This is a genomic window from Corynebacterium sp. NML130628 (genome assembly GCF_001875665.1).
Classification (GTDB): Bacteria; Actinomycetota; Actinomycetes; order Mycobacteriales; family Mycobacteriaceae; genus Corynebacterium.
This window is the reverse complement of record NZ_MLAL01000008.1, coordinates 1-45,289: the sequence shown is the minus strand read 5'-3', so window position 1 is coordinate 45,289 and position 45,289 is coordinate 1. Positions and strand designations below refer to the sequence as shown.

Annotated in this window: 39 protein-coding genes and 1 tRNA gene; 15 read left to right on the top strand and 25 right to left on the bottom strand. The window is 60.5% G+C overall.

The window, feature by feature from the left end; genetic code table 11:
• Positions 1–234: 234 nt before the first annotated feature.
• Both BJP07_RS01260 and BJP07_RS01255 read right to left on the bottom strand, forming a co-directional pair.
• Positions 235–2,826 carry an excinuclease ABC subunit UvrA gene (locus BJP07_RS01260; protein ID WP_083583994.1) on the bottom strand — a complete coding sequence of 864 codons (2,592 nt, stop codon included), beginning with the start codon at positions 2,824–2,826 and terminating at the stop codon, positions 235–237.
• 232 nt (positions 2,827–3,058) lie between these two features.
• On the bottom strand, positions 3,059–6,148 hold the full coding sequence (locus tag BJP07_RS01255) for an InlB B-repeat-containing protein (RefSeq protein WP_177222493.1): 3,090 nt from the start codon (positions 6,146–6,148) through the stop codon (positions 3,059–3,061).
• 452 nt (positions 6,149–6,600) lie between these two features.
• Between BJP07_RS01255 and BJP07_RS11545 the strand changes: the two genes are divergently transcribed.
• The 6 genes from BJP07_RS11545 to BJP07_RS01230 all read left to right on the top strand — a co-directional run bounded on the left by BJP07_RS11545 (position 6,601) and on the right by BJP07_RS01230 (position 9,839).
• Positions 6,601–7,536, top strand: a complete 936-nt coding sequence (locus tag BJP07_RS11545) for a site-specific integrase (RefSeq protein WP_083583992.1) — start codon at positions 6,601–6,603, stop codon at positions 7,534–7,536.
• Between the two features lie 9 nt (positions 7,537–7,545).
• Entirely contained in the window at positions 7,546–7,803 is a 258-nt protein-coding gene (locus BJP07_RS01245; RefSeq protein WP_071565685.1) for a hypothetical protein, read from the top strand.
• A gap of 10 nt (positions 7,804–7,813) precedes the next feature.
• Positions 7,814–8,008, top strand: a complete 195-nt coding sequence (locus BJP07_RS11280; RefSeq protein WP_083583990.1) for a ParA family protein — start codon at positions 7,814–7,816, stop codon at positions 8,006–8,008.
• Positions 8,009–8,034: 26 nt separating this feature from the next.
• On the top strand, positions 8,035–8,400 hold the full coding sequence (locus BJP07_RS11275) for a hypothetical protein (protein ID WP_083583988.1): 366 nt from the start codon (positions 8,035–8,037) through the stop codon (positions 8,398–8,400).
• A 3-nt stretch (positions 8,401–8,403) separates the two neighbouring features.
• On the top strand, positions 8,404–8,628 hold the full coding sequence (locus BJP07_RS01235; RefSeq protein WP_071565684.1) for a hypothetical protein: 225 nt from the start codon (positions 8,404–8,406) through the stop codon (positions 8,626–8,628).
• Positions 8,629–9,092: 464 nt separating this feature from the next.
• Positions 9,093–9,839: a hypothetical protein gene (locus tag BJP07_RS01230; RefSeq protein WP_071565683.1), complete on the top strand. Its 747-nt coding sequence runs from the start codon at positions 9,093–9,095 to the stop codon at positions 9,837–9,839.
• 163 nt (positions 9,840–10,002) lie between these two features.
• Here BJP07_RS01230 and BJP07_RS01225 read toward each other — a convergent pair whose 3' ends face one another.
• The gene (locus tag BJP07_RS01225) at positions 10,003–10,482 is read right to left on the bottom strand and encodes a hypothetical protein (RefSeq protein WP_071565682.1); all 480 of its coding nucleotides are present in this window, start codon (positions 10,480–10,482) and stop codon (positions 10,003–10,005) included.
• 652 nt (positions 10,483–11,134) lie between these two features.
• Here BJP07_RS01225 and BJP07_RS01220 point away from each other — a divergent pair.
• Complete coding sequence (locus tag BJP07_RS01220; protein ID WP_070478496.1) at positions 11,135–12,247, top strand: hypothetical protein; 1,113 nt, start codon at positions 11,135–11,137, stop codon at positions 12,245–12,247.
• Positions 12,248–12,504: 257 nt separating this feature from the next.
• Here BJP07_RS01220 and BJP07_RS01215 read toward each other — a convergent pair whose 3' ends face one another.
• The 12 genes from BJP07_RS01215 to BJP07_RS01170 form a co-directional block, all read right to left on the bottom strand.
• On the bottom strand, positions 12,505–13,086 hold the full coding sequence (locus BJP07_RS01215) for an NADPH-dependent FMN reductase (RefSeq protein ID WP_022862715.1): 582 nt from the start codon (positions 13,084–13,086) through the stop codon (positions 12,505–12,507).
• 40 nt (positions 13,087–13,126) lie between these two features.
• A complete protein-coding gene (locus BJP07_RS10925) occupies positions 13,127–13,399 on the bottom strand; it encodes a hypothetical protein (protein WP_133065267.1) in 273 nt (90 codons plus the stop codon).
• Entirely contained in the window at positions 13,380–14,405 is a 1,026-nt protein-coding gene (gene nrdF / locus BJP07_RS01210) for a class 1b ribonucleoside-diphosphate reductase subunit beta (protein WP_034666259.1), read from the bottom strand. The genes BJP07_RS10925 and nrdF overlap by 20 nt, the downstream gene beginning before the upstream one ends.
• A 51-nt stretch (positions 14,406–14,456) precedes the next feature.
• Positions 14,457–16,652: a class 1b ribonucleoside-diphosphate reductase subunit alpha gene (gene nrdE, locus BJP07_RS01205; protein ID WP_071565680.1), complete on the bottom strand. Its 2,196-nt coding sequence runs from the start codon at positions 16,650–16,652 to the stop codon at positions 14,457–14,459.
• A 67-nt stretch (positions 16,653–16,719) separates the two neighbouring features.
• Positions 16,720–17,169, bottom strand: a complete 450-nt coding sequence (nrdI, locus tag BJP07_RS01200; protein ID WP_052093126.1) for a class Ib ribonucleoside-diphosphate reductase assembly flavoprotein NrdI — start codon at positions 17,167–17,169, stop codon at positions 16,720–16,722.
• A gap of 116 nt (positions 17,170–17,285) precedes the next feature.
• Positions 17,286–17,966 (bottom strand): metal-dependent transcriptional regulator, encoded by a 681-nt coding sequence (locus BJP07_RS11520; protein ID WP_071565679.1) that lies wholly within the window; start codon positions 17,964–17,966, stop codon positions 17,286–17,288.
• A gap of 369 nt (positions 17,967–18,335) precedes the next feature.
• Entirely contained in the window at positions 18,336–18,755 is a 420-nt protein-coding gene (locus BJP07_RS01190) for a single-stranded DNA-binding protein (RefSeq protein WP_070362918.1), read from the bottom strand.
• 85 nt (positions 18,756–18,840) lie between these two features.
• Positions 18,841–18,984, bottom strand: coding sequence for a hypothetical protein (locus BJP07_RS11130; RefSeq protein ID WP_165482993.1), 144 nt, complete (start codon positions 18,982–18,984; stop codon positions 18,841–18,843).
• Positions 18,985–19,149: 165 nt separating this feature from the next.
• A complete protein-coding gene (locus tag BJP07_RS01185; protein ID WP_071565678.1) occupies positions 19,150–20,172 on the bottom strand; it encodes a DUF4192 domain-containing protein in 1,023 nt (340 codons plus the stop codon).
• A 170-nt stretch (positions 20,173–20,342) separates the two neighbouring features.
• Positions 20,343–20,462: a helix-turn-helix domain-containing protein gene (locus BJP07_RS01180; RefSeq protein ID WP_083583987.1), complete on the bottom strand. Its 120-nt coding sequence runs from the start codon at positions 20,460–20,462 to the stop codon at positions 20,343–20,345.
• Positions 20,463–20,714: 252 nt separating this feature from the next.
• A tRNA-Met gene (locus tag BJP07_RS01175) sits at positions 20,715–20,788 on the bottom strand.
• Between the two features lie 134 nt (positions 20,789–20,922).
• On the bottom strand, positions 20,923–23,877 hold the full coding sequence (locus BJP07_RS01170; protein WP_071565677.1) for a UPF0182 family protein: 2,955 nt from the start codon (positions 23,875–23,877) through the stop codon (positions 20,923–20,925).
• Between the two features lie 115 nt (positions 23,878–23,992).
• Here BJP07_RS01170 and BJP07_RS01165 point away from each other — a divergent pair, with 115 nt between their 5' ends.
• Both BJP07_RS01165 and BJP07_RS01160 read left to right on the top strand, forming a co-directional pair.
• Entirely contained in the window at positions 23,993–24,490 is a 498-nt protein-coding gene (locus tag BJP07_RS01165) for a PPA1309 family protein (RefSeq protein ID WP_071565676.1), read from the top strand.
• Positions 24,491–24,509: 19 nt separating this feature from the next.
• A complete protein-coding gene (locus BJP07_RS01160) occupies positions 24,510–25,181 on the top strand; it encodes a hypothetical protein (protein ID WP_083583985.1) in 672 nt (223 codons plus the stop codon).
• Here BJP07_RS01160 and BJP07_RS01155 read toward each other — a convergent pair.
• Positions 25,178–26,260 (bottom strand): PDZ domain-containing protein, encoded by a 1,083-nt coding sequence (locus BJP07_RS01155; RefSeq protein WP_071565674.1) that lies wholly within the window; start codon positions 26,258–26,260, stop codon positions 25,178–25,180. The genes BJP07_RS01160 and BJP07_RS01155 overlap by 4 nt on opposite strands.
• 93 nt (positions 26,261–26,353) lie before the next feature.
• Here BJP07_RS01155 and BJP07_RS01150 point away from each other — a divergent pair, with 93 nt between their 5' ends.
• Positions 26,354–27,715 (top strand): zinc-dependent metalloprotease, encoded by a 1,362-nt coding sequence (locus BJP07_RS01150; protein ID WP_071565673.1) that lies wholly within the window; start codon positions 26,354–26,356, stop codon positions 27,713–27,715.
• On the opposite strand, the gene BJP07_RS01145 is transcribed toward BJP07_RS01150, so the two are convergent.
• A complete protein-coding gene (locus BJP07_RS01145; protein WP_071565672.1) occupies positions 27,712–28,224 on the bottom strand; it encodes a M48 family metallopeptidase in 513 nt (170 codons plus the stop codon). The two genes, BJP07_RS01150 and BJP07_RS01145, sit on opposite strands and share 4 nt — an antisense overlap.
• 56 nt (positions 28,225–28,280) lie before the next feature.
• Here BJP07_RS01145 and BJP07_RS01140 point away from each other — a divergent pair, with 56 nt between their 5' ends.
• Positions 28,281–29,120 carry a hypothetical protein gene (locus BJP07_RS01140; RefSeq protein ID WP_071565671.1) on the top strand — a complete coding sequence of 280 codons (840 nt, stop codon included), beginning with the start codon at positions 28,281–28,283 and terminating at the stop codon, positions 29,118–29,120.
• Between the two features lie 13 nt (positions 29,121–29,133).
• On the opposite strand, the gene BJP07_RS01135 is transcribed toward BJP07_RS01140, so the two are convergent.
• The 7 genes from BJP07_RS01135 to BJP07_RS01105 all read right to left on the bottom strand — a co-directional run bounded on the left by BJP07_RS01135 (position 29,134) and on the right by BJP07_RS01105 (position 40,724).
• The gene (locus BJP07_RS01135; protein WP_071565670.1) at positions 29,134–31,182 is read right to left on the bottom strand and encodes an ATP-dependent DNA helicase UvrD2; all 2,049 of its coding nucleotides are present in this window, start codon (positions 31,180–31,182) and stop codon (positions 29,134–29,136) included.
• Positions 31,183–31,243: 61 nt separating this feature from the next.
• Positions 31,244–32,284 (bottom strand): TrkA family potassium uptake protein, encoded by a 1,041-nt coding sequence (locus tag BJP07_RS01130; RefSeq protein ID WP_255365884.1) that lies wholly within the window; start codon positions 32,282–32,284, stop codon positions 31,244–31,246.
• A gap of 67 nt (positions 32,285–32,351) precedes the next feature.
• Positions 32,352–35,648 (bottom strand): ATP-dependent helicase, encoded by a 3,297-nt coding sequence (locus BJP07_RS01125; protein WP_071565668.1) that lies wholly within the window; start codon positions 35,646–35,648, stop codon positions 32,352–32,354.
• Positions 35,641–38,703 (bottom strand): ATP-dependent DNA helicase, encoded by a 3,063-nt coding sequence (locus BJP07_RS01120; protein ID WP_071565667.1) that lies wholly within the window; start codon positions 38,701–38,703, stop codon positions 35,641–35,643. The genes BJP07_RS01125 and BJP07_RS01120 overlap by 8 nt, the downstream gene beginning before the upstream one ends.
• Positions 38,704–38,721: 18 nt before the next feature.
• On the bottom strand, positions 38,722–39,465 hold the full coding sequence (locus BJP07_RS01115) for a hypothetical protein (RefSeq protein WP_071565666.1): 744 nt from the start codon (positions 39,463–39,465) through the stop codon (positions 38,722–38,724).
• 33 nt (positions 39,466–39,498) lie between these two features.
• Positions 39,499–40,449: a DUF3152 domain-containing protein gene (locus tag BJP07_RS01110; RefSeq protein ID WP_083583981.1), complete on the bottom strand. Its 951-nt coding sequence runs from the start codon at positions 40,447–40,449 to the stop codon at positions 39,499–39,501.
• Positions 40,450–40,469: 20 nt separating this feature from the next.
• Positions 40,470–40,724, bottom strand: a complete 255-nt coding sequence (locus BJP07_RS01105) for a DUF3107 domain-containing protein (protein WP_255365883.1) — start codon at positions 40,722–40,724, stop codon at positions 40,470–40,472.
• A gap of 58 nt (positions 40,725–40,782) precedes the next feature.
• On the opposite strand from BJP07_RS01105, the gene BJP07_RS01100 reads away from it, so the two are divergent.
• Positions 40,783–42,108 (top strand): DEAD/DEAH box helicase, encoded by a 1,326-nt coding sequence (locus BJP07_RS01100; RefSeq protein WP_071565665.1) that lies wholly within the window; start codon positions 40,783–40,785, stop codon positions 42,106–42,108.
• On the top strand, positions 42,105–43,316 hold the full coding sequence (locus BJP07_RS01095; protein WP_071565664.1) for a hypothetical protein: 1,212 nt from the start codon (positions 42,105–42,107) through the stop codon (positions 43,314–43,316). Before BJP07_RS01100 ends, BJP07_RS01095 begins: the two co-directional genes overlap by 4 nt.
• Before the next feature lie 42 nt (positions 43,317–43,358).
• Here BJP07_RS01095 and BJP07_RS01090 read toward each other — a convergent pair whose 3' ends face one another.
• Positions 43,359–43,814 (bottom strand): hypothetical protein, encoded by a 456-nt coding sequence (locus BJP07_RS01090; protein ID WP_255365882.1) that lies wholly within the window; start codon positions 43,812–43,814, stop codon positions 43,359–43,361.
• A 464-nt stretch (positions 43,815–44,278) separates the two neighbouring features.
• On the opposite strand from BJP07_RS01090, the gene BJP07_RS01085 reads away from it, so the two are divergent.
• Positions 44,279–44,542 (top strand): WhiB family transcriptional regulator, encoded by a 264-nt coding sequence (locus tag BJP07_RS01085; protein ID WP_070362936.1) that lies wholly within the window; start codon positions 44,279–44,281, stop codon positions 44,540–44,542.
• A 132-nt stretch (positions 44,543–44,674) separates the two neighbouring features.
• Entirely contained in the window at positions 44,675–44,749 is a 75-nt protein-coding gene (locus tag BJP07_RS11540) for a 50S ribosomal protein bL37 (RefSeq protein ID WP_100227335.1), read from the top strand.
• Positions 44,750–45,289: the final 540 nt, after the last annotated feature.

The window sequence follows — 45,289 nt, the reverse complement described above, 5'->3', positions numbered from 1 at the left end:
TCAATACAAGGTTGAAGTCGACACTCGGTGATGGATATACGACCATCGCCGAGCATCGACAGGCACTGAGTGCATAACTACGAGACAAAGTCCCTCAGATGCACTCCAACAAAACATCCGCAGCCCCACCAGCCTTCCTGGTTCGAAGGCGTTTCTGGAACAAGTACCAGACCGAGGACAGCTCGCCGACGTCTTAATGGTGGCCGCCCCCTGGCTGGTGTTCAATGCTCAGGCTCAGCCCAACCCAGCCTGTTCGGCCAGCACCTGGGCCGTCACCGAGCGCGAATCCGGGTCCACGCCCTGCTGAGCGACTGCCGCCGGCGTCCCTGTGGCCAATATCTGACCACCTTCGTCGCCGGCGCCTGGGCCGACGTCGATAATGTGGTCGGCCTGCGCGACCACCCGCAGGTCGTGCTCGACGACGACCACCGTGGCGCCGTCGTCGACAAGGCGACGCAGCTGGGCAAGCAACAGATCAACATCCGCCGGGTGCAGGCCCGTCGTCGGCTCGTCAAGGAGGTACAGGCTGTGCTTGCGGCTGGAGCCGCGCTGCATCTCGGAAGCCAGTTTGATGCGCTGCGCCTCCCCACCCGAAAGTTCCGGGGAGCCCTGCCCCAGCCGCAGGTAGCCCAGGCCGAGTGCGTGCAGGAATTCGACGGAGCGCAGAATCTTCGGCTCCTCGGCGAAGACCTCGAGCGCCTCGTCCACGGTCAGCGCCAAGATGTCCGCGATGCTACGGCCGTTCCACTGCACCTCAAGGATCTCCGGCTTATAGCGCTTGCCGTGGCAGGCCGGGCAGGTCGTGTACGTGCCGGGCAGGAACACCAGCTCGACCTCGATACTGCCCGCACCGTCACACTCCGGGCAGCGGCCCTTCGTCGTGTTATAGGAAAAGTCCGACACCGACATGTCACGCCGCTTGGCCTCGGGGGTCGCGGCGAAGAGCCTGCGGACATGATCGAAAAGCCCCGTGTAGGTCGCCACGGTGGATCGCACCGTACGCCCAATCGGCTTCTGAGTGATGTGCACCAACCTGCGGATCTTATCGACGCCCTCTACGCTGTCCACCCTGAAATCCCCAGAGTGACCGGAACCTGCCGTCAGCCCAGCATCCGCATCCCCGTCCGACGCCTCCTCGGCGCCAACCACCTGCTTGGCAGAGCGGGACACCACATCGGCCAGCACTCCGATGACCAGGGTGGATTTGCCGGAACCGGATACACCCGTGACTGCGGTGAGCGCACCGAGCGGGAAGTCCACATCGGCACCGTCGAAGGCGCGGGCGTGCACCCCGCGCAGGCTGATGGATGCACCGGTGTCGGCCGGGGTGTCTGTCAGTTCGGGGAAGTCCGCATTCAGGGCGATCGCCGTGGGCGAGCCCAGCCGCTCGGCGTTCGCGCGGAACTGGCTAGTCGGGCCGGAGAACACCAGTTCCCCGCCACGCTCCCCTGCGCGGGGGCCGATGTCCACAATCCAATCGCATCCCGCCACCAGGGACATATCGTGCTCCACCAGCAGCACCGAATTACCAGCGTCGATGAAGCGCTGCAGCAACTCGGAGACAGCCTTGCGCTCCACGACATGCAGGCCCGCCGAGGGCTCATCCAGCACATAGGTTGTGCCGAACAGACTCGAGTTCAACTGGGACGCCAACCGCAGGCGCTGGTGCTCGCCCGCAGACAAGCTCCGTGCCGGGCGGGAGAGGCTTAAGTGCCCCAGCCCCAGCTCAATCGCCGCGCGCACCGTAGGCAGCACCTGATCCAGCAGCAACTCTTCGGCCTCGTCGTGCTCGTTCCACTCCTGCTTCGCGATTCCCTCCAAGCGCTCCAGGCGAGCCTCCAGCACAGCCAGCACGTCCTTCAACGCCAAGTCGTTGAACTCGTCGATGGCGTAGCCAGCGTAGGTGACCTGCAAAGTATCCGGCTGGAAACCGCGGCCCTGGCACGTCGGGCACGTCGATGAGTGCATGAAAGAAAGCACCCGGCGACGGTTCTTATCCGACTCCGTCTCCGCCAAGGTGTCCGTGAGGTACGTGGCAACCGAGCGCCACTTACCTTTATACGAACCATGCACGGCGTTTTCATCCCGCACCGGGTGGACGGTGACCACCGGCTGCTCGTCCGTAAACAGGATCCAGTCGCGGTCCTCCTGCGGAAGATCCCGCCACGGGACATCGAGCGGGTAGCCGAGGGTGCCCAGGATGTCCCGGAAGTTCTTCCCCAACCATGCACCCGGCCACGCGGCGATCGCGCCGTCCCAAATGGACAGGCTGGGATCCGGCACCATCGACGCTTCCGTCGGCCGGTGCACAGTGCCAGTTCCCTGGCAATCGGGGCACATACCAGCGGTGGTGTTGGGCGAGAAAGCGTCGGAATCGAGCCTGCCGTATTCCAGCCGCTCACGCATGCCATCCGGGTAGCTGCCGGAGCGGGAAAAGAGCAGCCGAATACTATTCGACATATTCGAGATCGTCCCCACGGAAGATCGTGCCCCGCCCAGGGTGGTGGACTGCTGCAACGCCACCGTCGGAGGCAGACCCGCGACCGACCCGACTCGCGGGTTCACCGCGCCACCGATCAGACGGCGCGCGAAAGGCGAGACGGACTCCAGGTAGCGGCGCTGCGCCTCCCCATGAATAGTGCCAAAGGCCAAACTAGACTTGCCCGAACCCGACACACCGGTGACCGCCACGAGGGTATCCCGTGGCAGGTCGACGCCGATGTGCTTCAGGTTGTGCAGGTGCGCGTCACGTACCCGGATCATGGGATCGTGGCCCGCACGCGGCGTAGTGTGCGGAACCGGAGACTCGGACGTGGGGTTACTCATAGTGGCCACCCTACAGTGTGGGCTGCTCCCCTCTCTGGCGGGGTTGCCGTCGGCGCAAATACGCAGACTTGCTAGGCATGATGGGGAAAAGACATCGATGAAGCGTCCAGAATTATCTTGTGACCCCAGTTTGAAAGCCCCGCGTGAAGCTACCGATGTTTTCCCCGGCAGATAACAAACACAAAAGGCGCCACCCGGTGTGGGTGACGCCTTTCATTCGACTTAGCGCGGTTTACTTCTGCTCGGAAGAACCCGAGTCCTCGGCAGCAGTATCGTCGTTCGACGAGCCGAGGAGTGTCAGGCCGTTGTTGAAGCCGTCTGCCTCGCATGCTTGAGCGATGAGGACACCCAACATGCTGACTACAGCAATCGCGCCGAGTGCGATACTCAGCGGGCGCAATTGTTCGCTGTAGCCTGCGAACTGACGGTTGACGGCGTCTGCCTTCGCCTGCAGCTCACCGACCCAGCTGTGCTGCGGCATGAGCTCCTGTAAGCGGGCGTTCAGCTCAGCACCAGCCGGCCGGATCTGTGGGCCGAACGCTTCGTTAACGCCGTAGCCGATGCCTGCCAGTAGACCGATTGGCAGCAGCCACAACAGTGGACTATTGACCGCAAACGCGTTCGCAGCGCAGCGCTTCGCCTTCTCGGACGAACCGTTGGCATCTGGCTCTGCAGGAGTCGAAGTCTTATTCGGCTTGTCCCCTGGCTGGTTAGGCTTGCTCGGACCGGTCGTCACGGACGGCTCCACGGTCTTGGTCACCTCAACCGTCGTCGGCACGGTCACCGTCGTGGATTCCTTCACCGTCGTCGGCACTGTCACCGTTGTCGATTCCGTCACCGTCGTCGATTCTTTCACCGTCGTGGGGACCTCAACCGTTGTCGGTTCCTTCACCGTGGTGGGGACCTTAACCGTTGTCGGTTCCTTCACCGTCGTGGGCGCCTCAACCGTCGTCGGCACCTCCACCGTCGTCGGCTCCCTCACCGTCGTCGGCTCTTTCACCGTCGTGGGAACCTCAACCGTCGTCGATTCCTTCACCGTCGTGGGGACCTCAACCGTTGTCGGTTCCTTCACCGTCGTCGGCACTGTCACCGTTGTCGGTTCCTTCACCGTCGTGGGGACCTCAACCGTTGTCGGTTCCTTCACCGTCGTCGGCACTGTCACCGTCGTCGATTCCTTCACCGTGGTGGGGACCTCAACCGTTGTCGGTTCCTTCACCGTCGTCGGCACTGTCACCGTCGTCGATTCCTTCACCGTGGTGGGGACCTCAACCGTTGTGGTCACCTCAACCGTCTTGGCCGGCAAAGGCTTCCACTGCGCAACAACAGTCGTATCCGCGCTCACCTTGCTCTCATCACCAGGCGCGTACTCAGTCTCACCAATCTTCCAACCAGCGAACTTCTTCCCCTCCGGAGCAGTAAACCCACTCTCAAGAATCTTGTACGTACCACCCTTATTCACCACGGCAGCATCCATCGAACCGGAACCACCATTCGCGTCATAGGAAACAGTGACGGTTTGCAATTTCTCGCGCGCTTCTTTGGAGGTCAGCGGTTTCTCCTCCGGGACTAAGCCGCCACTATCCGTTGCTACTGCAGTGATGGTGGCACCGACAGGCAAGTCCGCGATTTGAAGTGTCACTACGCCGGTGCTCGTGTCAACTTGACCGGCGTCCGATAGCCAGGTCGAGGTGCCTTCGTCAGAGACTGTTCGCGTGAGGGTAATCTTCTTGTCCCCGTCGGAGACTTCGTAGGAAGCCAAGTCGGTATCATCACCGGACTTCGTATATGCGGGCGGGGTGATGGTGACCGTACCCCCATCGTAATCCACGTCGATGCTTGGTGATTTGGGCGCGATATTGGTAACTAGATCCGCAATCGGGATACGTCGGACTAGAGCGTCATCCTTGAGCTTGTGGGTGCCGTCCTCATTTTTCTCAAATTGCGCAACACCACCAGTGAAGTGGTATTTAGTGTTTCGCGGGTTAATTATGGCCACAGTTCCATCTGGATCAAAGTCAATAAACGCAGGGGTGCCGTCCAGGTCTCCAGTACCATTTGGCAATTTTGATTCTCCGGCCTCGGTTTCGTAGGCCTTTCGGATTGCCTCATCTATCGCCTGTTTCTCCGCATCGGTGAGCTTTTTAGGATCCCTCACCGGAGTTTTTTCCGGCGTTGGATGTTCCGGCACAACCGTGATACAAGTTCTAAATCTCTTTGGCGATTTTACGACAATCCCGATATCAACACGCGCGCCTTCTGACCATGGAAGTTGCAGGTCAACGTTATCGAGTGAAAATTTGCCGTTTTTGACAACGACGTCAGCCAACCGCTCTGAAGAATTTTTTGTAACTCTACAACTACCCGCGCCTTGGAAGTTCTTTATATCGTCCCCACCAAATTTCGTAACAATTCCCACCTTAGTTCCATCAGGAACCGGTGTTCCATCTTCAGTTTTGATCGTGCCCGTCACCTTATTTTTTGTTACAAGGAACGGCTGGTCGATAACCGGCATGGCAGAGTATTCTGTGATCACATGAATCTTCACATCTACTTCTGGGCTGATAGAGCCATCCGAATAGATAACCTTCACCTTTGCAACGGGGTCGCTACCATTCCAGGAAGGGTCAACAGATTTAATCTTGTCTTTGATGTCCGGATTAGCGTTTTTGAACGCGTTTAGGATTTCGTCGATTTCTTCCGGGCTGAAGGTAAACCTGTCTTCAACCCAAAACTCTTCCTGAGGAACGTTAATCTTGTTCGCGTCTGCTATCGACTGCTCAACTGTCACTGCCAGAGGATCGGATTCAACGCCGTTGAGCACCCATTCCCTGCCCTCCTTTTCCTTCTGTTTGAGAACAAGGTAAATGACCTGGCCCTCGACGAGTCGTGGTGCCCAGTCGTGCATCTTTGCTTCGATTCGTATACCCCTCGACGTATACCCGAGCCCAAGCTCTTTCGGGTTTTCCGTCGTTTGCGGATCGTCCCCGTACACATATAGGTAGAGACGTTTCTTACTGCTATACGGAATTCTCTCGATGGTGCCTTCTACGGTCGTTGCACTAGATACGGCTTTTACGTTCGTCGGCTGCGCTAACTTCGCGCCCTGCTGCGCGGTGACGTTTTCACTGACAAGTTCTGGTCCCAGTTCGAGATCACTGGCAGCGTCGGTCCCCGTAGGATCTTCCGCTATCTGGAGTTGCTCATCACTTGTCGCGCTTTCGAACTGGTCGACAGCGCTTAGTTCCTCGGGCGGCGTCGCATCCCCCGAGTCCTCAGCGTGAGCGCACGGGATTCCTGAAACCGCTAAACCAAAAGTACACACGATGGTCACTATCAGTTTCAGAAAGGAACTGAAGGGTGTAGTGGGTACTGTGTCATCAGATTTTCCTGCTGACAACATGCGAAGCTTCCGATTTGGAATAAACATAACAAACATGAGGCCACTGCTCCATTTGCAACGAGACGAGATCATCCATAAGCCTAATACTATTGATGGAGTTACGGGCCAGAATGTGATTAGTTCGTCAATACTACTGAACGTCACAGACGCGCTCGACGCCCTGCCTGAAACGGAGAAACGCCAATCTCCAGCCGCTTTACCCCACCACTCGCGGCCGCTGCAAAGACAAAAAAGATCCCTACCAGCGCAAGCACTGGTAGGGATCCGAAGTTGGTAGCGGGGGCAGGATTCGAACCTACGACCTCTGGGTCTTTGTCCTCTCCCCTATTTCTCTGGTGGAATGTTCGCCGCTTTTGCTTTGGCGTCATGCCGTCATGCCGTCATGCCGTCATGCTGGCGCGACGGCTTGCTGGCGAGCCGGCAATGACCCTATGGAGCGCGAAAGGGCAGGTAGACCCTTATACATGCTCATATCAGAACGAGAAACACTTGCCAGTGTTCCTAACGGGTGGGGTGAAGTATTGCGAGAATTCGAAATCTACCTTCGCGCCTTGGGACGCAGAGAACGAACTATCGACACTCGGCTTCGCCACCTACGGACCATGGCCCGCTATCTTGATGTCCCACCCGAAGCAGTTACTGAAACGCATCTTGTTTCGTGGAGCGGCACACAAAACTGGAAGCCGGAAACACGCAATGCGAACCATGCCAGCGCTCGCGTTTTCTTCCGCTGGCTGGCTCGCAAGACGGGACAGCCGAGCCCAGCTCGAGGGCTCACGGCGGTTAGGCGTCCAGTTCCCCCTCCACGCCCAGCACCGGAAGAAGCAATCGCGACCGCCATAGAGTGCGCTCCTCCGAGAACACAGCTCATTCTGAAACTTGCGGCTCAATTAGGGCTCCGAGCATCAGAAATCGCGCAGCTGCACACTCGCGACATCGAGCAAGTGGGAGACGGATGGGCAAGCCCGACAGTTCATGGGAAAGGCGGAACTCAACGCTTGTTACCAATCCCGCCAAAACTTCATAGTGAGATCACGCGACAACAGCCTGATTTGGGATGGGTGTTTCCAGGCAACGACAGTGGGCATCTTTCGCCCCGTTGGGTTGGAAAGCTCGCCAGTCGAGTGCTTCCAGACCAATGGACTCTGCACACTTTGAGGCACAGGTTTGCAACGGTTGCTTACAACCGGGGTGGACACGATCTTCTCTCAGTTCAAAAAGCTCTCGGACACGCCTCAATCACCACGACGCAGCGATACACCCAAACTGCGCTTGATCTACAAACCGTCATAACGTCAACAACCTTTTAGGAGAACCCAATGAGTGACAGTCACCTCGCAAAAGCGGTCCTGGCCCTCCAGGAAGCGCGCTACATCGAAGTCGCCGACCGCGCTGAATACATCAATCTGGTTGAGGATATTGCAACCGAATGCGCCTACCACATGTCTGTCCTTGGCATCAGCTGGCAAGAGGTTGCAAGCAACGCCCACACAATCATCGGAGACGACCTTGAAACTGCACTAACCGGCGCAATCTCAGACGTACGCAATGCCTCAACAGCTAACCAACACAACTAAGGAGAACCCCATGACACACGTACTCACTATCGCCAGCCTTAAAGGCGGAACCGGAAAAACCACGAGCGCAATCCTGCTTGCAACTGCCCTAGTGCGCAGAGGCCACACCGTCACCGTCATCGACACCGACCCCAAGGCTCCGCTACCGAGTGGGCCCAACGCGCCTCCGACGACGGCAACGAGCTCGAATTTCAGGTCACGGTAGGCAACGCACGCACAATTGCGCGAAGCATGCCCACCACCGACGTGGTCATCATCGACTGCCCGCCGGGAAACCCACAAATCATCGACGCAGCAATCGACGCAGCAGACCACGTCATTATCCCGGTACGTCCATCTGCGATCGAAGTCGATCGCATGTGGGAAACTCTTGACCTCACCGACGGAACAAACGCAACGGTTCTGCTTACTTCGGTGATCCTTAGCGCGAAAGCTACCGAGGAGCTACGGACTCAGCTTAATGAGGAGCACGTCGGAGTTTTCCCCGGAAACATCCCCCAGCGCGAAGCAATCAAAAACTACTTTGGCGCCAGGCCAAAACAAGACCTCTTCGGCTACGACGCAGTCGCTGCCGCGCTCATGAACGAGGAGGATTAACCCATGGCTGATATGCGCAGACGCCGTAAGCACGGCGTGAAACCAACCACTGCCGCTGAAACCGAAATCAAGCCAGCCGACCGCGAGAAGAAGTTAACGATTCGTATCGACGAACAAGCCAGAGAAGACTTCCGCCGGATCAGTTTCAACAAAGGAATCTCGATGACGGAAATTCTCACCGAAGCAATCAATGACTACATAGAGAAAAATCGCAACTACTTGCGATAGGTCATGCGCTGGGAAACACTCTGACCAGCGCTGACTCAAACACATAGTGCTGGCATGCCGTAACGCCAGCATGCCGTAACGCCAGCATGCCAGCACGACGGCTTGACGGCATGACGGCTTAGCATTACCGAAAGAAGAAAGGAGTAAAGCATGCACGCACTAAAAGGACAGTCCCTACTACGTGCGCGGCGGCTTCATGGAAGCGGTACGGCACGCCAGACTGCCAGCCTGACGCTATGACGGCATGCCAGCATGCCGTCACGCTGGCGCGCCGTCATGCCGTACAGCCTGCGCAAACGGGTCTTTTGATACTGGAGCATTTGGTTAAGCTAAATAAAACCTAAGTATCAACCCGGGAGCATGTATGGCACGTCGCAAGACTCGAGTGGACGACAATCAACTTGAGTTGTTCAGCTATCTCGATGAACAACTGACCACCACACCACAAGAAAAAGGAGACAATAATGACCACACCGCAGATTCAATTTCACGGTTACCCGAAGCGACTAGTGCCGGACATCCTGAGAGGAGTGGACTGGGATCTTCCCATGACCGATCGCGACAGCGACTCGATCTTCCTCATCGTGGAGTATCTGAAGATAACCGATCCGGAGAACGCGAACGAGCCGACCGCGTACAAGATTCTGAAACAGCTTCACAGCGAGCACGCCGAGATGGATCGCGGGGTATTCAACCGATTGCGCGAGACGCCGGGCATTCAGGAGGAGAAGGATCAGGCGTACTACCGGGTGATGTTTCAGCATCTTCAGTACCAAGTAGGACAGCTCGTGATCAAAGCCTTGGAAGCGACGGGAGGGGACGCGACGAAGCTGGCAGGAATGATGCGCTACCACAAGCCAGCGATCACACCAGCAGAACTGAACGACGCAGTGATGAAAACTACCGTGGAGGAAGCACTGAAAACGTTGGGCAAGGACCACAGCCCACAGGCAGTCGAGGAACTTTGGCGGCAGCTGAACCAACAGGTCGATTTATTGTCGTGGACTCGGAGAGCACAACGCTTAGCGGGATGGGCGGAGGACATCCAGAGCCTTCCGGACAGCAGCGACGAGATGAAACGAATCTTCCTGCAGGACCAGAACGAAGCCGCCTGGACGGTGATCGACCAACACCTGACGGAGCCGATCAACGCGCTGATGGAGCAGCAAGAAGAAGAAGAGGATCCCTGGGCGGTGGACTGGGACAGCTAAGCGGGGTTATCGATACCGCAACTCGTTCTGGCACACCGGTTCAGTTTGACCGGTCAAGCTTGGAACGGGTTGCGTCCTCGCCGCGAGCGAGCGTCCAATCCAACATTGAGGCAATACGTCCCGCGCAACACGGGATACACGGTCTGTTCAATAGCATGTGCGCTCATGACTCTCCTGCTACAAACTGTTCAAGCGCATGTTTTACCTCAACAACATGGATACGACGAACCGCTTCCTCAACGACCTCGCCTACAACGCTCCTAACATCGCCCGTGCCCAGGAGAGCGTCGACAGCATCAATCTGTTCATCCGTCACTTCGTCATAGACGCCCGCAGGAACCTGGTAATACTTGGCCAACAAGTACCTAGAAAGGCCTTCTGTCAACGCATTCAATCGCTGAAACTGCGCTCCAAGGGTTTCCTCCCCCAAAAGCCGCACTGCTTGGTCAATCCCAAAGACCTGCCACCCTCTTGCATCCGCCCTGCTGGCATCTCCTCCCCATGTTGCCGCGCACTCGGCGATATGTGATACGAGCAATTCTTTGGTTCGGTGCTTAATCAGGCTCCATGCACGAGGCGACAGTCCGTTATGCGCCCTGCTCATTGACTCAATGTCTTCATTAATCGTGGTTGTTTTCATCATGGCGATACTCCATCTGCGAATGCTTGTCTATATTTAGACGCTGGAGACCGCGTCTCGGTTCCCAACGCTATTGCTCGAAGATCGAATGTGGGCGTAAGGGACATTTTGTATGTAGATGTCTATCTGGTTTCCCGGGATGGCCTCGGCCAACAACCAGATATGGTTTTCAAAACAGTTCCATTTGCCCGTTTTGAGAAATCAACACCGAATGACGTCTGGTGTGTGGTATGGAGTCTGCGGGCAGCACAGGAACCCCAGCGAGATCAAGGACTCTAAGGAACTAGAACCAGCCGCCTGTGCGTTGGGCGGTCGCAAATAGCCAGGGGACGAGCAAAGCCCTTGACGTGCACAATTCTGGCCGCATCGAGTTAGCGGGTGTTCCGGTCGACCTCCTAGCGTCGACCAATGCAGGTCACGGCATTTTGGGCCCATTTCGTGCTATTTGGCCGATTTTGCGCTGACCTGCGTTGGTAAACCGGAGTAGGTCGACCGGAAGAGGTCGACGGGAAGAGGTCGACGGGCCGAAAGAATTCGATACCGGCATTGATCATCAGTGGAATCCCGGCTTAGGAGTGAGAAAAAGGTGGGCCGGACGGAGCTGAACACACACACAAAATGTCCCTTATCGCGACACGCCGTGTTTACGCACAAAATGTCCCTTAAGCCGGAAACAGGAAAAGCCCCCTCCGAAGAGGGGGCTGATCCCGACAAGCTCCGCTGCCGGCCCGGCATCGCGTACAACACTGATGAGTCGGTGCGGTACATATCTGGCCCGAAGAAGGGCAAACAAATCTCCGGGAACCAGAAGTTCATCGACGCGCAGCGTGGACTTCGAGAGCACATGTACGCGTTGGGTTACCCGGTAGAGCTAGATGTGTCTGAACGTCACAATGAGTCGCTGAATCTTGACCGTTACGTCGAACAGCAGGACCGGGAGCGCGACCTTGCGAACCGTGAGGACGAGGTGGAACGGAAGCACAGCTCCGTACAGCGAGATGTCGATGCTGCAGCGAAAGACCGCAAGCAAGCTGCAGAAGAACTCGAACGGGCGCAGCAGGCCCGTGAAGAAGCCCAGCGTGTGCAGGAAAATGCTGAACAGCAGGCTCGCGAGGTTGCCGAGCGCGTACTCAAAGAAGCACGCGAGAAGGCCGAGCAGGACGCCGAAAAGATTCGTGATGATGCACAGAAGGATGCTGAACAGGAGTTGGGTCTTGCCGAGGCACGGGCGGAAGAGTTACTGGACCGTGCCAAGGAGGTTGAGAGCGCCGCCGAAGCCAAGCTCAAGCGTGTAGAGCAGGAAGCTGAACAGCTCCGCAGCGAAGCACGCGAAAAGGCCGAGCAAGAAGCCGAGCAGATCCGCAGTGACGCACGCAAAGAAGCTGAGCAGACGCTGGGTCTCGCTGAAGCTCAGGCAGATGAGCTGCTTGACCTTGCCGAAGAATTCGGCAGTGAAGAACATGATGAGGCCACACGTGACGCTGCAGTAACGCGCGAGGAAGCAGAGCAGGAAGCGAAGATCATCATCGAGGAAGCAACGCAGTCGTTGCAGGAGATTTCGCATGTTGATCAGGACTTTTTGCGGGTCGAGATTGACAGCAACCCAGAGATGAAGCAACGGTACCGCGAGATCGTCATCGACCGTACTCAGGAGGAAAGCGCTGCAGTACTGCGTCGCGCGCTGGAACGCATCGCTAAGCGCCGCCAGCAGGAGCAACAGCGCGACCACGACGGTGACAAGGAGTCCCCCGACGGCGGCAAGCCGTAGATGGGGGTCTCCCCTGCCCTGTATGGCCCTGTAGCGGCCTAACAGGATGTCGCCAGGGTCAGTGTCCAGCGACAGCGCTAAAACCGCTCTAATTCAGCGAAAATCGAAGAATTAGAGCGGTGTTTTTTGAAGCGTCCTGGGTTCAGATTCAGGTAACTCAAGGATGAGTGTGAATCCGGGGTTTGTGTCTTTGAGAAGGCCCTTTAGAAGCCTTCAAGTACTTCGTAGAGGGCGGTGGCTAGGGTTAGTCGCCGTCGCTAGCTGTGCTTGGCTGTTAATGTCATGTCGACCAACTGCAGGAAGCGTATAACGTAGTCTTTGACAAAGCCTGCGGTGCCTTCATTGAGATGGCCGGAGTCTTCGAAGAGGGTGGGGGATTGGCCAAGGAATACCTCGGGCTGACCAGGAAGCGGCATATCGAAGTAGGACAGGGCGAGCCGGAGGTTCTTCTGTGAACTGTAGCCGCCCATGCGGCCTACAGAGTGACTGATGATACCTGCGGGAAGGTTCTTCCAAGCCACATCCGAGTTGGGCTTGGAACCGATGTCCACTGCATTCTTGAGACAGGCAGGGATAGTACGGTTATTTTCCGGGGTAACAAAGAGGACGCCGCTCGAGTTCTTGATGGTGTCGCGGAAAGTGGTGTACTCAGCTGGAATGGGCTTGTCCGTGACCGAGGGGTCATCGTAGTCGAAGTCATAGAGCGGCAAGTCACGGATTTCAACGATGTCTGCCTGGTAGTTTTCAGGGATCATTGTGAGCACTTCGTGTGCAATCTTGCGCGCAAATGAGCCGCGGCGCAGGCTGCCGACGATAACACTAATGCGTGGGGTGGTCATAGGAAGTCCTTTCTTTTTAGTTGGGCGTAGGTACGTGCGATCAAGGGAGAAAAGGCTTGCAGCCAAAGGCAGGCGGTGGCCCGGCGGCGTGGGCGGCAGTAAGAAAGTTATCCACTTTGTCTTCTTCATGGCGGAAGTACAGTTCGATGAGTCCTAACAGTCCCCCGAGGACGGCCTCCCGTGCGGCGGACGTATCCAAAAGCCGCATGGCTGCTGGTTGGTTTCCTTCGCGGATGGCTTCAAACAGCGCGATGGTCTCAAGCCAGCTTCCTTGGTCTGGTCGTGGAAACGGTTTAGAAATCCCAGTCATCATCACTCGTTTCTTCAGCGGTGCCAATGACATAGGAGGAACCGGAGCCGGAGAAGAAGTCATGGTTTTCATCTGCTCCAGGTGCTAGGGCAGCGAGGATTTCCGGGTTCACTTCCGTTTCTTCAGGTGGGAAGTAGTCCGGGTAGCCCAAATTCATGAGCGCCTTATTGGCGTTATAGCGAACGAATACAGCTACATCATCCATGAGCCCCAACGGCTCATATAGCTCGCCGGAATAATCCAGCTCTAGGGCATAAAGCTCTTCGAGCAAGGAAATAGTGAAATCATGCATCTCCTGTTGCCGTTGTGGAGCAGACGTTTCCAGTCCGCGCTGGTACTTGTAGCCTGAGTAGTAACCGTGCACTGCCTTGTCACGCAGAATGAGGCGAATCATGTCTGCCGTATTTGTCAGGGTGGCGTGGACGGAAAAATGCAGGGGAAGATAGAAACCCGCGTAGAGAAGCAGCGAGGAAAGCAGCGTCGATGACACTTTGCGCTTGAGTGGATCGGGTCCAAAATAATGAGTGAGCACTTTTTTGGCGCGTGCCTGGAGAAGGTCATTATTCACCGCCCAGCGGTATGCCTCATCAATTTCTTTCGTACTGCTCAAAGTAGAAAACACTGAAGAGTAAGAACGGGCATGGACTGATTGCATGAAGGCGATGTTGGTATACACGGCCTCCTCGTGCTCGGTGCGGGCATCTTGGATCTGACAGATTTCGCCCACAGTGGCCTGGACGGTGTCCAGGGTGGTGAGTCCCGTGAACACCCGCATGGTGAGGTTGCGTTCCTCCGGTGTCATCCTCTGCCACGCCGGGAGATCGTTTGAAAGTGGAACCTTTTCTGGCAACCAAAAGTTGGCGGTGAGGCGGTTCCACACTTCAAGATCCTTCTCATCGCTCACCCGATTCCAATTGATGGCGCGGATGCGGGCTGAAGGGTCATGCCGGTAACTTGGCGGCGTAACTGAGATGCTGGTTAGCTCAGCAGTGTTTGATGTTGAAGACATAGCTTCTTTCTTTCTTGATGGATGGTTGTGAATGAAGGAAGGACCGTGTTCCTACAGAGCACAGGAAACGCAGCCTTCGACCTCGGTTCCCTGGAGTGCAGGTTGGCGTAAACGGATGTAGTACAAGGTCTTGATTCCGGCTTTCCAGGCATAGATTTGTGCCTTGTTGATGTCCCGCGTAGTGGTGTCAGCGGTGAAGAACAAAGTCAGGGAAAGCCCTTGGTCCACGTGTTGGGTGGCCATAGCGTAGGTGTCGATGATTTTTTTGTACCCCACGGTGTAGGAGTCATCGAAATACTCCAAGTTGTCGTTGGTCATTTCCGGTGCGGGGTAGTACACGCGCCCCAAGCGGCCTTCCTTGCGTATTTCAATCTTGGAGGCAATCGGGTGTATGGACGCGGTGGAGTCATTGATGTAGGAAATTGATCCAGTGGGTGGAACTGCCTGCAAGTAGGCGTTGTAGATGCCGTCTTGCATCACTTGGTTCTTGAGCCGTAGCCAATCCTCGCGTTGAGGAATCTGCACGCCAGCCTCATGGAATAGCCGTTTTACGTGGTCAGTGGCCGGCGCCCAGTCTTGGTCGATGTACTTGTCGAAGTAGACGCCAGTGGCATAGGTGGATTCTTCAAAGCCAGTGAATCGTTGACCTTTCTCAACCGCTAGCGCATGGGATGCACGGAGCGCATGATAGGTCACGGTCAGGAAATAGATATTTGTAAAGTCCAGTGCTTCGGCGCAGCCATAAGGAATACGCTTGGAAGCCAGGAAACCGTGGAGATTCATTTGGCCCAACCCGATGGCATGCATGGATGCATTACCGTGAGCGATGGAAGGAACAGCTTCGATATTTGTTAGGTCTGAGACCTTCGTGAGAGCGCGCACCGCGGTTTCAACAGTTTCCCCAAAGTCCGGTGATTCAAAAGCTTTAGCGATGTTGAGCGACCCTAGATTGCAGGAAATGTCCTGGCCAACGGTGGTGTAGTTACCTGAGGCGCCGTAGGTGGATGGCGTGTTGACCTGGAGGATCTCACTACACAGATTGGACATATTGATATGTCCTTTGAGGGGATTAGCGCGGTTGACCGTATCCTCAAAGAGTATGTAGGGGTATCCAGATTCAAACTGAAGCTCAGCCAGCGTGGTGAAAAACTCGCGGGCCTTGATAGTCGTATGAGAAATTCGCGGATTGGAAACCAGCTCGTCGTAATACTCGGTGATAGACATGTCAGACATGGCTACGCCGTACTCGCGAGCGATGTCATACGGGCTAAAAAGATGCATATCCTTGTTCTCTTTGGCCAGCTGGAAGGTTATATCTGGAATAACAACTCCCAGCGAAAGAGTCTTAATGCGGACTTTCTCATCGGCATTTTCCCGCTTGGTATCCAGGAAACGAAGAATATCTGGATGGTGCGCATGTAGGTAGACGGCTCCAGCGCCCTGTCGAGCGCCCAATTGGTTGGCATAGCTGAAGCTATCTTCCAGAATTTTCATGACTGGGACTACGCCGGAAGCTTGGTTCTCAATCTTTTTGATTGGGGCTCCGGATTCGCGCAGATTGCTCAGTAACAAGGCCACACCACCGCCGCGTTTTGAAAGCTGCAGTGCAGAGTTCACGCTGCGGCCAATGCTTTCCAAATTGTCTTCGATGCGAAGGAGGAAGCAGGAGACCATTTCGCCACGCTGGGCTTTTCCTGCGTTGAGAAAAGTAGGGGTGGCGGGCTGGAAGCGTCCGGTCATGATGTCATCCACCAGCTTCTCCGCAAGCTCTTCATCGCCCTGTGCAAGGTACAAAGCTGTGGTGGCGACGCGTTCTTCGTAGCCTTCCAGAAATCGCGAGCCATCAAAGGTTTTCAGTGCGTATGAAGTAAAGAACTTAAATGCGCCGAGGAAAGTGCGGAACTGATGCTTGGCTCGGTGGGCTCTGTCGTACATAGTGCACAGAAAATCGTCATCATAAAGCTCAAGGAATTCCCGCTCGTAGTATTCGTTATCAACCAACCACTCCAAGCGCTGCTTGGTGGATTCAAACTGATGCATGCGGGGAGTGACATGGTGCGCTAAAAAGTCTTGTGTTGCCTCAATGTCCTTGTCGAACTGGATTCTTCCCGAATCGTCGAATAGGTTCAGCTGCGCGTTGAGTGCATGGTAGCTCTTGCGCTTACCGACACCGCCGGCATCGTCTGCTGAAGCGGTGCGGGGCGTAGGGCCAATGGGCTGTGTGGGGGTGGCCGTAAGTGGCGGCATTGTGGTTTCCAATCTGTGTGCTGCGGATGTGGTCTTCATTTTGTGGGAAATCAATGGGGTGTAATTGTTAGTTGCTTTGCTGCTCCCAAAACTTGTGAAGGCCCTGCTTTACAGCGGCAACGTCCTTCTGCGTGCCGAGTAGCTCGAAGTGATACAGCTCTGGAACGTGGCACTTAGCGGAAATGATGCGGCCGGCGACGCAGTAAGCGCTTCCGAAGTTGGTATTGCCTGAGGTAATCACGCCCCGGATAAAGGAACGGTTGATTGGGTCATTGAGGAAGTCGATGACCTGTTTGGGGACTGCGCGTTTGAGCGAGCCACCGCCGTAGGTTGGAACGATGAGTACGTACGGGTGTGAAACCTGGATCATTCCGGTTTTCTTGGGCCGCAGTGGAATGCGCACTGCGGGTCTATCTAAGCGTTCGACGAATCTTTTTGTGTTTTCAGAAACGCTAGAAAAGTACACCAAATCTGGTGAGTCTGACATGACAATCCTGCTCATCCTGGCCTTAGCCATAAGTGGGATAGGTGATGATCGAAAAGATTAACTACGTACTACCGTAGTTGCAAACTACGCCGCACCGTAGTTTTTAAAAGGGCAGGTAGGGACAGGATTAATGAGAAAGGGAAAGACTACAGGCTGTGGTGTGCTACAAACACTGCGTCCGTAGCTGGGCGCCCAAGTACTACCCACTGAGTACTGTCGGCTACCTGTACTTCGAGCGATTCTGAAAAGGGCGTTCCTTCGCGCGTGGTAAGAACAGCCCCAATGACGATGCCTTGCTCTTTGAGGAAGGCCAGCAGTTGTGGGTCGGAATCAGAAATGCGTTCCACGGTCACCTGCGGTTGTGCGCCGCTGTCGGTGAGACGGTGCGCACTGGGGATAGTGACCTGTCCATCAACCGTAGGGATAGGGTCGCCGTGTGGATCCCTAGTGGGGTAATTGAGGAACTTATCCACGCGCCCTATGAGCATGTCAGACACCGCGTGTTCAAGATTTTCGGCTTCATCATGGACCTCGTCCCACGTATAATCCAATGCTTGAACCAAAAAAGACTCAAGCAATCGGTGGCGGCGCACCATGACCAATGCGTACTGCCTGCCAAGTTCGGTTAACTCCACAGAGCCATAAGGCGTGTGTGACACGAGCCCTTGCTTCGACATTTTGCGCACTGCATCGGAGACCGAGGAGAGCTTGAGTCCCAGCTGTTTCGCTATAAGTGTGGCGGTAACGGGCTCGGATGACCATTCCTTTAGCCCCCAGATAGCTTTCAAATAGTTCTGGGTACTGGTGGACAGCTCAGAAACAGACATGAGTAAATGTTAACCCAGCTTCCGTATGCGCCTTAGGCGCTGTGCCCCAACGCTCATAGCGAACAGAGGCCAAGTTTGAGAGGAATGCCGGTAAGGTGGGGCCAGTTAAAGCATTCTTCACTTGAAGGAGAACCACTAATGTCTGAGAAGATTTCAATGAACTTGAAGTGCGCCAGCGTAGTGCGTAATGGAATGGCTAGTACACAGTGCAGTAAAACAGCGCATGTAATGGCTCATGTAATGCACTGTGTAGAGACAGAGCGTCTGGAGCAGGAGTATCAGCGCTCCCGTACTGGACGGCGACGGCGTTATGCGTGGTCTGTGCTGAAAAAATAACCCCGCAGGTTTCCCTGCGGGGTGTTGTTGCAACTAGAACGGCACTTCTTCAGAGTCATTAGCAGCAGCGTTATCTGCGCTGTTCTCGCGGCGTGCTGCTCGTGCCTCAGACTCCTTCTTGGAGTCGATCAGCTGCACAGTGTCGATGCGCGCTACCAGCGGATAGTGCTTGTTGCCGTCCTTATCGGTGTAGTTGTCAGTCTTCAGCGAGTAGCTCACTGCAACGCGATCACCAGCGCCGATGCATCCGAAGACGCCGAGGTTCTTGGCGTCAGCCACGTAGCCAGTGAGTTCGACAATCTCTGATTCCACCTTGCCTGTGGACTTGTTCTTGAACGTATTACGTGCGTAGACGTTGAGCTTCACCGTCGCACCGCCGTTTGCGTGCTCAAAGATCTTCGGCTCGCGTGCTGCGTTGCCAACGATGGTGCCATTGTTAAACGGGTTGGACATTGTGATTTCTCCTTATATGAGTGAGTGTGTGATTGTCTTTCAATTGTGTGTTTGAGCAGCGGCTTTGCTGCTGCTGTAAGTGCTGTTACAGCACTGCCCAGGGCAGATGTGCCCCTGCTGCTTCCAGGTCGCGTAGCTCTTGTGCGGCACCCGGATCGGCGTCTTCGCCATCCATGCCGTCAGACATGAGGTAGAGCAGCTCTAGGTCTTCGTGGGTGTAGTGGTACATGGCGTGCCTCCGTGTCGTGGATTGATTCTCAATCCGTTCTTTGAGACAGCTCTGCTGTCTAGAGACCTCTCCCCTGCTCGGTGGAGATTTCCTTCTTCCCTGGTCACGGCGTGGGTAGAAAAGAAAAACCCCGCTACAGCAACTGCTGCAACGGGGTGTGAAGTACTAGTTTTCGAACAACTGCACGCGAGCCTGAGCACCGCCCTCGTGAACCACTTCTGCGAGACGACTGCCCTCGCCAATGTCGATTAACTTCGCCACCAGCGACGGGAACGTCTCTTTGCTGCTGATCTCGGTGGCCCTGTGTGCGGCAACGCCAGCCAGACCCGTCTGGCCGTTTGCCTGGGCCAGCACGGCGACAGTGGCCGTAAGCTGTGCCCTCATCCCAGGCCAGTGAGCCGGTACAGCGCGCATCACCTGCTCAGCGAACTTGAGACCTGCTTGTGGCTCCTCAAGCAGCGCAGCAAGCAATGGATCACGCAAGCGCGGTGTCGTGAAGCACTTCAGCGCAGATCGGATAGCACGCGCACTCGGCTGCGTCATCCCCGCCGCTGCCTGCTCGTACTCACGCTGCAGTACGTCTCGGAAGATGGGTGGAACATACGCCAGCGCGTCTTCGATGATGTCGGCGTGCTCGGCAGCGTCGATGCCGTGATCGGTGCTGTTCAACCGTGCCTCGATGTCGTCTTTGCTCGGCTCCGGCAGCTCGCCGGTGTGCTCTAGCATCTGCCGCAGCGCCGCCGATGCTGCGACCTCGCCGACAACGCCGTGGCGCGGCTCGTCGATGAGCGGATGCTGATACACGGACCACCACGCAGCCCCGGTGACGATCTCAGGCACCTGCACCACCCCGAGCAGCGGCGGTAGGTGCACTGCCCCGCTGGTGAGATACGTTGCCGTCTCCTCGAAGACCGGCTGCGCAATGTCATCGCTGATCATGTACGCGATAACAGCGTCGAGTTCGAGGTGGTGGACCCACGCTGCGAACCGCTCGCGGCTCTCGGTGAGCTTTGCAACAGCTTCGTCCAGGTCGAACCGCGCGACCGGGCCGAGGCGGACGGTGTCGACGCCCTCGTCGTCGACGAAGAACGCGAGGATCAGCGAGTTGTTCGGGTAAAACCCGAGGATGCCGGGGAGGTTCGCGAGAATCTCGCCGTGGGATGCAAGCGTGTGAGAATGGGTGGACATGGCAGTGCTCCTTTGCACGAATACGGGGTGTATGTGGTCAATCCCGTATTCGGCCCGGCTCTGCCGATCGCAGGCGTATCCCAGCAGTGCAGCACTCATGTGTGCCGAGCGTCGCTAGCGCAGCCTGATGCCTTCTCGCCGGGTGCGAGCGCTAGCGACGCAGCCTGTGCCTAAGCGTCGGCTTCGATGCGCTTGAGAGCGCGATAGATCGTCGGCCGCGAGACGTTGAGTGTCCTGGCTACTGCGCTGACGGACTTGCCGCCCTCAATAAGCTTTCTCCCGAACGCCACGGTTGAGCAGTCTCACCCCCGAGATAGGCAGACCCCCCGAACTGCCGGCTCCCGTGGCGTTCCTTCGTTGCCGCCGACCTCGCAATCACTAAGCAATGCCCCGAAAACCTGCGCCGCTTCGTTGGAGCGTCGCAGCTCCGTTTGGTGCAGGATTTTGACCCTAGTACACCAGCTAGTGCACCAAAAGGTGATCCGCTCACAAAATGAAGAAGGCCCCTACCAGCATTTGCACTGGTAGGGGCCTTATCTTAGTAGCGGGGGCAGGATTCGAACCTACGACCTCTGGGTTATGAGCCCAGCGAGCTACCGAGCTGCTCCACCCCGCGTCGGGTGATATTTGATTTTCACCTGCTGCCTTAACGGGCAACGAGTGATAACTATACGCATACCTCTTTCAAACACCAAATCCCCTGCGCACCTCACGGATTCGCAGGGGATTCAAGTGGTTACACGGGAAGGACTACATGCTCTGGTATTCCTTCACCGCACGGTCGAGCGCGTCGAGCGCCTTGCCGTACTCCTCGAAGGAGCCGTCGCGTGCGCCTTCCAGGTTGCGCAGCGCATCGTTGATGTTGTTCAGCGCTTCGTCCTTGTTGCCGGCAGCTGCTGGCGCTGGGGTGTTGGCCTTCTCGCCATCGGCTGGCGCTTGCTCGGCAGGCTTCGTGTTGCCCTTGTCGTCGACGATGTCGATGTCCTGGGCAGCCTCAGAGTGAATGCCAACCTGCTTCAACGCCTGGGAGATCGTCGGCGCGTAGCCAACCTGGCCGCGGTAGAACACGAGCACGCGCAGCAGCTTCGGGAAGGCGGACGCCTGGTCCTTGCGCTGCGAGTAAATCGGCTCCACGTAGAGGATCTCTCCGCCGCCAACAGGCAGGGTGAGCAGGTTACCGTTCTTCAGGTCGTTGGTGCCCTTCCACAGGGTGCGGTCACGCGCCACCTGGTCAGAGGACATCAGGGCGTCCTGCGCCTGCTTCGGGCCCTGGGTCTGCGTGTTGGTTGGCAGCACGCGGACGGTGATCTGGCCGTAGTTCTCCGGGTCGGAGGACACGGACATGTGCGCGGACAGGAACTCACGGCTCAGGCCACGGAACGGCGTAATCAGCTGGAAGGAAGGCTGGTTGGTCTCCGGGTCGCCGGCGACCACGTAGTACGGAGGCTGGTTGAGCTCCTTGCGGCCTTCCGGCGCGGTCGGGTCGTTCGGCACGGACCAGAAGGCGTCGTTGTTGAAGAACACGCCTGGGTCGTTCACGTGGTAGCGAGCCAGCAGTTCGCGCTGAACCTTGAACAGGTCCTCTGGGTAGCGGAGGTGGTCGCGCAGCGAATCGGAGATGTCGCTTGCCGGGCGAACGGTGCCTGGGAACGCGCCCATCCATGCCTTGAGCACTGGGTCGTTCTCGTCGAACGCGTAGAGGTCCACAGTGCCGTCGTAAGCGTCAACGGTTGCCTTGACGGAGTTGCGGATGTAGCCGACGTTGTTGTTCAGCAGGCGCTGCGTGGTCCCGTCCGGGTTCAGCGCATCCTGCGTCGTATCGGTCAGCGATTCGCGCGTTGCGTACGGCAGCTGGGACAGCGTGGTGTAGCCGTCGACAATCCACTTGATCTTGCCGTCGATGACTGCCGGGTAGGTCTTGGAGTCGGTGGTCAGCCACGGCGCGACCTTTTCAACGCGCTTGCGTGGGTCGCGGTCGTAGAGAATCTTGGACTCGGAGCCGACGCGGTCAGACAGCAGGAACTTCAGCTCCTGGTACTTCGCCGAGTAGGCGATGCGGTTGCCCCAGTTACCGATGTTGACGCCACCTTTGCCCTCGTAGGTGTAGGTGGAGCTATCCGTGTCGTACTCGACGGGGCCCTGGCCGGTATCGCCAACGATGGCGTAGTCCAGCCCGTCCTGGGCGGATGCGATCACCGGGCCGTAGTAGACGCGGGGCTCGTCGACCTGGATCCCGAGCTCATCCGCCTGGTCCTTCTCAGCGGCAATCGCGTTGGACTGCAGGTCGGAGACGGTGAAGATTGGCAAGCCACCGCGGGTGGAGCCGGCGTCCTGCGCGGCCTCATCAACACGGTTGGCCTGCGCTGCGACGAACCCATTGCCGTGCGTGTACACGGTGTGGCGGTTGATCCAGTCGCGCTGGTTTTCGCGCAGCGCGTTCGGGTCCATCTCGCGGGCTGCGACAACGAAGTCGCGCAGTTTGCCGTCAACTTCGTAGCGGTCCATCGCCAGCTGGTCCGGGAAGCCGTAGAAGTTGCGCAGCTGCTGATTCTGGGTAAACGTCGGAGAAATGATCTCCGGGTCCAGCAGGCGAATGTTGCTAATCGTCGCGGCGTCGTCTGCGACCTTGTCGTTGGAGACCTTTTCCGCGCCCCAGTTGTCCTGGTACTTCACTTGCTCGTCCGTCAGGCCGAACGCGAAGCGGGTGGCCTCAATGTTGCGGGCGATGTACTCGGATTCCTTCGACTGGCGGTTCGGCTTGACCGAGAACTGCTCAAGCAGCGCCGGCCACACACCGCCGACCACGAGGGAGGACACGAGCATCAGCACCGCCGCCATCACAGGAACGCGGAAGTCCTTATATACAACCGAGGCGAAGAATGCCGCCGCGACAAGCACCGCAATGACTGTCAGGATCACCTTTGCGGGCAGCGACGCGTTGATGGTGGTGTAGGACGCACCGGTGAAGATGTCGTTCTGCGCATACATCAGGGTGTAGCGCTCCAGCCAGTAGCTCACTGCCTTGAGCACCATCCACAGGCCGGCGGTCACGGCGAGCTGCACGCGAGCGGACGTGGAAATGTGGCCCGGTACCCCACTGACCTTATTGCCGATGCGGATGCCTCCCAGCAGGTAGTGGCCCACCGCGCCGACGATAAAGGCGACGAGCAGGAGGAGTGAGAGGCCGTCGATAATCGCGGTGATACCCGGCAGCGCGAAGGCGTAGAACCCGAGGTCCTTGCCGAACTGCGGATCATTCACACCGAACGATTCCCTGTTGAACCACAGCATGAACGTGCGCCACAGGCGCTGCCCCGCCAGGCCGGAGAAGATCGCGATGACCACCGGGACCCACACCAAGAGCGTGCGAACGCCCTGCTGCAGGTTCACTTTGGTCCGGGTGTCGCCGACAACGGCTTCGAAACTCAAGGCTTCCTTCGTGCGGCCTCGCCACGCGAACCACGCGGCGAGGTAGGTGACAAGCGCGCCGACGGCGGCAAAAATTACAAACAATGCCACTCGCGCCACGATGACGCGGTTGAAGACCCCACGGAAGTCAAGCTCCCCGAACCAAAGAAAATCGGTATAGAGACCGATCAGGATCGGGATGAAAAACAGCAACACACCGAGCACACCAATCGTGAAGGCGAGTCCGGAGTTCTGCTTTTTCGCGTGGGGCTGTGGCTGGCTAAGGCGGGTGGCCAAATCCTGCTCCTTCGAAATAGTCTTAGTACGCGTATTAAGGTTCTATCTTAAAAAGTGTAACGCCTGAACTGACAGAAGGGTTCCCGTGCTCAACCAACAAGCATTAAATAAGGCCATGTCCGAAGCCGTCGAGTTCGTGCATGCGGAAGGCTGGGACCAGGGACCGACCCTCTTCGCACTCGTACCCTCCTCCCTGCTTGTGGACGAGCTCGAGCAGCTCGAGGTTGACGACGCCTCTTCGCCACTGACCCTCGTTGTCCAGGACAACCTGCCGGAAAGCATTCGCCCCGGCTCGGAGGAGCTCGCGGAGTACGTGGCGCGTATCGCCTGGCCACACGCGGTGGAGGGTGCCGTGCTGGCGCAGGAGATTATGTTCCGGGACACCAGTAGCGATGACCCCTCGCCACGCCCGGCGCGCCTCTTCTCCGGTGTGCTGCGTGAGGAAGGCATTGAGCAAACCCTGCTCCAGATGCGGCTGACCGAGGAGGAGCTGGAGGAGCGCGGCATGTTCGCCCAGGACGATATCGAGCTTCGCGGTGGGCCAAACGTAGCGCCGAACGTGATTGCTGCGTTACGCTACGGGTTGGAACAAGACCCAGATGAGCTGTCCTAAGAGGGTAAAGGAGCACAACGTGGCTACATTTTCGAAGGTTTGGCGTCGGCGCGTCGGTACTCCAGCGGTGCTGGCGATGGCGCTGGTGGTAGCTACCGCGTGCGGTAGCAAGGAGGAGCCATCGGAGGAGCCGACCACGACGGTGGCACCGGCCACGTCCTCCGAGTCCACCCAGTCGCCTTCGCCGTCGGAGTCTGAAACCACAAAGGCCACGGAGACTACGGAGGGGACGTCGACAAGCACTACGAGCACCGCAAAGAAAGACGACAACGGCGTTGCCGAGGTTGCGAAGCAGTTCTCCACGCTCGCTCCGCCCGAGTTCTTCGAAAAACTGGACAGCTGCACCCCGACGGGCCTGCCGGACGCGTTCGATTGCAGCAGCTCCGAGATGGGACAGTTCCAGTTCATGGAGTCCGAGTCCGTCGCCACCACGAGTACGCAGGTGCTCACCGAGCTGCGCTCGAGCGAAGTCGTGGAAGACACCGGCCGCTTCGTGGTCGGCTGGTCTACCGTTGGGTCCTCTGCCGTGGTGACCGTCATTGATAATGACAAGGGCCAGATTATGAAGCAGCTGCTCACCATGGACCGCGAAGGTCCGCGCGAGCACATCTACAAGCTTGGGCTGGCGAAGCGCCCGGAGGGCGCTACCGCCCCTGCGGAGGCAACCACCTCCACCGAATCGGACTCCTAGCTACAGCTGCGTACCGGCTGGCCGTGGGCGAACGCATCCATGGCCTTGACGGCGTCATCAAGCGTTTTGACGGCCGCGACCTGCATCTCCCCGCTGTCCGTGCGCATGACGTCCGCGCAGTTGCCCTCTGGTGCGAGGAAGAGCTCGGCGCCTGCGTCGCGGGCACCGGCGATCTTGTGGGAGATGCCGCCGATCGGGCCGACCTCCCCCGACTCATTAATCGTGCCGGTCCCGGCCACGAATTTCCCGCCGTTGAGCAGCCCCGGCGAAAGCTTATCGATCACCGCCAGCGAAAACATCATCCCGGCACTCGGCCCGCCCACATCGTTGAGGTTGTAGGTCACCTGCACGCCGTCGGCCGGAGCGGACGTCATCAAGATCCCCAACATGGGCACCTTCGCATCCTCCGGATTCGCTCCGAGCGTGATCTCCTCCGTGTGCGGCGCGCCGTCACGCAGCACGTCGATGGTGAGCCGGTCACCGGGGGCGTGCTCGCGCACAAGGCTCTGCACCTGACGCGGCTGCGACACATCCTTGCCCCCGACGCGCGTAATGATGTCTGCTGCCTGCAGCACCCCGTTTGCGGCGCTGTCCTCCATCACCTCGTGGACCACCACCGTGGTCGGGCGTCCGAGGTAGTTCATCGCGGCGATCGTGGCCGCCGACTCCGAGGCGACGAAGGCCTCCTGGTTGCGCTGCTTCATCTCCTCCTGGTTCGTATTCGGAGGGATGATCTGCTCCAGTGGCACAATCGTGTCATCCGTGGTGATCCAGCGGGTCAGCGCCTGCACCAGCGTCATGTTGGTGCGCACGGACACCGTGGTCATGTTGAGGTTGCCCTCCGTTGCATCGGAGTCCGCGCCTTCGATCTCTACGACGGGCACGCCCTCAACATCGCCGAGCGTGTTAAACGTCGGCCCCGACCCCTGCGCCGCGTACGGCACGGCCAGGGAGATATCGGTGCCAGGAATATGGTCGAGGCTCAGCGCCGCAGCCAACACCCCAAGCGGGATTGCGCCCCACACAATCGTGGCGAGGCGGCGGCTGCGCGGCTGTGGTTGTTCTTGCTCGGCGTTCATCACGCCCACAAATCTTAGATGTTCGCCCACAGCGTTGCGATTTTCCCGCCTGCAGCCGACACAACCTGCACACACGACTGTAGGGTGGTGCCTATGAGTAATGGATTCGGATTTACTTTCCCCAACAACGACGACGACGGTGACAATGGTGACGACGAGCGTCGCAACCAGCAGAATAATCCGTTCGCGGCGTTCGGGTTCGGGGGCAACGTTGGCGGTGGCCAAGGTGGCTTGGGCGATATTTTGAACCAGTTTGGGCAGATGCTGTCCGGCATGGGTTCGACAATGAACGCCCGCACAGAGGGCGAATCCGTGAACTTCGAGATGGCGCTGCGCATGGCACGCCAGCACGTCGGCGACAAAGCTGCGGTCTCCGCGGGGGATCGCACCGCGGTTGAAGAGTCAGTCCGCCTTGCCGACCTCTGGCTTGACGACGCCACTACGCTACCTTCCGCAAACGCCCAGCCGCGCACGTGGAACGCGGACGACTGGCTGGTTGAAACCATGCCGATGTGGAAGCGCCTGGTCAACCCGGTTGCGGAGCAGATGAACCGCGCGCAGCGCGACACCATGCCCGCAGAGGCCCGCGAGATGATGGGCCCGATGGTCGGCATGATGGAGCAGATGAACGCCATGAACTTCGGCGCCAAGCTGGGCCACGCGCTCGGGGACCTTGCCCAGCAAGCCCTGACTGGTTCCGACTTCGGCCTGCCCGTCGCGCCCGCAGGGGTGACGGCCATTTTGCCGAAGAACGTCACCGCCGCCGCCAAGGGCCTCGAGATCCCCGGCCAGGAAGTCCTGGTCTACATCGTGGCCCGCGAGGCCGCCCGCCAGCGCCTGTTCAAGCACGTGCCGTGGCTCGTCGAGCGCCTCGTTTCCTCCGTTGAGGAGTACGCGGCAGGCCTGGAGATCGATACGTCGCAGCTGGAGGAAATGGCGCGCGGGTTGAACCTGGAAAGCGGCGACCCGCAAGCCATCCAGGAAGCACTCCAGCAGTTGGAGGGCGCGGACCTCTCCCCGCGCGTGACCTCCCGCAACGCCTCCGCCACCGCCCGCCTGGAGACACTGCTCGCGCTCGTCGAGGGCTGGGTCGACGTTGTCACCGACGCCTCCCTCTCGGATCGCATCCCGTCGACGCCGCAGCTCGCCGAGGCATGGGCCCGCCGACGCGCAACCGGCGGCTCCGCCGAGCGCGCGTTTGCGAACGTCGTCGGCATCGAGCTGGGTGCTCCGAAGGTCCGCGAGGCCGCCGAGCTGTGGCGCCGCGTCGAAAATGCCGTAGGCCAGACCCGCCGCGACCAGATCTGGGACCATCCGGACTTCCTACCGACCCCTGAGCACCTGTCCAACCCGGCGGCGTTCATCGACACTCTGCTCGACGATTCCTCCGACGACGACTTCGACGAAGAACTCGCACGCCTGGAAGAGGAGCTACGCAAGAACGACGAGGACTAGTCTCCCTCGCCGCCGAACCGTTGGTAGGCCTCAAGGTAGCCCTTCGCTCGTTCCGCGAGGGGCGCTTTGTCTGCCCACGCCCAGAACTTCGGGCCGTGCCCAGGGACGAACGTGTGCGTCAGCTCGTGCACAATCACCGCGTCGAGGACATAGCCCGGCACATGCTGCAGCCTGTCACTAATCCGAATCGTGCCCGTTGACGGGGTGCAGCTCCCCCACCGCTTCGTCTGGTTCGACACCCACCGTATCGAGCCCACCTTCGCCCGCCCCTCAAGCACCTGCTCGTTAAGCGCCTCCGCCCGGGCCTGAAGGTCGGCGTCGCTGACGTGCTGGTGGTGGGTCTTCCTCCGGATCTTCCGCATCATCTCAGCCACCGCCTCGCGCTCCTCGCGCTCGCTGAACCGAGCTGGGATGCGTACTTCCACGACGCCGTCGATAAGCCGGGCCTGCACAGTGCGTGTGCGCCGCGGCGAACGAATCACCCGATACTCAAACTCCGACTCCTGCATGGCGAAGATTGTATGCTGTACAACCGACACAGCTACATGGGCATCAGGGGGAAAGCATGTGTAACCAGTCGGAATCTGTCATTCAGCTGGCCATGGGGGTACAGGTACTCAGCAGAGGCCCGCACGCGCTGCAATTCGGGCTCGACGCCACGCGCAGCGGCATCATCGAAGTCAGCAACGCCCGCGCAGTCGCCGCGGCTCTCGACTCGCTGTCTACACCCCAGCCGCTCACCAAAATAGTTCGTCGGCTGGGGGCCTCCATGGGCACGGATGCCGCGCGCAGCCTCATCCAGGACCTCATCGCCTACCGCATCCTCGTCGAAGTGTCGCGCCCAGAAGTACTGCTGCTTGGCACCTCAGGCCTTGCAAGCACCCTGGCAGAAACACTGCGCACCAGCGGCATCCACGTGTGCTCGCCCGAGCCAACCCAGCCGCTCTCCCGCTTCCTTTTCGACGCCCCCTCGCCCCTCCCGCTCATCATCGTCGACCAAGCGCACCGCGCCCGAGAACTCGCCGCGTACACCCGGCACCGCACGGGGCCTGTGATTCCGGTCCTCCAGATCGACGCCCGCGTCCTCGTCGGGCCCTACGCAGCCGGTGTGGAAGGCCCATGCCTGATCTGCCGCGAACACTACCTCCTCGAGCGCGACCCGCAGTGGGCGGCAATCGCCAGCGCGACACCCGCGGGCGTGCGCAACCCGGACCCGGTCGTGATCCAGGCAGGCTCAGTCGCCGCAGCGACGATGGCCCGGCGGATCTGCCAACTGCCGGACCCGCCGGGCGTATCCGCCCCAGAACCCCGCACCGGCGACACGCTGCTCGTGGACCCCTTCAACCGCATCCCACTGAAAACGCTTCGCCTGCAGCCACACCCCGACTGCCCGCTGTGCTTCTAAGTGTTCGTAGCGCCTAGCGGAACTGCGCCAGTGTCTCCAGGACATCGGCGCCGTAGCGTTCCACCTTCACCGGCCCCACCCCCGACACGGCGAGCAGGCCCTGTTCGTCCTCCGGCATGGTCTCCGCGATGGCGAGCAGGGTGGCGTCGGAAAACACCATGTAGGCGGGCTGCTTCGCCGCGCGCGACGTCTTCAGCCGCCAGCGCTTAAGCGCCTGGTAGACGTCCTCGTCAATGTCGGCGTCGCAATCCTGGTGTCGGCCGAGCGCCTTGTCCGCCGGGGCGAAGAGCACGTTGCCACACACCCGGCAGCGGCGCGTCTGCTTCAGCCGCTGCGGAGTTTCCTCAGCCTCAAGCTCGGGCACCAGCCCGTCCAGGAAACGCGAACGCGACCGCGACTTCCTACCGCCCTCCTGCCTGGCCAACGCCCACGACAGCTGCAGGTGCTCACGGGCGCGCGTCACGCCGACGTAGAAGAGCCTGCGCTCCTCCTCAATGTTCTCATCGCCCGCCTTAATCGCATGCGAGATCGGCAGCGTGTTTTCCACCAGCCCCACCAGGAACACCGCGTCCCACTCCAGGCCCTTCGCCGCGTGCAAGCTGGCAAGCGTCACCCCGTCAATCGCCGGGGGCTGCTTCGCCTCCGCGCGCTGACGCAACGAGCGCAGCACGTCCTCCAGGCTCGAGGCCTCCTTCGTATGCACGATCTCCTCGATCAGGTCCACGAGTGCGCGCAGCCCCTGCCAACGCTCCCGTGCCTGGGCGCCTTCCGGCTCCGTCGGCGTCAACCCGAGCGGGGCGAACGCCGCCTTCGCCACCACCACCGGGTCATCCGGCAAGTCATGCCGCCGGCTTGCGGACACGAGCGTCTGCAGCGCCTCGCGGATCTCACCGCGCTGGAAGAAGCCCTCCCCGCCGCGCACCTGGTAGACGATGCCCGCGTCCGCGAGCGCCGCTTCAAACGCCGCCGACTGCGCATTAATCCGATACAGCACCGCGATTTCCTTGGCAGGCACCCCGGAGTCAATCAGGCGCTGCACCGCCGCGGCAACCTCGCGGGCCTCCGTCGGCTCGTCGTCGTAGGCGTGGAACGTTGGCTGCGGGCCGGACTCCCGCATACCGATCAGCTCAAGCCTGGTCCCTGCGGCCCTGCCCGTCGCGCGCGAAATCACCGCGTTGGCCAGCTCCGTAATTTCGGGCGTCGAGCGGTAGTCGCGCTGCAGCTTCACCACAGTGCCGTGCTCGTAGGTGCGCGAAAAGTTCAGCAAATAGTCCGGGGTCGCGCCGGTAAAGGAGTAAATCGTCTGGTTCGCGTCCCCCACCACCGTCAGGTCATCGCGCTGCCCAAGCCAGCCCTCCAGCACCCGCTGCTGCAGCGGAGTCACGTCCTGGTACTCGTCCACCACGAACGATTGGTACTGGGAACGGAACTCCTCCGCCACCGCTGGCGCGTTCTCCAACGCACCCGCCACGTGGAGGAGGAGGTCGTCGAAGTCGATCAGCATGCCCTCCGGGCTCGTCTTCGCCTCCTCGTACAGCCGGTACACCTCCGCGACCTTCTTCGGATCCGTCGGCGGGGTGCGGTTCGTATCCGCGATGCGGTCCACGTAGTCCCCCGGGCCGATCACGCTGGCCTTCGCCCACTCGATCTCCCCCAGCAAGTCACGGACCATCTCCTTGTCCGACTCCAACCCAGCTGCCCGCGTCGCCCGCCCAACCAGCGGGAACTTGTTGTCCAACAGCCGCCACGGCAAATCCCCCGCAATCTGCGGCCAGAAGTAGCGCAGCTGCCGCATCGCCGCCGAGTGGAACGTACGCGCCTGCACACCACCAATACCCATCGTGCGCAGGCGGTCGCGCATCTCGCCGGCCGCGCGCTGCGTAAACGTCACTGCCAGTACCCGGTTCGGGCTCACCATGCCCTGATCAATCATGTGCGCGATACGGTACGTAATCGTGCGAGTCTTACCCGTACCGGCACCGGCCAGGATGCACACCGGGCCCCGAGGAGCGGTCGCCGCGATCCGCTGATCCTCATCCAGCAAACTCAGGTCAACAGCCACTTATGCCTCACTCCCGTCCTCGTTGAACCCACCACGAGCCCATTGGTCAATCATCCGCCGCCTACTCCGTCGGGCGTGGGCGCTCAGTAAGCGGGGTCGGCTGCGTCATCTGCACGAACAGCAGCCTGTCGCCAGGCTCGACCGTCTCGGCCTCCGGGGCGTCAATGCGGTAGAGCTCGCCGGAGCGGACCACGCCCAGCACAATGTCGGCGAGGTGGCGCGGGTTCGCCCCAACCTCGTCGTCCGCGATCGACCGCTCTGCAACCGCGAAACCCTCGTCGGGGCTAAGCAAGTCCTCCATCATCTCCACCACCGGCGGCGTCACCGTCGCGATGCCAAGCAGACGACCCGCCGTTTCCGAAGACACCACCACGGAGTCCGCGCCCGACTGCATCAGCAGGTGCTGGTTCTCGCTCTCGCGGACGCTGGCAACGATCATGGCGCTCGGCGCCAACTCTCGCACCGACAACGTGACCAGCACCGCGGTATCGTCCGAGGACGGCGCCACCACAACAGAGCGGGCACGCGCCACGCCGGCGATCTTCAGCACACCCGAGCGGGTGCCGTTGCCGTGGACGGTGACCAGGCCGCGCTTCTCGGCGTTCGAAAGCACCACCGCATCATCATCCACAACGACGATGTTGCCCGGCGCGGTGCCGCCAGCGAGCAACGCATCCACCGCAGACCTGCCCTTGGTGCCGTAGCCGATAACGATGGTGTGATTGCGCACTGTTCTCCTCCATTGCTGAATCTGTAGCGTCTTGCGGGAATCCTCGGTCAGCACCGACAGCGTGGTACCAACCAAAAGCATCAGGAATGCCACACGGCACGGCGTGATGACCAAGATGTTCATCAGGCGCGCGCCCTGCGTGACCGGCGTGATGTCGCCGTAGCCGGTCGTTGAGAGCGAAACCGCTGAATAGTAAAGGGCGTCGATAAACGTCAGCGGCTCTGTGTAGCCCTCCTTGTCGAAGTAGACGACCGTCGCTACGACCAGCACCAAGATGGCTGCGTAGCCGAAGCGCCTCGCCATCAACGCCCACGGAGTCGTGCGTTCCGCCGACGGGATCCGCACGACATCCAGCAGGGTATGCACCGGCATTTCCGACGGGTCCGCGTCCGCACGGAACCGGTCACTCCACGACAACGTAAACGGCAGGTTCACTCCGCTATCCTTCCTCGTTACTACGGCGTGAAACTGTACCGGAAGTTGCGCCGTTTGCTGCATCTTCCAACAATTTCGTCAGCTGTTCCGCGTCCGGCAGGTCAGTGGCGGTGAAGTCCGTGCCGTCGCGCACGTAGAAGAACACGGCCCTGACGGGGCGGCCGTCGTTGGCGATGCGCTTCCACGCCTCCGTGTACACAGCAAGCTGCAGCTTGGCGGCCTCCATCGCCGCACCCACTGGGCGCGTTCCGGTCTTCCAGTCGACGACTACCCAACCGTCGCCATCTGCGAAGACCGCATCCATCCGGCCGCGGACCACCGCCTTGCCGAGTGCCAGCTCGAACGGGCACTCCACGTGCGTCGGCGTCTTCGAGGCCCAGTGGCTGTTCTCGAAGTTGGCTTTCAGCTGCTTCAACGTCGATGGGTCCACCTCAGCTTCACCCATGCCGGGCAGCTCGTCCTCGGTCAGCAGCGCATGTGCCCCGTAGAAATCCTCGATCCACTCGTGGAAGGCAGTGCCGCGCTTCGCGTATTGGTTCGGCTTGAACGGCACCGGGCGGCGGGCCCGGCGCGCGAACTGCTCCGCATCCGCCTGCATCGCCACCACGTCGGAGGCCGTCAGCTCACCGGGCAGCATAACGGGCACGTCCGGCGACTGCGCCGCCTTGTGCTCCTCGATGAGCGCGGTGGCGTCGCGTTCCCACAGCTCGTAGAGCTCGCCGGCAGCAGGTGTGATTTCGGTCTCGAGCGCATCCATGACCAACTCACTCGGGCGGGTGGTCTGGCTGTTCGCGGCGTGCGCGGCCTCGTAGGAAGGCGTCGGCCACGTGCCGACGGCCACCTCTGGATGCTGCACTGTCGTTCCCGCAGCCTCATCTTTTGGTTCCTCCGGCATCTCAAAGCCCTCGAACGCCGCGAAGTGCTCGTAGGGACCTTTCGTATTCTTGCCGGTCAGGGAAGTCTTCGACCCTGTGATGAGCAGCCTGCCCTCGGTGCGGGTGATGGCAACGTAGAACAGCCGGGCCTGCTCCTCCGCGAGGTCCTCGCCGATGTGTTTGCGCCACGCCTCCGCAGCATTCTTGAACCCGGTGCGGTGCTCGACGCCCGCGAACTCCTCGTAGAGGTCCGGGTCGCCGAACGTCTCCGGCTGCAGGTACGGGATCTGGGAAAGAAAGGTCTCAATCTTCGAGCTGTAGGTGTCCTTGTCCGCGTGCAACACCGCGACGGTGTCCCACTCCAACCCCTTCGCTTTGTGCACCGTCAAAATCTGCACGCGGTCGCCGCGCACCGTGACGCTGCCCGGCGTAAGGCCGTCTTCCTGCTGTTTGGCCAGCTCGAAGTAGTCCAGCAGCGCTTCCACACTGGTACCCGGGTATTGCTCGACGTAGTGCAACAGCTGATCCAGGTGCACCGTCCCCGCCGACGACTGCCTTGCGAGCACTTCAACGCGGATCCCGAACACCTCAATGATGTCCGCGAACAAGTCGCTGAGGCGCTTGCCCAGCGAGTTGCGTCGCAGCTGGCGCAGCCGCGACGCGAGCAGCCGCAGCCGCTTGTAGCCTTCCTCGCTGAAACGCTCCGGCTCTCCCAGGTCCGCTACCGCATCCGCCAACCCCGCCGGCTTGGCCGACTGCATCTTCAACGCCTCCGCCTCAAGTGCCAGCTGCGTCAGCTCCTCGATCAGGCGCTCCTCTGGGTCCGCGGGCTTCGGCAGCACCTCATCGTCCCGCGCGGAAACGCCTTCTGCCCGCGCCTGCAGGTTCTTGGCACGCGCGGCGAGCGCCTCCATATCGGCCAGGCCCAGCCCAACCGACGGGCCTCCCAACACGCGCAGCGCCGCCGCGGAGTCCTCCGGGCGCACCAGCATCGTCGCAACGGCCAGCGTGTCTTGTACCTCCGGGGTGTCCAACAACCCGCCGAGGCCCACGATCTCGTAGGGCACGCCGCGTGACTCAAGCGCCTGGGCGATCGGCTGCGCCTGCCGATTCTTCCTCGTCAGCACCGCAGCCGAAAGCCTCCCACCTTGCTCGAACTGCTGCTGCAGCGCGTCGGCGACGAACTCGATCTCCTCTTCCTCCCGCTCGAAGAACTGCATCACCACCTCGCCCACCGCAGCGTCGGTGCGCGGCTCCAGAGGCGCGACAGCCCGCTTTTCCCCCGTGCCCAGAATCGCGGTAGAAACCTGGTTCGCCATCTCGAGCACCTTGCTCGGGTTCCGCCACGAAATGGTGAGCTGCTTCTTCGGCGCCGGGGCCCCGTGCGCGCCAGGGAAATCTTCCACGAACGCCGCGAGGTTCTCCGACGTCGCCCCGCGCCACCCGTAAATTGCCTGCATCGGATCCCCCACCGCAGTCACCGTCAACGTGGGATCCTGGCCCTGACCGAACAGGCTGCGCAGCAGCACACGCTGCGAATGCGACGTGTCCTGGTACTCATCGAGCATCACCACGCGGTACTTCTGGCGTTGCGCAGCGCCCACCGATGCGTGCTGCTCCGCGAGCAGTGCCGCGATATTCATCTGCTCATTAAAGGTGACCACGCCACGTTCGCGCAGGGTCTCGTTGAGCTGCTCAACCAGCGGCAACATCATCTGGCGTTGGCGTTGCTTGTTGCGCCACCCCGTCATCTTCTGGCAAAACTCGGTCTTGCTGCGAGGGGACTTCGGCAGCGACTCCGTCTCTTTCAGGAAAATCTCCGCGGCCTCAGCAATATCCTCGGGCTTCGCCAGCGCGTTGCCGATCGCGGTAGTCAGCCCAAGCAGGTCATCCACCACTGTGCGCATCGCAGGCGCAGGAGCGCCATCCGCGACGAGCGGTTTGTTGTAACTGCGCACAACCTCGACCGCAATGGAGTGCAGCTCCGCCTGCGTGATCAGGCGCGCGTCCGGCTCTACCGGCACCAGCAGGCCGTAGTCGCGCACAAGCTGCCCTGCATACGAGTCGTACGTGGCGACGGTCGGCGCGATCACCTCCAGGCTTTCCTTCAGAGCACCGGACGGGTCAAGCTCCCGCACGAGCGCCCGGTGCCTCGCCAGCGCCTGCAACCGGTGCCGGATGCGCTGCCCCAGCTCACGAGCCGCCTTCCGGGTAAACGTAAGCCCAAGCACCTCCTCGGGACGTACATACCCATTCGCGACGAGCCACACAACGCGGTCCGCCATGGTCTTCGTCTTGCCCGCACCGGCGCCCGCCACAACCAGCATCGGCCCCGGCGCGGCCCCGATCACGTCCGCCTGCTGGCCGCTCGGAGGGAACGCGTCCCCGAGCGCCCGGAACAAAGCTTGAGGTGAAAAGTCAGCCATTGTAAATCATCGTCCCTTCGATCTGGACCGGGCACAGCGACCGCACAGCGCAGTGCTCGCAGTGCTTCCCTGCTTGCGCCTCAAGCTGCGGGCCCGTTGTCTTGCTGGGAAGCGGCGCGATGAGCTCCGTGAACTCCGCGAGCTCATCAGCCTCCTTGCGAGGCTGCACACGCTCGGTTGCCGCGGCTGCCTCCTTCTTCGGGTACACGAGCATGGCACCGCCGACGTTCAGGGGCTCCTCCCCGGAGGTGGACGTCGTCACGTGAACCTCGTCACCTTCGCCGACGAGCGTACCGTGGCTCAGCGCGAGCTGATACGCCGTGAGCTGGGCGAAGTCGACGACGTCCGCCTTGGAGGGCACCGTCGAACCAGTCTTCAGGTCAACAATATGGACGTGTCCGTCCTCCTCCCGGTCCAGCCGGTCGGCACGCCCGCGAATATGGACATCGTCTGTGACCTGCACGGAGATCGGTACCTCCACGCCCGCTTGCTCGAAACGGGCCTCGCGCTTCTGCCGCCACGCCTGGGTGCGGTCCAGCATCGCTTCGAAGCCGCGAAGTTCGGCCTCGGTTTGCCACGCGGGGGCGTCGAGAATCGCGCGGTACGTGGCCATCGTGTGCATCCGCGCCTGCTCCTCCGGCACGCCTCTGCCCAGGGCCTCGAAGTAGGCGTGCACAATCGAACCGACGATCATCGGCATCGAGCTGTCAAACCCAAGGCTTCGCTCAAGCACGGAGCGCATCGGGCACTGCAGCAGCGCCTCAATTCTCGACGGCGACAAGGTCCGCTGCCCTGCAACCGCCACATCCGTCGAGGGTTCGGTGGTGGTCCACCACTGCTCCGGATCCGCAAGGGGCACCCCGGCCTCCACTAGCCGAGCGATCTGGCGTGCGGCCTGGCGCCGGTCGGCCTCCGTGCTGTGCTCCTCGTCTGCCAGCGTGCGGCGAAGCTCCCCTAAAAAATCGTCACGGGACTGCACGCGCACCACCGTTGCCTCCACGCCATCATCTGTGGCCGCGGCGTCGTCCGCAGACAGCGTCACCGCCTGCGGAGTCACGCCGGTTTCCTCGCAGAGCTCCTCAATGAACCGGGAAGGCTCAAGCACTTCCTCGCCTTCCACCTGGTCAACAGCCGTGACCAGGACACGCTCCGTCGCCCTCGTCAACGCCACGTGGAACAAACGCCGCTCCTCTTCCAGGCGCTCACGCAAGTGCGACACCGGCGTAGCGGGATCCACGTCGTGGTCAACCAGGTCCACCAAATCCTGCTGGCCGAAAATCGAGCCCGTCTCCCCCAGACTCGGCCACTCGAGATCCTGCACGCCGGCGACGACGACGCGGCGAAACTGTCTGCCCACCGCACCGTGCGCAGTCAGCAAGGCGACGGCGTCTGGCGTGGCCGCCCGGCGATCACGCACGCCAGTAGGCAGTTCCTGCTCCAACATGCTGTTGACGAACAGCTCGAGCCCACCCTGTGTTTTGCGTTCGGTGAAGTCTCCCGCGGCGTCGAAAAGCGCCATGACGGCATCAAGGTCGCGGTCAGCCTGCGAGCCCGTCGTGCCGCCACGCAGCGCGACCGCGGTGAGGTGCTCAGCCAACCTCGTGGTGCTCCACAGCGCCCACAGCACCTCCTCGACGCTGCCGTCGGCGTCGTAGACCTGCCTGGCGGCATCGAGCACCTGACGGACGCGGCGCAGCATCTGCAGCTCGCGGTCCGTGAGCACCTCGCCAAAATCCGGCAGCTCAGCCTTGGAAACCACCAGTTCGCGCAATGTCTCTTCCGCGCGCGCATCCGGCTTCCACCGCCGCAGACCGCGCAGTAGGCGCCGCAGTGTGACGGGGTCCGTCCCGCCGATGGGTCCGAGCAACAAGTCACGCCACTGCTCTACCGTCAGCGGTGTGTACAGCGACTGCAGTCCAAGCAGCAACGAGGCCACAATCCGCTGCTCGCTGAGCACCACATCCGTCGGGTTCAGTGCGACGGGCACACCTGCGTGCAGCAGTGCGCGCCGAAACGGCTCGATGAGACTCGTCGAGCGCACCACCACCGCCATGTCCCGAAACGCGACTTCCTCCTCGAGATGCGCGCGACGCAACGCGTCAGCCACCGCCGCAAGCTCCGCCGTCGGGGACTGTGCCAGCGCCACCGATACCTCCGGTTCGCGCCGAGTCTGTCCCAGGTCAATCACGGTGTGCTCCAGGCCTCCGAGGGTGGCGAAGAACTCCGGGCTCGCCCCGCGGAACTGGTAGACAGACTGCTCCAGGTCTCCGCCCACCACCCCGAGCGTCGCCCGTTTGAGCAGCCGCTCCACGAACGCTGCCGCCGCAGGCGAGAGGTGCTGGGCATCATCCACAATCACGGTGTGCCACCTCCGCTCCAGCGGCACATCGAGCGCCCGCGCAATCAACTCGGATGCCGAATAGCGCACCGTACCAGTCAGCGCCATGACCTGCTGGTACTCCGCCAAAAAATCGCCTGCCGCGCCCCAAATCTCCTGACCGTAGCGGTCCCCGAGCCCCCTGAGCCCGTCTGCGTCCAAGCCACGCTCAATCGCGCGCAACAAAAAATCTCGCAGCTGGCGGGCAAAGCCCACCATCGGCAACGCCGGGCGCAACTCGACAGGCCAGCTCCCGCGGCCGTCCTCCACGTGCCCCTGCAAGAGCTGCCGGATCACCGCGTCCTGCTCCGCACCGGAGATCAACCGCAGCTGCTCCTGCTGCTCCCGCAGCACCGCGAACGCCAAAGAGTGCACAGAGCGCACCATCGGGCCGTCGGCAACGAAGTCAGTACCGGCGAGCCGCTCCGAAATCTCGGCTCGAATCCGCGCGGCAGACTCCTTCGAATCCGTGAGGAACAGCACGCCCTCCGCGTCCGACTGCTGCTTCGCCGACGCCACAAACGCATCAATAAGGAAGCTGGTCACGCCCGAGCCCGCCTGGCCCGTCACCTTCCATACCCCCTCTGTAGGAAGTGGCTGCGACCACGTTCTGGCCTGCGTGAGTTGTTGGCGCGGAACGAGAAACGCGCGAGGAGTTGCGGACGGCTGGTCATTCATGGCCACCATTGTGGCACGCTACCGCGACATGAGCAGTTCGGAAACTCTCGAAAAGTTCGAACGAACGTTCGCCCGCTGGAACGTCCCGTCATGTTGCGCAATTCGCATCCGGTAATCCAACGCCCGCCCCGCCAAGAACACGAGGTCTGGAATGTGGGACCAGCGCTCCACAATGCGCGAATCGACAGCCCCGGCGAGCAGGGCGTCGACAATGACCACCGCGGCCGAGTAGCCCTTCGGGCGAAGACGCGCCGAAGGAACAAGATCCGTCAACACCGGCGCGGCATACCCGGAGAACAACGTGCGCGAAAGCGCATCCACGTGCGCCACGCACAGCCCCTCGCCACCCGCATCTTCGTGGCCCTTCCAGGCCCCGCAGTCCGCCTCGGCGATCACGTCCGAGCTATCGCGCTCGGGCAACTCCTGCGCCATCTCAGCCTGCAACAACGCGCGCTCAAGCGCGAGCACCGCCGCCACCGCCTCATCCACGCGCGCGGCCGGCGCGCCCGGCGAAAACTCATTGGCCACATACCCTGCAACCACAAAACGCCCATCCGTCGCACGCACCGGGCGCGCAACGTGCACCCCCTCAAGATGGTCGGCGATACGCTCACGCACCTTGCCCGACCACGCCGCCGTCGGCAAGGCCCGCGAAATCACGATGCGCCCAAACTGCCTCGCCTCACCCCAGGCAGCATCAGGTATCGACGCCACCTCCCCATCAACCTGAAACGCCGACAACACATGCTCGGGAATAGTCACAGCGCAGCTCGCCTTCCTCTCATCTGTCTCCACCTATAGCACTGCCGGGCGCGGGTACGGCCACGGGTTCGACCGGCAAGTGTCCTGGTTATCCGGGTAGACCTCCTCCTTATCAAAGGAGTAGAGCTGCGCGTTGTTCAAGCTCAGCGTCTGCTGCATCATCACCGGCGCCAACACCCCGTTTTCCGGGCACGGCTCGTGGTGGGCAAAGCCCAGCGCGTGGCCCACCTCGTGGTTAATCAAGTACTGGCGGTAGCGCCCCAAGTCCCCCTCAAAGGGAGCGGCGCCGCGGACCCAGCGGGCCTCGTTCAGGATGACGGTATCCTCGCCCGTGACGCGCGTCCGGCAACTCGTTTCCATCTCCAGGTGGACGCCGCACAGCTCCTTGGTCGTCTCCGCGGAAGCAAGCCGGATTTTCAGCGTCGGCTCATCCGCCCCCGTGACGTGCTCGAACCGGAAGCGCGGATCGTTCGTCCAGCCGCGCGGGTCGCTCAAGGTGGCGTCGACAAGCGAGGCGACAGCCTCATTGCCGCCGTATACTGCGGTGTCCAGGCCGTGCTCCACCTCAACAACAAAGCGAACCGTCAGCTCATCACCCTTGCCCGCCTGCATCCCAGGGTGCCCAACCTCGTAGAAGGTGCCCTCCCCGGCCTCCGTAAACGGACCACCCGGCGGCAGCTGCAGCACATCCTGCTGCCCCTCCGGCAACGCACTCACGGTGCGTGACGCCGCATCCCCGTCGGGCTGCTCAGCCGTGCTCTCGCGCGCACTTCCCGCGAACACTTCCCCATCGGGGTTTTGCAGCATGTTCGCAATCACAAACACTGTCAACACAGCAAGCACCGGAATCGCGTAGGCGCGCCACCCGTACTCGCGGGCGAAGCGCACCAGGCGCCCCTCCGCTTCCGGGTCTACCGTGGTGAAGTCACCATCGTCATCAAAGTCCCAATCCTCGAAAACGTCGGTGTTGTGATTGTTCTTCATGGTCGTAAATGTAGCGGGTTTTAACGCATGAACCCAACGGAACGTGCCTGCGCAGAGCCGAACTCAACGTACGCAATCTTCTCGGTGCGCACCAAGTACTTCTTGCCCTTGTCGTCTTCCAGGGTCAGGGTCGGAGCCTGCTCCTCAATCGCCTGCTTCACCTTATTGAGCACATCCTCATGCCCCTCCGCAATAGCAAGGGAGAGTTCACGTGCGGTGTCTGCAAGACCGATCTTGATATCCATATGTTCGTTTCCGTCCTTATCGTTGTTCATCTTCGTTCATCTTCACGGATGTCAATCCATTGTAACGGGCTACAGCTAAGATGAGGGCGTGTCCAAATCAGCTGCTAGAGAACAGTCACCCGATTTTCATGAGCTAGGGGTCGCCGCCGAACTCATCGATGCCCTCGAGGAGCTCGATATCCATCGCACTTTTTCCATCCAGGAACTTGCGATCCCCCTCGCGCTCGACGGCCGCGACATCATCGGCCAAGCCCGCACGGGGATGGGCAAAACCTACGGCTTCGGCATCCCACTACTCGACCGAGTATTTGACGACGCCACCATCGCCGAACTCGACGGCACACCCCGCGCCCTCGTGGTCGTCCCCACCCGCGAACTCGCCGTACAGGTCGGCGACGACCTGGAACGCGCCGCGAAGTACACCCCAGTGCGCACCGCCACCATCTACGGCGGGCGCCCCTACCAGGAGCAAATCGACGCGCTACACAAGGGCGTCGACGTCGTCGTCGGCACACCCGGCCGGCTCATCGACCTCTACCGGCAAGGCGAACTCCAACTTGGCCACGTCGCCATCCTCGTCCTCGACGAGGCCGACGAGATGCTCGACATGGGCTTCCTGCCCGACATCGAAACGCTGTGGTCCGCCCTCCCCGAGCAACTGCAAACGATGCTGTTCTCCGCGACCATGCCCGGCCAAATCCTGCAGCTGGCACGCTCCAAGATGAACACGCCAATCCACATCCGTGCCGAGCAAGGCGACGAAGCCGCCTCCACCCACGAAAGCACCAAACAGGTCGTGTTCTACGCCCACCACATGGACAAACCCGAGGTGCTCGCGCGGATCCTGCAGGCACACGGCCGCGGCAAAACCATCATCTTCGCCCGCACGAAGCGCTCCGCCGCACGTGTCGCCGACGACCTCGCCGGTCGCGGGTTCTCCGTCGGCGCCGTCCACGGCGACCTCGGCCAGGGCGCGCGCGAGGCGTCCCTGAACGCCTTCCGCGAAGGGGACGTCGAAATCCTTGTCGCCACCGACGTTGCAGCACGCGGCATCGACGTTGACGACGTCACCCACGTCATCAACTACCAAGTCCCCGACGACCCGATGACCTACGTCCACCGCATCGGCCGCACCGGACGCGCAGGCCACTCCGGCACCGCCGTGACCATGGCCGACCTCGACGAAACCACCAAATGGGAAGCCATCAACGAGGAGCTTTCCCTCGACAAACCGCAGCCCCCAACGTGGTTTTCCACCTCCGAAGAGCTCTTTGAAGCCCTGAACATTCCGGACTCGGCTTTATCCAAGGTGGGCAGACCGCGTAAAGTGCTCGGAGCACGCCCGCAACGGCCGGGCGAGAGAACACCCTCCACGAGACGTGGAACGAATCGCCCAGGAAGGAAACGGCGTTGAGTCAGCCCCTACGTCGCACCCGCAACGACTTGATCGCGACCGCAGTCATCACTGTGCTCGCCATCGTCCTCCTTGCAATCGCGTTTTTCACCGCCCCGATCCGCAACTCACACCTCGAGCCCGCGGCAGAGGAATACGAAAACGCAGGACGCCTCGCCGTCGTCCCCTCGAAGGTCGAGGAAGCCTTCCGCCTTCCCGATAGCTCCCCCGGCGTCCAACCGGTCATCGCCGCCGGCATGATCATCACCTACCACGACGGCACCATCACCGCGACCACCCCAACTGGCGACACCGCCTGGACCTACAAGCGCCCAAACGAGCTGTGCTTGCTTGGCCACGCATGGGACAAGGTCGTCGCCGCATACCGCGACAATGCTGGCTGTGGGGACGTCGTCACGATTAACGCGCTCACCGGCGAGTACGCGGGCACACGCTCCGCCATCGCCCCCGACGTAATCACGCGCGTGCAGTCCAACGACCGCGTCGGCTACGCCAGCTCCCACCGCGTCGAGCTGTGGCGCTCCGACATGGTCAAGACCGTCGAGTACGGCTACAACGAAGCCCCGCAGGAACCAGACATGCAGCCTGAATCCTGCACCATCAACTCCGCACTGACCCGGACCGACCTGCTCGCAACCACGGAATACTGCGACGACGGCCCCAAGCTCAAGTTCCAGAACACCACACCCGAGGACTCCCGCGAACCGGAAATGTACGAAAGCGTCGACATCTCCGAGAACGCCTACCTCGTCGCGGTGTCCCAAGACGCGGCCGCGATCTACGACCCGGACAGCCACAAAGTCCGCACCTACGACAAGGACGGCAACGACCTCGCCGCCTCCGAGATCCCCCCGCTGCAGGGCCCGCAAAAAGTCGACCAGCTTGTCGACGTCATCACCGTCGCGGACCTGCCCCACCACATGACGTACCACGAAAACGATTCGCTGCTGCTCATGGAGCCGTCCCGCCTGAGCGTTACGGGAGTGTTCCAGGGCGCGCTTGGCACTGGCTTCCCCGCCGGCGAGCGCCTGCTCTACGCCTCTGACACCGGCATCGCCGTCGCCAACTGGGACGACAACAAGGTGGAAACAATCATCCCCGTCGACCGTGGCGGCTACACCGGCCCCGTCTACATTGATTCCGCCGGCACCACGATCGTAGAAAAGCGCGGCGAGGAGATCGTCGTGCTCAACACGAACCTCTCCTGACACCGCGCACCCCGACCCCGCGCCCGCCGCTTCTTAGCTTTGTTAGCGGCGGGCCTTTTTTAGCTCATACATCGCCTCTTGGTAGGCCGCTGACGACGGGTGGAACACCGTAATCAGCACAACCACCGCCGACAACGCCGTCGCCGCGCTGAGCAAGTACGCGCCCCCAAGAAACATATAAAACGCCACTCCGAGCAAGATCGCTTCAATCAGCACGATCGCCCCAGAGCTGCGGGGCTTTCCGCGCAGCGTCGAGATAGCGACGAAGGCCACAAACCCAAAAACGATAGCAAGGAACGCCGCCGTGCCTAACGCCACGTAGTGGCTTGCCTCCGCAGTTGATTCGATGCTGCTATCGCTAATGCCTTCAATTTGGGCGTAGATCAGCATGATGATGTAGCCGAGCATCGCCAAGCACTGCAGCAACACCACGACCGCGCCAAACCGCAGCATGCCCGGAACGCCAGTGTGATCCAATGAGTCTTCTTTGCTATTCACACAACGGAGTCTAATGATCAGGGCTCAAAACCGACACCATTCACGATTTCGACGGTTGACGATTTGACCTTAGCGAACACATATGTCAGCTCATTATTTTCTTATATATGCAGCTCAGGAACTTACCCAAGCTCCACCACAGGCAAATCACACCAAATATGAGCGGCAACCATGAATACAATCCGTATGATTCCAGTCACATTTTTGCCCAGAACCCTAGCGGAAAGCTCAAATACGTGCCATCATTTTCGAGTAGCAAAAATTACGGGCTGGTTTCACAGCCCTTAACCCCAAGACACCACAGGGTTAACGCCAGGTCTGGAAGTGGAGTCCCGCACAACGCGGTGCACTCGCCCAGGCAATGGAATCAAACTTAGTTTGCAACACGCCCCCAAAGGGCGGCGAATGTGGTGCGCAAAAAATACATAGTCACGACAGAATTTAAACCTGAAGGAGCACTTATTATGGATTGGCGCCACGAAGCTGTTTGCCGCGACGAAGACCCAGAACTCTTCTTCCCCGTCGGCAACTCCGGCCCAGCGCTCGCGCAGATCGCCGAGGCGAAGCTTGTTTGCAACCGCTGCCCAGTCACCTCCCACTGCATGAAGTGGGCACTGGAGACCGGCCAGGACGCCGGCGTTTGGGGCGGCCTGTCTGAGGAAGAGCGTCGCGCGCTGAAGCGCCGCAACAAGGCTCGCGCACGCAACCGCGCACGCCTGTCGGCATAGCTTCCTTAGGCTTTTGCGGGTGCCTCTCGCAGCATTTCCTCGGGGGATTTCACCACACTGTGGCAACAACGATAAACTGACTACCTTGTAACTAGGTTTGCACCTAATTCATCGCATTTTAAAGGAGGCACCATGAGCAAGCGTGGCCGTAAGCGTAAGGACCGTCGTAAGAAGAGCGCCAACCGCGGTAAGCGTCCAAACGCATAAGAACGCGAACACTCCCCACCGGCACGGACCTTGAGTCCACGCCTGTGGGGAGTTTTTCGTGCGCTTATGGAGTTAAACTTCCCCCCTTCAACGTGACCGGCGAACCGAGGAACTACGCCGAATATTTCAGACATCGACTATCTGAGAGTTTCCTGTGCACCAGCGTCGGCGTTTTTGATCGGGATAGGAAGCGTGTGACCAGGTCGTGCTTCAGGTCTGGCGGAATTTGGTGCGCGGTGGAGCACGCTTTAGCTGGGCCACGGTTTCAGCTTGCTTGAGTCGTGGTGTTTTCGGGGCGTGTGGTGGGCGGCTCCGGTTTGCGTCAAGCTGCGGCCAGGCTACCCCTACATCACCGCAAAATAGTTCCCACGCCCGGGAACCATCTTGCGTATTAGACCGGTTCCCGTCGACCAACGCTCACATCTCCCCAGGTCGCGGCGGGTGTCCACGAAGATCGTTCCCGGCTTCACTGATCTTCGGGGAACAATCCCCCCGGCACACCCACCTGCCCTTCAACGCAAAAGGAAAGAGGCCCGTAGC

Excerpts from the sequence above, each read along its gene's own strand:
- BJP07_RS01260 (WP_083583994.1), bottom strand. The coding sequence starts at position 2,826 with ATGAGTAACCCCACGTCCGAGTCTCCGGTTCCGCACACTACGCCGCGT.
- BJP07_RS11545 (WP_083583992.1), top strand. The coding sequence starts at position 6,601 with ATGCCGTCATGCCGTCATGCTGGCGCGACGGCTTGCTGGCGAGCCGGC.
- BJP07_RS01245 (WP_071565685.1), top strand. The coding sequence starts at position 7,546 with ATGAGTGACAGTCACCTCGCAAAAGCGGTCCTGGCCCTCCAGGAAGCG.
- BJP07_RS11280 (WP_083583990.1), top strand. The coding sequence starts at position 7,814 with ATGACACACGTACTCACTATCGCCAGCCTTAAAGGCGGAACCGGAAAA.
- BJP07_RS11275 (WP_083583988.1), top strand. The coding sequence starts at position 8,035 with ATGCCCACCACCGACGTGGTCATCATCGACTGCCCGCCGGGAAACCCA.
- BJP07_RS01235 (WP_071565684.1), top strand. The coding sequence starts at position 8,404 with ATGGCTGATATGCGCAGACGCCGTAAGCACGGCGTGAAACCAACCACT.
- BJP07_RS01230 (WP_071565683.1), top strand. The coding sequence starts at position 9,093 with ATGACCACACCGCAGATTCAATTTCACGGTTACCCGAAGCGACTAGTG.
- BJP07_RS01225 (WP_071565682.1), bottom strand. The coding sequence starts at position 10,482 with ATGATGAAAACAACCACGATTAATGAAGACATTGAGTCAATGAGCAGG.
- BJP07_RS01220 (WP_070478496.1), top strand. The coding sequence starts at position 11,135 with ATGTCCCTTAAGCCGGAAACAGGAAAAGCCCCCTCCGAAGAGGGGGCT.
- BJP07_RS01215 (WP_022862715.1), bottom strand. The coding sequence starts at position 13,086 with ATGACCACCCCACGCATTAGTGTTATCGTCGGCAGCCTGCGCCGCGGC.
- BJP07_RS10925 (WP_133065267.1), bottom strand. The coding sequence starts at position 13,399 with ATGATGACTGGGATTTCTAAACCGTTTCCACGACCAGACCAAGGAAGC.
- nrdF (WP_034666259.1), bottom strand. The coding sequence starts at position 14,405 with ATGTCTTCAACATCAAACACTGCTGAGCTAACCAGCATCTCAGTTACG.
- nrdE (WP_071565680.1), bottom strand. The coding sequence starts at position 16,652 with ATGCCGCCACTTACGGCCACCCCCACACAGCCCATTGGCCCTACGCCC.
- nrdI (WP_052093126.1), bottom strand. The coding sequence starts at position 17,169 with ATGGCTAAGGCCAGGATGAGCAGGATTGTCATGTCAGACTCACCAGAT.
- BJP07_RS11520 (WP_071565679.1), bottom strand. The coding sequence starts at position 17,966 with ATGTCTGTTTCTGAGCTGTCCACCAGTACCCAGAACTATTTGAAAGCT.
- BJP07_RS01190 (WP_070362918.1), bottom strand. The coding sequence starts at position 18,755 with ATGTCCAACCCGTTTAACAATGGCACCATCGTTGGCAACGCAGCACGC.
- BJP07_RS11130 (WP_165482993.1), bottom strand. The coding sequence starts at position 18,984 with ATGTACCACTACACCCACGAAGACCTAGAGCTGCTCTACCTCATGTCT.
- BJP07_RS01185 (WP_071565678.1), bottom strand. The coding sequence starts at position 20,172 with ATGTCCACCCATTCTCACACGCTTGCATCCCACGGCGAGATTCTCGCG.
- BJP07_RS01165 (WP_071565676.1), top strand. The coding sequence starts at position 23,993 with ATGTCCGAAGCCGTCGAGTTCGTGCATGCGGAAGGCTGGGACCAGGGA.
- BJP07_RS01155 (WP_071565674.1), bottom strand. The coding sequence starts at position 26,260 with ATGAACGCCGAGCAAGAACAACCACAGCCGCGCAGCCGCCGCCTCGCC.
- BJP07_RS01150 (WP_071565673.1), top strand. The coding sequence starts at position 26,354 with ATGAGTAATGGATTCGGATTTACTTTCCCCAACAACGACGACGACGGT.
- BJP07_RS01145 (WP_071565672.1), bottom strand. The coding sequence starts at position 28,224 with ATGCAGGAGTCGGAGTTTGAGTATCGGGTGATTCGTTCGCCGCGGCGC.
- BJP07_RS01140 (WP_071565671.1), top strand. The coding sequence starts at position 28,281 with ATGTGTAACCAGTCGGAATCTGTCATTCAGCTGGCCATGGGGGTACAG.
- BJP07_RS01130 (WP_255365884.1), bottom strand. The coding sequence starts at position 32,284 with ATGCCGGTGCATACCCTGCTGGATGTCGTGCGGATCCCGTCGGCGGAA.
- BJP07_RS01125 (WP_071565668.1), bottom strand. The coding sequence starts at position 35,648 with ATGGCTGACTTTTCACCTCAAGCTTTGTTCCGGGCGCTCGGGGACGCG.
- BJP07_RS01120 (WP_071565667.1), bottom strand. The coding sequence starts at position 38,703 with ATGAATGACCAGCCGTCCGCAACTCCTCGCGCGTTTCTCGTTCCGCGC.
- BJP07_RS01110 (WP_083583981.1), bottom strand. The coding sequence starts at position 40,449 with ATGAAGAACAATCACAACACCGACGTTTTCGAGGATTGGGACTTTGAT.
- BJP07_RS01105 (WP_255365883.1), bottom strand. The coding sequence starts at position 40,724 with ATGAACAACGATAAGGACGGAAACGAACATATGGATATCAAGATCGGT.
- BJP07_RS01085 (WP_070362936.1), top strand. The coding sequence starts at position 44,279 with ATGGATTGGCGCCACGAAGCTGTTTGCCGCGACGAAGACCCAGAACTC.